A 56,222-nucleotide genomic window follows, 5' to 3' on the forward strand; every position below is an offset into this window, starting at 1 on the left:
GGGCGGTGAGGATATCGGCGAGCAGCCGGTAGTTACGCGGCCCGGCGGGGTCCATCCCGCGATGGGCGCGAAACATTTGCGGAGGCCGGCCCGGGCCGGTGCGCGGACTGTCGACCCGCTCGGCCTGCCCGGCCTCGACCAGCGCCTCGAGGTGAAAACGCACCGTGTTCGGATGCAACTGCAGGTGCGCGGCGATATCGAGGATGCTCAACGCATCACGCGAGTCGCGCAATACCGCGAGCACCTCCCCACGACGGCCACCACCGGCCCCGGTCGGCGTCGCACGCGAACTGGACGGCGTGGCAGCGGACGCCGTTTCGCGTGTCATGGCTGGGCACTCCGTTTCGGCAGCGCGGCGACCAGCGGCGTATCCACCCCGACGGGGCCGAGTTTGGTTGCGCCACCGGGAAATCCGAGAGGTTCGCCGCGACCGGGCAAGGTCTCGCTGAAAAAGGCGGCGTTGTCGTCGAGGTAAGGCTCGAGCTCGGCCGGCAGGTCGTCCTGGTAATAGATCGCCTCCACCGGGCAGACCGGCACACACGCCCCACAGTCCACACACTCGTCGGGGTGGATATACAACGAACGAGCACCCTCGTAGATGCAGTCGACCGGACACTCCTCCACACACGCCCGGTCCATCACGTCCACGCACGGCTCGCCGATCACATACGCCATACCTCTATTTATACATCCAAAGCTTGTATAAACTAAGACCGGTGACACACCCCACCGAATCTCCCGGCGCACGCCGTCGGCAGCGGATCCGGTTCACATCACCCCGGCGTCTCGCTCAGCGCCCACAACGATGCACCGACAGGTCCGATCGTTCAACGGCCGGGGTACGCACCACCACGCCCGCCGGATGTCGAACCGAGAGGGCCGTCGGCACCTCGCTCTCGGCGATATCGACCCGTCGCCGACGCTCTACGACACGCTCGGCGAGTCGGTGCCGATCCTGTTGCCGCGCTGCGATATCGGTGCCAGCGAGGGCGGCGATGTCCTCGCCCGCGAGTTCCGGTGACTCGTATCGGCGGCCGGCGGTGACGACCGTGTTCGATCTGCCGATGGCGCACTGTACGGCGTCGGTAGCCCTCCCGACTCCGATGCCGGTGCGGTCGAAGCGGCGCCTGCGGGAGCCACCGCCACGATAAATCGAGGTGCCGCTGGGGTTAGTCGTCGTGTTGCCGGTCTTCGTGCGCGGAAAGGAATTTCGGTCGCAGGTCGGTGTCGATTGCACTGGCGGGAGTGCTGTCCGGTGCGGTGTATTCGTGGCTGAACAGCTGAGGTCCGGCGGATGCTCTGTCGCTCATGGTGAGTTCTCTCTGTCGTTATCGGATAGGTAGCTGATGTGCGCTGCCGGATGTGTCGACCCGGCGGATGGTTCCGCTGCTGCGCCACTGTCGTAGGGCTGCGGCTCTGCCGGTGCGTCCGGGAAGCTGGGCCAGCAGTTGGTCGATCGTGGATTCGTCGTCGACGCGGCAGGCCATCGCCATCACGGCGGCGGCCCTGTGGGGATCGGTGTGTGGCGGGATGATCAGAAGGATCTGCCGCCGGTCGCGGGCGCCGAGGATTTCGATCGTATGCGCGGTGCCGTGCCGGTTCCCGTCGAGGCGGACACTGCGTCCGGCGTGGGCAAGTTGTTGTGGGGTGGGAGTCCATTCGCCGGGCTGGTAAACCACGCGGTGAATCGAGTCGAGCCGTCCCGCGATCGCGGTGATCAGGTGGGGCAGTTCGGCGGCGAGATCGGTGCTGTGCGGCCACCAAGCGCCGTCGACATACCCCGTTTTCGTCTCGGCTGTCTTGAGTTGCACGCGTGCGCCATGCTCGCGGTCCAGGTGTGCGGTGTTGGGGATGGGGCGGGTCGGGCAGTTCATGCCGACGCTCCTGACTCGGCCGCGGATCGGCCGCATTGAGGGAAGCCGGCGACGTGACGATCGTGAGATCGGTCGGGATGTCGCCGAGCCGAACGGTTCGCTCCGCTCCGGCGTCGCCGGCGCTGGGCCCGTTCGCGGCCCGTGGCGGTCCTGTGGTGAGCGATGGAGAACACACACCCCGAGCAAGCGAATCATGCAGGCGCTGGTTGCGAAGAGTGATCCAGCGGCGTTCGACCGCTCGTGGTTTGCCGATCCGATAGTCGATCGTCAGGACCGTGATCCCGTCTCCGGATCAGAAGCGCCGAGCGGACCCTGTAGTCCACCGTCCGCTGCTACGAGACCGGGTTTCTACCTCGACGCTACGGGAATCTGCCGTCCGTGTCCACGTGGGCCCACGCCATCCGCATACCGCCCATGCCCGGCCGGATGCCGGCGAACGCTCTGCCGCCCGGGCCGGCAACCCTCCGAAAAGCACGAAACCCGCGCCACAGGCGCGGGTTTCGTGGAGACTCGGTCCCTAGATGGCGCGAACGCTCTGGGCCTGCGGGCCCTTCTGGCCCTGGCCGATCTCGAATTCGACGCGCTGTCCCTCATCCAGGGACTTGAAGCCGGAGCCGGAAATCTCGGAGTAGTGGACGAAAACGTCGGGGCCTCCCCCGTCCTGAGCGATGAAGCCGAAGCCCTTTTCGCCGTTGAACCACTTCACACTGCCCTGCGACATACTGATGTACAACTTCCTGTTGCGAGCCGAGCGATCATGTCAACAACCCGTGCTCGTCAACCAGCATGTCACATGAACGCTGACCGGCCCGCGCCCGCCCCGGCCGAACTAACCGCGCCGATGTCTCTGCGGGCAGGGCACTGGGTGAATATGCCGATGAGAAGTCGGCACAACGCGACGCCGCTGAACCCTACCTCTGGGATTGGTCAGTGGTTGTGTCACTCCTGCTGCGGGAGACTACCGGTGGTGTAGGACACCGGCCAGCGGGTGACCCCCGGCGAGTGTGACCGGCCGGTGCCGTATTCGATGGTGGCGGCCGATTCGCCGGTGCGAGCCAGGGCCGAGGCGACGTGGAGACGGATCACCGCGTCGAGGACGGCGACGGCGAGCGCCTGGGGAAGGAAGACATCCATCCGGCCGGTGCGGGTGTCGGGCACGTTGCACGTTCACGTCGTCTCTGTGGGGTTGCTGTGCTGGTCGAGGGTGTGCCGCAGTTCGGTGTTGAGGCGTCGGGCCTCGGCGAGCTGGTCTTCGAGGATGACGATGCGGCACGCGGCGTCGAGGGCGTTGCCGGCGTCGACGAGTTCACGCACGCGTGCGGCGATACGCAGCTGGTAGCGCGAGTAGCGGCGGTGCCCGCCGCCCGATCGTTGCGGGGTCAGCAGTTGCGCGGCGTCGAGGCTGCGCAGAAACGCTTGGGTGACACCGAGGATTTCCGCGGCGCGTCCCATCGAGTAGGCGGGGTAATCGTCGTCGTCGAGTTTGTCGGCGGCACTGGGACCGTCGGCGGAGTGGGGGTTGGGTAGTTGCACAGGGCCTCTCGGGGTCAACGCCGACAGGCCCCGGCGCGGTTGCGCCGGGGCCTGGAATCTACGGAAGGGGGAATGATGTCATTACTGTTCACCAGCCCGTGAGGGCCGCTTCCACACACCGCATCCGCTGCTTTCCCGGATGCGGAACTGATGATCGTCTATTCAGTGACCACCTCCTGGATCGCCGATATTGCTGCGGTGCTCGGACATTCGATTGTTCGGTGATGCTTCGTCCCCTTCCGGCGGGTCCGGCCGACTGCTCCGGGTCTATCTGTCATCCGCCGGAAGGGGACGGTGGAACCTACTTCTTCCGGGCAGTTCACCTGCCCGGCCACTCGGACTCATTAATTCGAACAACAGCGACTCTACAACGGCATCGAGCGAATGTCTACACCCGACACGACAGATTTTCGGCTGCCAGAGGAAGTGCTTATGTCACATGTGTGGGCTGGGTTTCGCGGGCGTGGGGACCGGGTAGATCCGAAGTGCCCGAGCGGACGGAGGGGGCGAGGCTCATGGGTACGACTTCACCCGGGCGCGCGTTCCAGGTCGTGGATCGGCGAAACGCAGCACGGCTATCGGGAGCCGACATGGGCAATGACCAGGTACTCGAAATCGCCACCGAGGCGATCCGGCGCTCATCAGCGCGGTTGATCGCCGCCGACGCCAGACTCGCCGCAGCTCAGGCCCGACTCACTCGGGCACAACAGCAGCTCGACACCGCGCGCCGCACCGCGGCCCACACCGGAAGACCCCTGTTTCATCCGTTCAGGTCCGCGAGCGGTCCCGCCAGCCTTCGCGGTTGAGCGTCGGCGAGTGCGCACAGCAGTCAGCAAGGAACACACTCGAAGTGGTAGCGTGGCCTGCGATTTCCCGGCTGGACACGGTGCCGGCGTGAGATGACCAGTGGCAGGGCTCCCTCGCCGGCACCGGGCCTTCCGGTCCCTCGATTCCCCGGCTCAATGAGGAAGTCGAGGGCACAACAAGCCGGCTTGGGCAAACCGGCCCGCGGAAACCCGTGGCACACACCAAAACATCGGCGAAAGCGCCGCCCCGACAGCGTGTGATGTTGTGGCGCTTCACAACCTAGCGCATCCCCCCGAACGAGCAAACCCGCATCCGGCAACTTCGCAGACATGAAATCGACAGCTCCGCTGCCTGTTTCGCTCGCGCGACCGCTCACCGTCTTCTACGGTGAGGTCGAGGACCCCGGCGGACCGAGCCGCCGGGGCCCTCCTCGCGCTCGGGCGTGAAGGCGCCGGCGGTGACTTCGAGCGCAGACAACGGCCGGACCGGTTCGGACACAAGCGGTTACATTCCGATCCCGGATTCGTACAATTCAGCGACGCGAAAACCGCGTAATTCGACCATAAGTGGCACACCGGGCAGCGGCGAATTTCTTCAGGCCACGAAATCGGCACGTCGTCGCGTCACGACCGGGTCGATCCACCACAATGCTGCACATGACGGACACGGCCGTAAGCGGGTTGGCAAATCGGCAGGCAGACCGGGTTCACCAGGCATCGCAACCCCGGGAGGGATTTCGGCCCGATATCGAGGGGTTGCGAGCAGTCGCGGTCGTGGCGGTTGTGTTGTTCCATGCCGGAATTCCGGGGATCAGCGGTGGATTTGTCGGTGTGGACGTCTTTTTCGTGATCTCCGGATTTCTGATCACCGGAATACTTTGCCGGGAGGTGAGGGCCGGCGGCACCGTCGCGCTGGCCCGTTTCTACGGCGCACGTGCTCGCCGGCTGCTGCCCGCGGCGGGCATCGTGGTGGTCGCCACCGCGATCGGCGCGGTGGTGCTGCTGCCGCCGCTGCAGGCGCGTCAGGTCCTCGGCGACGGGATCGCCAGTGCGTTGTATGTCGGGAACAATCGGCTCGCCCTGCGCGGCACCGACTACCTCGCGGCGAGCGAGCCCCCTTCGCCGTTCGAGCACTTCTGGTCACTCGGCGTGGAGGAACAGTTCTATCTGGTGTGGCCGCTGCTCATCGTCGCGGCGGCGTGGCTCGTGCGGCGCCGCCGCACCGGATCGGCCACCGCACTCCCCTACCTGATCATTCTGGCGGTGGTCGCCGCGCTCTCGTTCGCGATCTCACTGATCTGGACCGGCACGCTGCCGCCCTGGGCGTTCTTTTCGCTGCCCGCCAGGGCGTGGGAATTGGCCGCCGGCGGCCTGATCGCGCTCTCGGTTGCCGTGTGGTCCCGGTTGCCGCACTCGGTGGCCGCACCGGCCGGATGGATCGGCCTGGTTCTGGTCGTGGTGGCCTGCACCCAGTTGAACGGCAGGACACCGTATCCCGGCAGCGCGGCCCTGCTGCCCGTCGCGGGCACCACTCTGATGATCGTATCCGGCTGTGCCGGAGCATGTTTCGGGGTCGGCTCACTGCTGACCCGCGGTCCGGTACGGGCGATCGGCGGCTTGTCCTACGCCTGGTACCTGTGGCATTGGCCGGTGTTGCTGCTGGCGCCGCATATGCTGGGCCACCCGCTCGGGCGAGTCGGCGCACTCGGTGCGCTCGTGATGGCCGGCGGGCTTGCCATGCTCACCCAGTGGACGATCGAGAATCCGGTTCGCTTCGCGGCGCCGTTGCGGAACTCGGCCGTGCGCAGTCTCGCCTGCGGGGGCGCCTGCACCGCGCTCGCCGCGAGTGTGGCATTCGCGCTGCTCGTGCTCGTCCCCGCCCCGGTCGGTCACGGTGTGGCGGCACCGTCCCTCGTACTCACCACGCCCCGGGACTCGGCCGCGCCCGCCGCCGACCCCCGCGACGAGGCGGTCCGGCAGCTGATGGCACAGGCGCAAACCGCGGTCGCCGCCTCGGCCGAAATCCGTGCTGTCCCATCGAATCTCACCCCCTCGCTGGACAGCGCGCCCGGCGACAAGGCCGATGTGTTCACCAATGGCTGTGTCCGGTCGTGGCGCGAGGTCGGCCAGGCCGAGTGCGCCTCGGGTGATCCGGACTCGCCCACCACGGTGGCTTTGGTGGGCGATTCCCATGCGGCGATGTGGAATCCGGCGCTGGAGCCGATCGCCGAGGCGCGGCACTGGCGGCTGGAAACGATGGCCAAGGTCACCTGCCCGCTGCTGGACCTGCCCATCACCAGCCCGTACCTGGACCGGGAGTACACCGAATGCGAGCAATGGCGCGGCCAGGTGCTGAATCGGCTGCGAAACGAACACCCGCGGTTGATCGTCCTGGACATGTCCCGGCGCTACGGGGGCGATTTCGGTTTCGTCTCCTACGATCGAGCCTGGGTCGAGAGCCTGGGCCGCCTGGTTGCCCAACTCCGCGCGATCGGTTCGGCCGTTCTCGTTCTCGGGCCGATCCCCGATCCCCACACCACGGTGCCGACGTGCCTGTCCGAACACCTCGACGATGCCACCGCCTGCGCACCCGCACGCCCGGCCGGGGTGAACGACGCCGGCGTCGCGGCCGAGCAGGCAGCAACGACGGCAGGCGGCGGCCAGTACGCCGATCTCACCCCGTTGTTCTGCACCGCCACCCGCTGTCCCGTCATCGTCGGCAATACCTTGGTGTTCCGCGACGACAACCACCTGACGGTCAGCTACGCCGAGACCCTCGAACCCGCGATCGGCGCCCTCACCGACCGCGCCTTCGCCCATGAATGACGCGCATCGGACGCCGGGAACGACGCACTGCCCGCTCGGCTCCTACGGGAGGGTCGTGGCGGACATGAAGTTCCACAGTCGATCTCGCAGGTCCTCGCCGGCCGCGCCGGACGGCCACTGATGCAATTGCCCGTTTTCCACCCGGTACTGCACGGAGGTCCCGCTCCGGCACGGTCCGTAGCCTGCCGTCGTGCCGAATGCGTCGCTGGACTTGGCCGGCGGGACGGGGCAGCCATCGCGATCTACCCATGCGTCGACGTTGGCCACACCGGCCAGCGGATCGGAGATCGGATCGATCTGCCCCTGGGCGATGCCGACGGAGATCGGCCGAGCGGGTTTGCAGGGCGATCCGGGACTGGGAATCAGCAGGGTTGGGTTCGGGAGGGTGGGATCGCCGCCCTCCCAGGAGGTTACGTCCGCGAAGACGTCGGGGGCGTCGCACGCCATCCGCTGCGACATGATGCCGCCGTCGGACCACCCGCTGCTGTAGACGCGTGCGGTGTCGACGCACCACGTCGCCTCGATGTCGGCGACGACCGAGCGCAGGAACTGGACATCGATCGAGCCCTGCTGAAACTCCCAATCGTTGCCCACCAGACCGTTACCGGGATCCAGCGGCAGATTGTTCGCGTTGCCCTGCGGGTAGGCGACGATGAAGTGGTGCGCGGCCGCATAAGGAGTCCAGCCCGAGACCTGCTCGAAATCTGCCGCATTGCTGGCATTTCCATGCTCGGCGAGCAGCAGCGGCACCGAGTGCCCCGTCAGGCCGGCAGGAACGTCGAGCCGATAGATCCTGGTACCGATAGTCCGCACGACCGTGCCGGCTGTCGGTGCCAGGCTGCACTGCGCCGCGGCGAGGCGGATTCCGCTCCGATCACTGTGTGCCACAGGCGCAACCTGGAACGACGTGACGACTGCTGCGATGGCGGCCACGGCCGCGGCGAGTCGAATTGCGATAGCGCGCATACTTTCCCATCGTCGAGCCGGCGACCGACAGCAGCCTACTGCGGCTGCGATTCTCACCAGTGGTAAACGGCCGAATCGGTACCGATGCGCGGTCGTGCCGGCAACGTGCGGCTGCGAGTAGCGGCGGCTATGCGGTCGGCGGTCGCAGCCGGCCGCTGAGGACGGGGCGTTGGATGAGGTCTTCCTGAGGGATGCCCACGCCGAGGTTCTCGGCCAGTTTGTAGAACAGGCCGCGGAATCCCAGGAGGCCGTATTCGCACTCGTCGCCGTCGAGCCGGGCGCCTAGTGCGTGCATCTGGTCGTCGAAGCGGTGCGGGTCGCTGCCGGCCCTGTCTTGTGGAGCGAGGTTCATACTCAGCAGCGTGTTGAGGCCGGTGACGAGCTCGCCGTTCTCGGCGTACAGGAACTCCACCATGGGGTTCTCGTTGTAAAGCAGTACGAGAGCAGCGGTTCCGGCGGACGCCCGACGGACGAGGTCGCGATCCTCGGCACACTTCCAGCTGCCGTGTTCCCAGGCCCATGCCCACCGGCCGTACTGTCCTGCGCTCACCACATACGCGCCGTTCACGTAGAGGAGGTCACCGAACTCCGCGAAGAAATCGTCCTGCGCACGCACCGCCACCGTGTCCTGATCGACATCCATCCGCTCCAACAACTGCCGGGCCGTCATGTCGCGTGCGAAGGTGAGGCCGAGCAGAGGCAGATCGCGCCCGTACATCCACCCCAACCCACCGGTCTGGGCACTCATGATGCCCTGAGCTTCCCGAGAAACCCTGCTGGTGCGGCATTCTCGGCCACCGCGAGACAGGTACGCCTCGCGAAATCATCGGACACCGTGGCCGGAATGCCAGGCGCCGTAGCAGCTGAAGCAGTCATAGCGGCAGATAGTGTCATGAAGCACCGACATTTCGGCGACGACCTCGCTCGCGAACCGCACCCTCCGGCCTGATTCGACCTGTTCTTCGTGCGTCCGAGGAGACGCCGAACCGCTCAGCTCCGGCGTTCGAAATGTGCTGTCACACCGCCGGTTTCGCCGAGTGCGTCACGGACGATCCGGTCGAGGACCTCGGCGGTATCGGTCGGATCGGCGCCGGGATTGCGTGCGCCGCGGCGGGGCCGTGGGAGGCCGCCAGGTCGGCAGCGGCGTCCAGCAGCGAGTCCAGGGTGTGCGTCGGTTTCGACTCACTTGGCCTCTCGTGTGGCGCCCGCTGCACGATGCACTGATGGAGGACTCGATCGACCTCGCCGAGACCACACTGGTTCCCGGATCGGCGCCCCGGAACCACCACAATCGAGCCGCTCGCTTCCCGCGTGGACGGATCCACCGTGATCAGGTCCGCAAGAGCAGGATCCGACTGTAAACGTGCCCGGATCGTCTGCGTCGCACTCGGAGCCGCACCCACGACGCCGGCATCGTCACCCTCGACCGAGTCTTCGCCACCCCCCTCGACCGAGGTAGCCTGCCATTGCCTGAGGGTGACGCGGAGGGAAACGCCGATTGAATACTTCGCTCAGCAGGTACTTTTCGCTCGATACTCGAGCGCTGAAGGTTTGCTAGCGATCGCGGAATGGGTAACAGAACAGTAAGGCCGGCGTCCTGCCCGGCGTCGGCCTGCGCGTGAGCCGGCAGGCATGACGGGTCACGCGAAGTCGTTGCGGTGCCGCCGGGCCGATCGCCACCCCGGCGGCATCGCTACGTTCGGTGAGACGGCAATGTTCGCCGACAACAGGCTGGGTCACCGAGAGTCGGCCGTGGTCAGGGCGTCGGCGGCAGCATCGGGGACGGGGGCTCGTGAACCGTGACGAGAACGACGACGTCGCCGTAGCGGGCGCTGCCGCGTGCCAGCCGGTGGCCGAACTTCGCCAGGGGGATCTGCCACCGGTACTTGGCCTCGATCTCGGCTTGAACGAACGACACCAGCGTGCCTGCGGTCACCACCTGCGCGTGTCCCTGGCGCTGGTGGGACCCCAGCGCCGGATGTCCGCGCCAATCGCCGGCCTGGACGAGCACACGGCCGTCGCGCAGCAGATCGTCGGCTTCCGGAGCTCGGGAGGAGACGCGAAATGCCAGCTGGCCGAGTCCGATAGGGACAACCAGCCGTGGCACGGTCACCAACTGCTTCGGCCCGGCGACCCGGGTGACGAGCACCGTCTTGGCTTGCTGCCACTCCCGCGCGACCCCGGTCGCCGGAACCCGGTTTCGCGGCGTCGCCCGCGCCACCGGGACCGGGCGTGCGAGCCGAAGGGGTGCGGTGGGAAAATCGGTCAGGGTGTCTGTCATCTCATTCGCTCCTCTCCGCGACGAATTCCGTTGCTGCTATCGCCGCCAAGGCGTACCGGAGACCGGCCTGGACCACCGGCCGCGCCGTGCCGGGGCCGGCACACGCCGTTCACGAAGGAGAGAGTGCCCAGTCCTCGAGGGATTTCACGGATTTGGCAGCTCGGGCTCGATCGGCCCCGCACGAGCATCCTTGATCGGCCGACTTCGATAGTGCACGCACGTCGGCGCCGCGGCAACGATCCTGATCACAGCGGGCACGCGGCGGCGTGCAAGTGGGGCTCATCGACGCGCACTCGATCGCCGACGATTCCGAGTTGCGGCTGTCATGCCGACGCGGGCACTACGCCGCCGCGGACCTACTCGACCGAGTTTTACCCGTTAGCTGCGCCTTTGGCGTGCGGACCGGGGTGAGCACCTGGACCGCGCCTACAACCAGTCCGCCCAGCACCGCCGCAGGGGTGCGCACATCGGGATTCGTGCCCAGTAGGCGCACACGCGACGCGAATGACGTTGTCACGCATCGGATTCGGCGGGCGACGGATCGCCCTCGGATACCTGATCGTCCGCCGCGGCATGGCGCCGCAGTCGCAGAGCCAGCTCCACATGACCGTTGTCGAGCAAGAATCCCAGAAACAGCGCGCGAAACGCCGCATGCACCGAATCCGGCGGCAGCGTGCCCGGCACCGCTAGTTCGTGCAGTGCCAACCCGTGCGCCAGGGCCGTGAACGCCGGTGCGGCCGCATCGGGTTCCGGGGCTCCGGCCGCGCGCACACCAGCGGCGGCCGCCCGGCGTGCGGCATCGAGCGCCCGCGCGGCGGCATCGCGGAACTCCGGGTGCCGCGCGGCGTGCAGATAGGCCTCGAACAACGCCGGCGTCTCCGGTGAGCGCGGGGTCGCGGCCGACGACAGCGCGGCGGCGATCTCATCGGGTGTGCTGTGCGCCTCGGCCAACGCCTCGGCGAGCGCGACCTGGGTATCGGCGTCGGCGTCGGTATAGACCCGCAGCGCTTCCTCGGTCAGCGCGTCGATCGAGTCGAAGAAGTAGCCGACCGTGGTCAGCGGCAGTCCGGCTCTTTCGGTGACCGCGCGATGAGTCACCCCGGCCACGCCCACGGTCGCGGCTACGTCGACAGCGGCCGCGAGCAGGGCTTCGCGTCGGGCCAGGGCACTGGGACGGTGGCGGCGCGCGGTCACGATGCAACCCTAGGCCATCTCTGTAACTTCTTACAGTTTTCCTCTGGGCAGAGTCTGTACATTCTTCTAGACTCAGCCGCCATGACGTCCCTTCACGCATTTCGCGACGATGCGCTCGCCGAGCACGACGCGGTCGCCCTCGCCGAACTGGTCCGCAACGGTTCGGTGAGCCCGCAGGAACTCGCCGCCGCCGCCATCGAGCGAGCACGTGCGGTCGACCCGCAACTGGACGCCGTCGCCTGCGCGATCTACGACGCCCCGCGCTACCACTCGAAGTCCGATTCCGCCCTCTACGGCGTGCCGACGTTCGTCAAGGACAACACCGACCTGGCGGGACTGCCGACCAACCACGGCAGCGAGGCGTTCCGGGCGCGGCCGGCCGCGAAGAACGGCGCCTACGCCGAGCAGTTCCTCGGCACCGGGCTCACGGTGCTCGGCAAATCGCGACTGCCGGAGTTCGGCTTCAATGCCACCACCGAATTCATGACCGAACCTCCGACCCGCAACCCGTGGGATCTGGATCGCTCGATCGGCGCCTCGTCGGGCGGTTCGGCCGCACTCGTCGCCGCGGGCGTGGTCCCGATCGCCCACGCCAACGACGGCGGCGGATCCATCCGCATCCCGGCCGCATGCGGCGGGCTCGTCGGGCTCAAGCCGAGCCGAGGCCGCCACATCGACGGCGAACAGGCGCGGCATGTGCCGATCCACATGATCTCCGAGGGCGTGCTCACCCGCACCGTGCGCGACACCGCGGCCTTCGTCGCCGCTGCCGAAAACGTCTGGCGCAACCCGAAACTCGCCCCCATCGGCGAGGTCCGCGGCCCGGCACAACGACGGCTGCGCGTCGGGCTGCTCATGCACAGCGTCACCGGAGCCGAGGTCGACGCGCCCACCCGCGCCGCGGTCGAGCACACGGCCACACTGCTGGAGAAGGCCGGGCACGTCGTCGAACCGATCGCCCTCCCGGTGACCGAGCAGTTCGCGGTGGATTTCGTCCAATACTGGGCGCTACTGGCCGATCTCGCGGTGAGCACGGGCAAGCTCATCCTGGACCGGTCGTTCGACGCGGCCGCCACCGACGGACTCACCCGCGGACTGCGCGCCCATCACCGCCGCAATCTGCACCGCACGCCGGCGGCGCTGCGCCGGCTGCGGCGCATCCCGGCGGCATATGCGCGAATGTTCGCCCGGCTGGAAGTCGTTGTGTCGCCGGTACTCTCACACACCACACCGCCGCTGGGCCACATCGCCCCGACCGTCGCCTTCCCGGAACTGATCGACCGGCTCACCCGCTACGTCAGCTACACACCACTGAACAACATCGCCGGCACCCCGGCGATCTCCCTGCCGATGGGCCGCACCACCGAAGGCCTGCCGGTCGGCGTGCAACTATCGGCGGCCCACGGCGACGAACGCACCCTGATCGAACTGGCCTACCTCCTCGAAGCCGAACAACCCTTCCCCCGCATCCAGGAGCACCCGAACCCCTGACACCACGGTGCGGCGACAGGGTGTGGCTCCGTGCGTGCTGTATGGATGGATTGCGACAGCGGGTCGACGATGCGCTCGCATTGATGGTGCTCGCGCGCGCACCTCACATCGAGCGCACAAGGCGACGAAGTCGTGACCCGCATCATGGCCGCGATATGCGCACACCTCAGCTGAGTCGGCACCCCCGCGAGCCGGACGCATTCGAAGACGAATTCAGCAGCAGGACTGCATCATTCGTCACTTATCAGGGCTCGCTCGCTCTCCTCGGTGATAGAAGGGACCGGGGCGACGCTCACCGGTCGACAGCGGAAGGTTCGCGGTCGTTGCGGTAGCGGCCGGGGGATGTGCCGAATTGCTTCTTGAACGCGTGGGAGAAGGCGTAGGGGTTGGCGTATCCGACCTGTTCGGCGATGGTGGGCAAGGGGTCGGTGGTGTCGCGCAGCAGTGCGGCGGCTCGCGTCAGGCGCCACCAGGTCAGATATCCCATCGGCGGCCGGCCGACGAGGCCGGCGAATCGGCGGGTCAGAGTGGCGCGCGAGACTCCGGTTTCCGCGGCGAGGCTGTCGGTGGTCCAGGGCGCGGCCGGTGCGGAGTGCAGTGCCCGCAGGGCGGTGGCGGTGACCGGGTCGGTGAGCGCGGCCGACCAGAGACCGGCATCGTTGTCTCTCATCCACGCGCGGATCATGTAGACCAGCAGCAGATCGAGCAGGCTCGGAACGGCGATGCAGGAACCGGGGCTGCGCTTGTCGGCTTCCAATGCGAGCAGGTCGATGACGGCGCGCAGTTCGCGATGATCGCCGATGCGATCCGGAAGGTGGATGACGGTCGGCAACTCCGCGACGAGGGGATGCTGCCCTCGGCGGTCGAGCCGATATGTGCCGCACAACACCTCGAAACCGCCTGCGCCCGAGTCTGTTTCATTCGGCTGCGCGGCCCGCCATTGCTCGAACGGGATCGCCCGTGTCGTAGCCGGGGTGTCGGTGGCCCGGTCGGCGAGCAGATGCCCGGTCCCGTGGGGCAGCAGAACCGCGTCGCCGGTGCCGAGGGTCACCGGATCGCCCTGGTCGGGAAGCAATCGGCAGCTCCCCCGCAACACGATGTGGAAGCCGGCGCCGGAGTAGGGCGCGAGCCGGGTGCACCAGTCGCGCTCGCGGGTGAACAGCCGGCTCGACGACGGCTGCCCCAGTCGCACGGCCGCGATCGCATCGCTCAGCACATCCACAGAGCAATCCTACGGAGAGCCGCTCACGGTTGATCCGTTTGCGTATTCAAGTGAGCATCCTGGGCATTGATCGGCTCGGTTGCGGTCCATACCGTCGCGAGTATGGAAAGTTCGCAGAGCATCGTGCTGGGTGATGTCGAAATCTTCCGCGTGATCGAATGGCACGGCACCCTGATGCCAGGCCCCGACCTGTTGCCGGACACGACCGATCGGACCTGGCGCGACAACGAGGACTGGCTCGCACCCGATCATTGGGATCCCGCTACCGAGTTGGCGGTCGCGGCAATCCAAACCTGGGTAGTGCGCAGCGCCGGGCGCACGATCCTGATCGACACCGGCGTCGGCAACGGGCGCGAACGGCCCGCCCGCGCGTTGTTCCACCACCGTCACGGTGATTTCCTCGACCGTCTGGCTCGTGCTGGGGTGCACCCGGACGATGTGGATCTCGTGATCAACACTCATCTGCACGGCGATCACGTCGGCTGGAACACTCATGACGTCGACGGGCAATGGGTGCCGACATTTCCCAACGCGCGATACCTGATTCCGGCCGCCGACGACGCCTACTTCGGGCCCGACGGCGGCTACGCAGGCGGGCGCCGCCCCGACGACCGGCTGCTCTACGACGACAGCGTCGCACCGATCCACCGTGCCGGTCAGGCAGTCCTCTGGGACGACAGCTACCGGATCGACGAGAACCTGATCCTGGAATCCGCACCCGGCCACACCCCGGGTTCCGCGGTATTGCAGGTGAACTCCGGCACCGACCGCGCCGTCTTCGTCGGCGATATGGTCCACAGCCCACTGCAACTGCTCGAACCCTCGCACAGCAGCTGCCTGTGCCTCGACCCACACCGGGCCGCCACCACCCGGCGCCGAATTCTCGAACGCGCCGCCGACCGACGGCAATTGGTGATCCCCGCCCACCTCGCCGGGCCAGGAGCAGTCGAAATACGCCGCAGGGGAACACATTTCACACTCGGCGAATGGGCCGTGGCCGCAGCGGCACCACGCTGACATCGGCAACCCCGACCCCCGCATCGCCGACCCGGCCCGTTGGACGCCGCGGGCCACGCAGGGCCGTACGTGCAGTAGGCAGCACGATGACCAGCGCCGTCACCGGCCCGGCGCGGTGCCCATCGTTTCGAGACACGACTCGGGTCAAGATGCGCGAAGCGGCCCGGAACGGACCGCGTGGACCACAATAGGGACCGTATCGGGCTTGTCGGCAACAGTGAGGAGTACAGCGATGGCGGTGCATGTCAATGTCGACAATTTCGTGCGGGCCGAGACGGATCGGATGTTCGCCGATCTGCAGCGCGACGCCGGCGGGATCAACACCTTTCTGCACAATCGGGAACCGGCCTCGATCGATCGTCAGACCGTGATCCGCCTCAACCGCGACACCCTCTACAGCTTCGCCGTCGTCGACCTCGCCGCGGGCGCGACCGTGACGCTGCCCGAACACGGCGACCGATACCTGTCGGCCATGGTGGTCAGCGAGGACCACTACGTCGAAAAGGTCTTTCACGATGCCGGGTCCTATGAACTGCGGTCCGACGACTGCGGCACCGACTATGCCCTGGTGGCGGTACGGATCCTCGCCGACCCGAATTCCGCCGAGGACCTCGCGGCGGTTGCGGCCCTGCAAGACGGACTCTCGCTCACCGCCGGCTCGGCGCGCGAGTTCGTCCCACCCCACTACGACACCGCCGGGCTGGACGCCACCCGCACGGCGCTGCTGACCCTGGCCGCGGGCATGAACGGTTTCGACGCGACGTTCGGCCGCCGCGATCAGGTCGACCCGGTGCGTCATCTGATCGGTACGGCGGCCGGCTGGGGCGGGCTGCCCAGCGAGGAAGCCTCCTACGTCGGCGTGGCTCCCGACCTGCCGCCCGGCAACTACGAGTTCACCCTGCGCGAGGTGCCCGTCGACGGGTTCTGGTCGGTCTCGGTCTACAACGCGGCCGGCTATTTCGAGAAGAATCCGCGAAACAGCTACAGCGTCAACAACATCACCGGAGTGCCGAACGCGGACGGATCGGTCACGGTCCGGTTCGGCGACTTCCCCGACAGCGTTCCCAACGCGATCCCCACCCCCGAGGGCTGGAACGTCGTGGTCCGGTTGTACCGGCCCCGCCCCGAGATCCTCACCGGCGCATGGGCGCTGCCGGAGCTGGTGCCGGCGCGCGAGTGACCGCTCCACGACCGGCGGTTCGTGCCGGTTTCCGAAATGCGTTCGCTTCGCATACCCACTCCCCACAGCTGCCCCGGTGAAATACTGGTACCCGGTATCACCAACTGCCGGCGACAGTTTCGAGCCGGCGGATGCCGCTCACGGATTGGGAGACGTTTGTGCAGTACATGCCCCAGATCGCATCGGATATCGCCGCAATGCACGCCCAGTACCAGGAACTTCTCCATGAGGATCGATGGTCACTGCGCGCTCTGTTCAGTACAGACGACTGCGATATCGCGCAATATTGCAGCAGTTTCAGACCCAACCGGTTCGGCGCCCGAGCCTGCGCGGAGGTCGAGGCCTTCTGCCGCAGGCACCGGATCTGGCTGGAAAGGGGTGGTGCCGCCTACAACTCGATGACGCCCTACCTGCATCCACGCACGATCAGCCTCGCGCGGATGACGACGATCGGTATCTACAACGCAATCCTGTTCGCGCTCAACGACACCGTGGGCCGCGAGAAGTTCAGCCACCTGTCCGAGGCCGAGCGAGCGCAGGCACAACTCGAGGTCGACCGGCTGTGTCGATTATTCGAGTCCGGCCGGATCCGGCCGGACAACTCCACGCCCATTGTCGAGGCGACCGTCGAATTCTTGACGACCCTCACCGATCAAGCCGAGCCGGTGTGGCTGGAGCGATTCCGCGCATCGACGATCGACCATTTGCGCTCGGCGATCCGCGATCAGAATGTCGGCGCACGCGGTGACCTGCTCAGCGTCGACGACTACATCGCCCTGCGTAACGAGGTCTCGGGGATGTACCCCGCGATCCAGCTGTGCGAGTTCGCGCGCGACACCACCCTGCCCTGGGACCGGCTCGCGGCCGCGGGCCTCGCCGAGGATCTGCGCACGCTGGAACGTCTCACCGCCGAAGTCGGAGCGCTGATGAACGATGTCTTCTCCTTCGAGAAGGAGGTCATCGTGGACCGCTCGGATTTCAACCTCATCTCGATTCTGCTGCTCAATACGCCCGGCGCGACGCTGGCCGACGCCGTGCTCGGCGCCGCGCAGATCGTGCGCGAGCGATTCACCGACTTCCGCGGGCTACGGCAGGATCTGCTCGACCGCTGCCCCGCACTCAGCCCACCACTGGCCGCCGCCGTCACCGCCTACGCCGACGACCTCGATCAATGCGTCCAGGCGAGCTGGGTGTGGCAATGCGCCACCTCCCGCTACAAGGGCCGGTCGATATTCGCCGAGGCTCACCACCGGTGAGCAGTCCACCGATGACGTGACGAATCGGGCATGCAGTACCTTTGTCTGCAGCGTCACGATCAGCAGTACCAGCCGGGGGAAGTTTCGCCGGGCACCGAAGTAGCAGCAGAAGCGCATCGGACATGGGGAGTTGGAGTGGACGATCTGAGCACGGCACTCGCCCAGCAATGGGAGCGCGCGCTGGCGACGATTACCGCTCACCCTTCCTACGCCACCGTAGAAATTTCGTTTCTGCGCGATCTTCTGGAAGAACTCCACGCCAGTCTCACCGCGGAGACCTTCGACGCGGCCGCCGGCTCCCGAGCGGGAGCGGCGCTGGCGGGTGCCCGGCTCACCGATCCCGCCGTGCCGGTCGTATCCGCGCCGGTATTGCACCGACTCACCGAATTCAGCGATCACCCCGAGACCGGCCCGCGTGTGGCCGCCCTGCTCGTCGCGTTCGGCCACGGCCACCACTTCCTCGCCGAAGCGATCCGGGCCGACGATGTCGAGGAAGGCCAGCGCCGGTTCCGGCTCGTGTTCGACCACGCGTCCATCGCCATCGCGATCGGCGACACGAATGGTGTTCTGCTGGAAGCCAATCCCCATCTGGCCGACATGATCGGGGTACCGGTCGAGTCGCTGCGCGGCATCAGCGTCTACGACTTCGCCCACCCCGACGATCAGGCCGCGATCCGCGCGATGGTCTACGACGACCTCGTGCCGGCCAGGGCGGGCACGGCGAAGATCGAACGGCGCCTGCAGCGCGCGGACGGCAGCACCGGATGGGCCACATTCGCGATCACCTATGTCCGGAGCGCCTTCGGGCCTGACTATCTGCTCGCCATCGGCGAAGACGTCACCGAACGCCACCAACTGCAGGAGCAGCTCCACTATCAGGCGCGCCACGACGCGCTCACCGAGCTGCCCAACCGCCGCCATCTCCTCGACACCCTCAAATCGGTGATCTCCGCGGCCGGCGAGGACGATCTGATGGGACTGTGCTTCACCGACCTGGACCACTTCAAAGAGGTCAACGACCGATACGGTCACGGCGTCGGCGACCAGGTGCTGGCCACCGTCGCCCGGCGCCTGCACGACAGCCTGCAAGACGACGGATGCCTGGTCGCGCGAATCGGCGGCGACGAATTCGTCACCCTCATCCCGCCCCCGGCCGACACCCGCAGAGTCGCGGCGGTCGCGGACCGCCTGCGCGGCGCCCTCTCGCATCCTCTCATCGTCGGCGGCCACCGGCTCCACATCTCCGCCAGCATCGGAGCCGTCGTCACACCGGTCGCCGGCAAGGACCCGGAATGGCTGCTCGACGCGGCCGATACCTCGCTGTACGACGCCAAATCCGGCGCCCGCGGCAACTGGATCCTGCACACCGTCCATGCGGCCGAGGGTGCCGACGACAGCTCCGCCCGATGCGGAAACGCTTGAGGCGCACCGGGTTCGACGGCCGCTATGCGCGGGTAGGCAACACTCGATAGACGATCTCCACACCGCCACCGTCCAACGGCCGCGAACTCTCGAATGCCAGATCGGTCTGCGGATTCAGCGAATCGGTCAGGCGCATGCCGCTGCCCACGAAGAACGGCAGGATAACGAGTTCGAGTTTGTCGAGAACGCCGAGAGCGCGATAGGTCTCGATCGTGCCGGGCCCACCGATGAGATGGACATCACCGCCGCGATTGGCCGCACGCACCTTCTCCAGCAACCGGACCGGATCGTCGTCGACGATCACATCGTCGGGCGTGCCCTCGGGCCGATGCGAACCCAGGACGAAGACCTCCAGATCCGGCCACGGCCAGCGATCGGCGGTCAGCGCCGGTTCGAAGGTGGTACGGCCCATCAGGGCGGCCTCGCAGGTACGCAGGAATTCGGCGATGCCGTGGCTGCCCGGACCGTGCACCGGATCGACGACCTGAGGCGGCCAACCGTCCGGAGTCGTCACATAGCCGTCGGCGCTCATACACAGGCGAGCCAGGATCTGCATCGATTCATCCATTCTGTCGAGTACGCAGAAGAGACGATGCCCGCGGCCGAAAATCATCGACGGTTCGCGGTGGTGGAGACGGTCCTCACTCGCCCCGGTAGCGCACCTGGAATTCCTTGATCCCGTTCAACCAGCCCGACCGCAATCGGCGTGGGTCCCCCAGTTTGCGAATGTCGGGAAGGTGGTCGGCGACGGCGTTGAAGATCAGGTCGATCTCCAGTCGGGCCAGGTTGGCGCCGATGCAGAAGTGCGCGCCCGTACCGCCGAATGCCAAGTGCGGGTTGGGATCACGAGTGATGTCGAAGGTGAACGGAGCGTCGAAAACCTCTTCGTCGAAATTCGCGGATCGGTAGACGATCAGGACCCGCTGACCCTTCCGGATCGGTACGCCACCGAGTTCGGTGTCCTCCAGCGCGGTGCGCTGGAACGTACTCACCGGCGTCGCCCAGCGGACGATCTCGTCGACGGTGGTCTTGGGCCGCTGCGACTTGAAAAGCTCCCATTGATCCGGGTTTTCGAGAAACGCGATCATGCCGTGCGTGATCGCGTTACGGGTGGTCTCGTTGCCCGCGACGGCCAGGAGGATGACGAAGAAGCCGAACTCCTCGGAGGTCAGCGCTTCCCCGTCGACGTCGGCGTGGACCAGTTCGGTCACGATGTCGTCGGCCGGCTGCGACTTTCGCGCCTCGGCCATCTGCCAGGCGTAGGCCAGGAGTTCGGCGGAGGCGGCCAGCGGGTCGACGCCGGCGTACTCGGGGTCGTCGTAGCCGATCATCTCGTTGGACCACCGGAAGATCTTCATCCGGTCCTCCTGCGGCACGCCGATCAATTCCGCGATCGCCTGCAACGGCAATTCGCACGCCACCTGCGTGACGAAGTCACCCGCGCCCGCCTCGGCGGCCGCGGTGACGATGGCCTCGGCGCGGGCGGACAACTCCGCGCGCAGCCCGTTGACCGCCCGCGGCGTGAACCCTTTCGAGATCAGCTTGCGCATCCTGGTGTGTTGCGGCGCATCCTGATTGAGCAGAACCAGCCGCTGCATCTCCATCCGCTCGGGGGTGAGTTCGACGCCGTATCGCGGCAGCGCGGTGTTCTCGGCATTGGAGAACACGTCGCTGCGCCGCGACACCTCCTTGACGTCGGCGTGCTTGGTCACGACCCAGAATCCGTCGTCCGGAAAACCGTCGGAACCGGGCGACTTGGCATTCCACCAGATCGGAGCCGCACGGCGCAGTTCCGCCAGCTCTTCGACCGGCACCCGCCGGGCCCACATATCCGGATCCGTGACATCGAAATCTCGCGGAATATCGGGACGCGTCGCACGCATATCAACCACCGGGCCGTCATCGCTGACTGAAACAGGTTCTAGAGGTATTCAAGCACAATCAGCGGCCGCTCATACCCGTCTCCAGCGACCTCGATGGTCGTGGCAACCGGCCGCGACGGTGGAATCCGGGGCATCCGGCGGCCGAAAGTCCTCCCGGCCGTAGACCAGTGGCCCGACCATGCCGGACATTGCACCCTTCCACCCGAACAGCGCTCTCGACGAGTCTGGATCCGACGCGGCTTCTTTTTCGTCCGAGGGCTTGCCGCATCCCGCGACGATGGGTGACCGGGTTGCGCAGCACCGACGGCGAGGCCGCCGAGACGACGTCAGGAGTTCCGATGCCCCACTGGCGAGGCCCGCTGCGACCCGACCGTTCGACCGAGGATGCTCTCACCCCGGCGGTTGCCGATGCGACTCTCGATCGAATCGCCGACGCCCCCGCCGCATCGGCGCCGCCGACCGGGTCAGAGCCACGACAACATCACCGCTCTGCGCGGCTGCGATCACGATCGGTTGTCGTCGAGGGCCGTATCGCCCGCTATTCGGCCGGCGGACACGGTCCCCGCGTACTCTTCCTGCACGGCTGGGGATTGGGGAGATACGCCTATACCCGCCCGCTCGAGGAACTCGTTCGAATGGGAGTGCATGTCTTCGCCCCCGCGCTTCCCGGCTTCGGGGGCACGGCCGGGTTGCCGATCGAGGATCGGTCTCTCGCCGGCTACGCCCGGTGGGTCGGAGATTTCATCGAGGCGATCGACCTGCCGCTGCCGGTCACCGTGGTCGGGCACTCCTTCGGGGGCGGCGTGGCGATCCAGGCCGCGCACGATCTACCGGAGCTCGCCGAGCGGCTCGTGCTCGTGAACTCCATCGGCGGCTCGGCATGGACCGACGGTCGCGGGGTGGCACGCGCACTCCGTGAACGTCCGCTGTGGGACTGGGGCCTGCACTTGCCGGCAGACCTGCTGCCCGGTCGCCAACTGACCCGGGTCCTGCCGGTGATCATGCGTGACGCGGTGCCCAACGTCCTGCGGAACCCGACAGCGGTGTGGGAAGTCGCGCACCTGGCCCGGACCGCCAACCTCACCTCCGAGCTCAACGAACTCGCCGAGCGCCGACTGCCCGTCTTCGTGGTGTGGAGCAAGCGAGACACGATCATCCCGGAATCCACGTCGATGTCGCTGCGGACCGCCCTGGGCGACCCCCGCACGATCACCGTGCCCGGCGGGCACGGCTGGCTCCTCGACGACCCGCACGCCTTCGGGGAAATCATCACCAACGTCGTCCGGGAACCGGATTCCGGCTTCGAGCCCGACACCCGGCCGACGGCACAGTAGCGATCGACACCGGCGAAGGGCACGCCGCCCTAGAGCTTCGGGCAGCACCGGTCTGATGTTTTCCTCAGATATGATTTCGGTGACGATTCCGACGCAGGAGGGCCTGATGACCACCGAATCCGTCACGCGCAACCGTGTCGATCGGCGCCGCGAGCGCACCCGCAACGCCCTACTCGGTGCTGCCCGGAAGTTCCTGTCCGAGGGGCGAACCGCGGTGAGCATTCAGGAGATCACCGACGCCGCCGACGTCGGATTCGGCTCCTTCTACAACCATTTCGAGTCGAAGGATCAACTCTTCGACGCGGCGGTGCGCTCGGCGTTGCAGGTCTACAGCGAGATGCGCGACGCCATCGTCGCGCTCTACGACGACCCGGCAGAAGTGTTCGCGGTGAGTTTCCGCATGACCGGACGTTTGCAGCGGCAGGTGCCCGAGATGGTCCGGGTGATCCTGAACTCCGGGATGGCGGTATTGCTGCGCGAAGAAGGTCTGGCCCCACGCGCCCGTCACGACATCATCGCCGCGCAGGAGGCGGGCCGCTTCGACCCGATGGACCCGGATATGGCGGTGATGGCCGCGGGTGGGGCCCTACTGGGTCTCCTGCAACTGCTCGACGCGCAACCCGGCGCCGACGTCGAGACGCGGACCGACGACATGGCGTTCCACGTCTTGCGCATGTTCGGCATGAACAAGCGATCGGCGCACAAGCTCGCCACCAGCCCACTGCCACCACAGCCCCAGCTCTGAACACCGCCGGCCGACGCCGGCGCATCACCGCCGAACGCTCGGCGCGAAGTCCGGAAGCGAGGCACACAGCGCGGACAAGCTGCCGCGACCGTCCTGCACGGTGCCGTCGGGCCGCACGACAAGCGTCGACGCGTGACCGCGGCGCATCCACCGAGACAGCTCCGAGTTCGGTGCCGGGCACACGATGACACCGCCGCGTCGGCGGACCACAGCGCGGTCCCATGCCGTCGGATCTTCCAGGGTGATGACGGCGTATCGGCCGCCGATGACGTCGTCGACGCACTGCCCGTCCGGCATTCGATCGTTCGGAATCAAACGACCGGCGAGAAGACCGTGTATCCACCTCGCCGTCACCGGTGAGGAGTCGCGCAGTGGTGGGGATTCACCGCTGGTGACCATCCGGGCGAATCCCGGGATGTGCTGCAGGTACGGCGCGATCAGGCCACGCAACCGGTTGCCCAGTTCGCCGCCTTCGGTCATGGTCAGCCCGGTGAGCTTCGCCAGCCGAATCATCTTGCGCGCGTGGGGTTTCCTTTCCCTTTCGTAGGTGTCGAGCACAGCGGCGGGCAACTCGGCGCGCAGCACTCCGGCCAGCTTCCAACCGAGGTTCGCGGCATCGCGGATACCCGCGCCCATCCCCTGCCCGATGAACGGCGGGGTCAAATGGGCCGCATCCCCGAGCAGGAACACGCGCCCCTGTCGCCACCGATCCGCGAGTTGCGCGCGGAAGGTGTATTCGGCGACGCGCACCACTTCCATCCGCTCGTACTCGGTCTCGCCGAGCCACGGGCCCAGGAGCGGACGGAGGGCAGCCGAATCCCGGTAATCGTCGGCGTTTTCACCCGGATGCAGCCGAAATTCCCATCGGTACCGCGTCTTCCCGATGCGCATATAGGTAGCCGCGCGATCGGGATCGCAGACTTGGTGGACACCTTCCCAGTGCTGCAGCTCGGTCGTGGCGGCGATATCGACCACAAGCCATCGCTGCTGGAATCGCAGGTCTCGCATATGTCCGCCGATTCGATTGCGCACCAGGCTGTTCGCCCCGTCGCAGCCCAAGACATATTCCGCTCGTACGGCCTCGGTCCGCCCGCCCGATCGATCGGTGAATTCCACGCGCACGCAGTCGTTCTCCCGGACTACGGAGGTGACGTCCGCATTGCCGCGCATTGTCACCTGCGGGTACCGAGCCAGGTTGCGACGAAGAATCGCTTCCAACTCCGGTTGGTCGAACAGGTTCGCCTCCGGATGTCCGTTGCGACCGCCCGTCGTATCCCGATCGAACTGTGCCAGCACGCGGTGATCCGGATCCGCCAATCGCAAACCCAGCGCCGGACGGGAGACGGCGTCGAATTCCGCACCGACACCCAGTCGTTCGAGGATCCGGCGGATTTCGCCGTCGAGGTGGACAGCGCGCGGCTGCGGGTAGACACCCTCCCACCGCTCGAGTACCAGCGATTCGATCCCGTACTGGGCGAGCAGCGTGGCCGCCGTCAACCCGGTCGGGCCCGCGCCGACGATCACGACCTGTACCACCGGCGAGGTCACGACAACACACCCCGCACCGTGGCGACAGTCGCGATGGCAGCGGGACCGCGGCCGAACGCGGTGGGTCCGATCGTCATCGACGCCTCTCCACTCTCCAGGTGACGGCGTAGCGGGCCAGAACAGCTTCGATCGCGGCGCGGTCGGCGGTGGAGTCGAGCACCACCGTCGCGACGACGGCGCCGTCCTCGACCGCCGCGACGATGTCGGCAACACCGGCCGCATTCGCCAGCGCGTCGACCAGTTCGCGCCGTGTCGCATCGGCGCGCAGGCCCAACTTGTACGGTTTGCCGACGTCGGTGACCGGCAGCGCGTCGAGGATGGTCACGGTCTTCGGTACGGCCGCGCGTTCGTGCATACGCTCGGCGGCCCAGCGCACCAGCTCGTCCTCGGTGACGTTCGCGTCCCCGGTAAGCGCGACGTAGGCGACCGGCACCTCACCGGAGTGCACGTCCGGGCGGCCGACGGCTCCCGCCGCGCCGACCCGGGGGTGGGACAGCAGGACGTCCTCGATGGTCGCGGGATCGATATTGTGACCGCCGCGAATGATGAGATCCTTTGCGCGACCGTGCAAATGGATGAAGCCCTCGGCGTCGATATGCGCCAGGTCGCCGGTGTTCAGCCAGCCGTCGATCACCGTGCCGAGTCCGTCGAGGCGGTGGCCGGCGTCGGTACGGCCGGTGACATAGCCCGCGAAGACAGTGGGTCCATCGACGACCAGCACGCCGATTTCCCCGGCAGGCAGGTCTTCCCACGCCCCGTTGTCGGCCGCGCGGACGACCGCGACGCGCTGGTAGGGCATGCGCTGGCCGACCGCGCCGGGTCGGGGAACGTCCGGAAAGCTGCGCGCGGTAGCGCACGTGGCCTCGGTGAGGCCGTAACCTTCGACGAGGGTCACGCCGGTATGTTTCTGAAAATCCTCGCGCACTGCCGCCGGCAGCGGCGAGGCTCCGACCATCGCGTAACGCAAGCTGGAGATATCCGCCTGGACCGGGCACCGGGCCAGCACCGCGTAGACGGTCGGCACGGCGCTCATCGCCGCAATCCGGTAGTGCGCCACGATGTTCCAGAACTCCGCGTACAGGGCGAGATCGCGGTATCCCAGCGGACCCGCCCACACGACCGACTGGCCGCGGAACAGCGGCGCGAGCAAGGTGACGACGAGCGCGTTGACGTGAAACAACGGCAGTGCCGCGAACCCCACCGCTTCGTCGTCGAGCAGCGAGTTGGCGGCGATCATCCACGCGTTGGCGACCTCACCGGAATGACGATGAGCGGCCAGCTTCGGCACACCGGTCGTTCCGCCGGTATGGAACAGCGCCGCCAGATCCGATCCCGTAGGCGGCTGCCCGGCGAATTCGGTCGAAACCTGTTCTGCGGCAAGCAGCTCGAGGTAGCCGACCACGACGCCGTCGATGACCGGCAGTGCCGGCCGAGGCTGCCCGGTAGCCGTCGGACGCATGACGAGCAGCGCGTCCAGCAGACCTCGCTCGGCCAGCTCACGCGCGGTGTCCCAGGTATCGGGCGCCAGCTCCGGACCCGCGGCGATCAGTGTCCTGGCGCCGGAACGGCGCAACAGTTCCGCGATGTGATCGCCGGACAGCCCTCCGTTGATGGGAGCGGCGATGCCCGCCAGCTGTGCGGCCAACGTCGCCGGAATCAGCTCGGCACAGTTCGGGGCGATGAGCGCGACCGCATCGGAGCGGCCCACACCCAGCTCGTGCAGCAGATTCGCGTAGCGATGGACGTCGGCGAGCAGCTCGGAGTAACTGCGCTGCAAAGGTTCTCGCCAGCGAGACGCATCGGGCAGCACAGTGAGTGCCCGTCGCTGCGGCCATCGCGTCGCGGCGCGGACGAGCAGCGCGTACGTCGATTCCGGCAAGCCACGCGCCTCGAGTGGAATCGACTCGATCGTCTCGAGGTCTGCCGGGCTCTCGTAGCGCGGCCACAACAGTTCCTCGGACGCGCCGACCAGGGACGCGGTGTCGGTCATCGGGCGTACCTCACGACCGTGCGCTGGCGGCCGAGGTCGAGCACGCCGTCGTCGGTGCCGATCGCGGCCTCCACCACGTCGCCGTCCCGCAGATACTTCGGATTCCGGGCCTGGCGGGAGAAGAACAGCTTCCACTTCACCTTCGGCGGCAGCAGGGAGCCGATGATCTCCACCGGCCTGGGCGGGGCACTGATCGCGGTGCCGACCGGCGTTCCGGTCAGCAGCAGGTCACCGGGGTCCATCCGCTGGAAGCGGGTCAGTTCCCGCAGCGCGTCGACCGGCCGGTAGATCATGTCGGCAACCGTCATGTCCTGCCGTAGTCCGCCGTTGACCCACAGCCGCAGCCGGAGGTCGGTGAACCGCTTCAGCTCGTCGGCGTCCAGCAGCACCAGCGCCGGCCCGACCGGGGTGAAGGTCGGGTACGACTTCGCCTCGTAGAACTGCGTTTTCGGCAACTGGACGTCGCGAGCGGAGACGTCATTGGTGACGACCAGCCCCGCGACGTAGTCGGCGAGATTCTCGGCGGTGACCTCCGAGCCGACCGGCATCTCCCGGCCGAAGACGAGCCCGATCTCCACCTCGTAATCCAGCAGGGACACATGGGCGGGCCGGATCACATCGTCGTACGGGCCACTGATCGAACCCGATGCCTTGCGGAAGAACGTCAGCGGCACGGTCTCGGGGTCACCGCCGGAATCCTTCACGTGGGAGGCGAAGTTCGTCATCTGCGCGACCACGCGGCACGGCGCGGTCACCGGAGATATCAGCGAAAGGGTCTCCACCGCAACGGTATCGGAGCTTCCGGATGCCGCGAGGACGGCGCCTCGATCCGCCAGCAGCTCCCGGGTGGTGGTCGCGGCGGTGTCGATCCGGGCGACGCCCGCTGGTGTGCGCACCCACCAGCCGTCGACGGTGCGCAGTACGGAGATTGTCATGAGTTGGCTACTTTCAACAGGCCGCGCAGGCGGCGGAAATCGAATTCGTTGTCCTCGCGCAGCGCGGCGACGATCGCGCGTGCCTCACGCAACGACTCGGCTCCCGGCTTGATGCCGAGGAAGTCCTTCGTCGCGGGCGGCCCCCACTGGGCCAAACCCGACGCGCTCATCGGAGCCCAGCCCGGCTCGACGGTGGCATCGAACATGTCTCCGTCGCTGAAGTGTTCGACCATGAACCCGTCGGGGTCACGCCAATAGTCGAAGATCTGACTGCCCTGGATATGCCGGCCGATGCCCCAGGATCGGCGATAACCCTGCTCGCGCAGATACTCGCCACCCGCGGCGAGAGCGTCGAGGTCCGCCACCTGATACGCCGAATGCACGTACCGGTTCGACGGGCCCAGGGTCAGCGCGAGCGTGTGATGGTCGGCCGGAGTGCCCGCTCGATCGCAACGGATGAAACTCATGACCGGCCCGCGCTCCCGCTGGCCGGGGTAGTAGAGGAAGTCGCTGACGATCAGTCCGAGATTGTCCAGGTACCAGTCGAGGGTCTCCCGGTATCTCGTGGTTTGCACGACGACGTGTCCCAGCCGCTGCACCCGCGCCGGCACTCTGGCCGGTCGCTGGGTGGCGTTGACCCGCACGATGTCGTGCCCCGTGTTCAGCAGGTGCGGTTGCTGCGGGGCGAGAGCATCGAGTTCATGCGCGCCGGCGACGACCCGCACCCGGAGCCCGCCCGGATCGGCAAGATCGACGGCCGCTCCCCCGAGTGACTCCGCCAGCGGCACGATCCGAGCGCCGCGCGCCTCGGACAGGCGCAGCAGGTCTGCGGAATCGGCGGCACGGAAGGCCGGGCCGACGAATCGGGATCGGGCGCCGCGCCGGATCAGGACACACGGTGCGCCCGGGTCCGTGCCCCGCAGGTGCAGCTGATCGGGCGTCCGCATCGCGGTCGTGAAGCCGAAAGCGTGAGCGAAGGTCTCCGCCTTGTCGAGATCGGGCTTGTCGAACTCGAGCCACGCGAGGTCGAGCACCTTGACGACCGGGTTGCGCGAACGCCCGGGGTGTTCACCCGGCAACGCGCCGTGCTCGCTGTGCAGGCCGCTGTGCACATCGTGATGGCCGCTCATCGGCCGCTCCTTCCCGTAACTGACGATATCGTCACTCACGAAGATATCCACAGTCAAGAGTTGATGAGAATTTCGTCAGTATTGACAAGAGCGGCTACTATGACGGGCACGGAGGCGAGAAGAGGTGATGCAGCGATGACCGCACAGACCGGAGCCCGGCCGAACCGGCTCGAGCGCCGCAAGGCACGCACCCGCGCCGCGCTCGTGACGGCCGCGCAATCGCTGCTGGCGGACGGAAAAATGAACGTCCCGATCGTCGAGATCACCCAAGCCGCCGACGTCGGCATGGGCTCGTTCTACAACCATTTCCAGAGCCGGGAGGAACTGTTCCGGGCAGCGGTCGAGGAGGCGCTCGACCGGCACGGCGCACTGCTCGACCTGCTCTGCGAAGACCTCGACGACCCGGCGCAGGTGTTCGCTCAGAGCTTTCGGCTGACGGGCCGTATGCACCGGCGCAATCCGACCCTGAGCAAGGTTCTGATCAACAACGGGCTCGAGCTGGCCGGCTCGACGAAGGGGCTGGCTCCCCGCGCTCGCCGCGATATCGAATCCGCGGTCGAGGCAGGCCGATTCGACGTGCGGGATCCGGAACTGGCCATGACGATCGTCGCGGGCGCCACGATCTGCCTCGGGCGACTGCTGCACGACCAACCCGACCGCGACGACGGCGAGGCCACCGATTCGGTGACCGAAGATCTGCTGCACATGTTGGGCCTCTCGCGCGAGGACGCCCGCGAGATAGTCCAGCGTCCGCTGCCGTCGCTCGATACGTCCCCGCGCGATACGTCAGCGGCCGGCCTCGCCTAGCCTGCCGCTCGCAGCAGACGTCGAATGGGCAAGGGAGACAGCGGAAACAGGTGATCGCCTGACGTCGACGTCGAGCTGCCCGGTGAGTTCGGCGACCAATTCGCCTCCGTGCCCGGCCGGCGCGGTGCCGAAGACGAAGCGGTCCGGACGGAGCAGCACTATCCCGGCGGAACCGACGCCGGCCCTGGCGAACCATCGGATCAACGCGCCGGTGTGGTCTTCGACATCGGCATGGTCGTCACCCGTCGTGCGCCCGTCGCCAGGGGCACCCTGGGGCCGCCCGCCGAAGGGATAGACGGTGACGAATCGTGTTCCCAGCGCTTGCAACGCGGCCACATCGTCCGCATCGAGCACGGCACGGGGGTCGACGCCGTAACCGAGCACCGAGAAACCCAGGCCGAGTACATCGTCGAGACGCTGGTGACGGCCGTCGTAGGTGCGGACCTCCGGTTGCGGGGACAACGCCCCTTCCACGCCGCGCCACCCGAATCGCCGGCGGGGCAGTCCGAGGTATGCGTCGCGGCGGAACCGCGGACGCGGCTTCATCTTGGCGGCGCGGATCCAGCCACCGAGGCCGGGAGTGCGCAACGAGGCCTTCATCGCGATGTCGCGGGCCGCCGCGATCAGTGGGTTGTCGACCGACACCAGCGATTTGTTGAAGACCGAGAAGTCGATCATCGCCTCGGCGTGCGGACGGCGTTCGGTTTCGTAGCTGTTCAGAATGTCCTGGCCGGCACCGTGTTTCAGGATCGCGGTGAGCTTCCAGGACAGATTGTCCGCATCGCGCACGCCCGAGCCCATACCCTGCCCGACGAACTGCGGTGTCATATGCGCGGCGTCGCCGGCGAGCAGGATGCGCCCGACGCGCCAGCGATCGGCGACCACGGCGTTGAACGTGTAGACGAGCTTGCGCAGCACCTCGACCTCGTCCGGGTGCACGAAACGGGCGATATGCCGGCGGACTGTTTCCGGGTCCTCCATCTCCTGTTTCGTCTGCGATTCGGTGAGCATGAACTCGAATCGGTGATGTCCGTCCGGTTGGGGACACGACACGATCGGCAGATCGGGGTCACACACGAAATCGAAGTACGGCAGGTGCCGGAAGGCGTCCACTCTGTCTTTCGCCTTCAGGTCCACCACCAGCCACCGTTCCGGAAAACTGGTGCCGGTCATGTCGATTCCGAGCTTCGTGCGCACGACACTGCGCCCGCCGTCGCAGCCGATCAGGAACTCGGCCCGCACTCGCTCGGTAGTGCTCGGATCGGTTTCCGATTCGCGCTGACCGTAGCCGGTGCCACCGCATCCGACGTGCTCGACGACGACACCGTCGGGGCCCTGGTCGACATCGACAACCTCACGGCCCCGGCGCACCGTCACATGCGGGTATCTGCCGAGGGCGCGTTCGAGACCGTTCTCCAGATAGGGCTGGTACAGGAAGTTGACCACCGGCCAGCCCAGCGGGCGCTGGACCTGTTTGAACTGCACCAGCACACGTCCGTCGCGGCGCACCCATTGGACGGCGGAGTCGGTGTTCATATCCGCGGCGAGTTCGTCTGCGGTACCGGCGGTTTGGAAGATCCGCATACATTCGTCGTCGGTGTAGACCGCTCGGGCCAAGCCGTAGAATTCCGGTTCGCGTTCGAGCACCAGCACGCTGATCCCGCGACGGCCGAGCAGATTGGCCAGGGTCAGGCCGGTCGGGCCCAGGCCGACGACCACGACGTCGTAGTCGGTGGTACTCATCGTGACAATCCTTCTGCGAGCTCGGGAACGGTGATCTCCGGAGTTCCGATCGTCTGCAGCGCCTGCCGGAACTGGGCGAATTTGCCCAGGACGGTCTCTCCCACCGGGGTGTGGCCCCAGATGCTGATGCCCTGATAGGTCCTCGGCTCCCAGGTGGATTCGAGTTCCGGGCCGACCACGATCGGGTTCCAGCCGACCTCCAGCTCGAAACCGGAGGGGGTCACGCAGTAGAACGACAACTCCCTGTCGTTGGTGTGCTGACCGACCGACCATTGCATCCGGAACCCGAGCGCGGTGACCCGCCCGAAAGCGGCGAGCATATCGTCCAGCGTCGCGGATTGAATGTTGATGTGCTGCACCGAGGTTCGAATCGGATCGAGCTTCACACCGCGCACGTCGGCGATGGCGATCGAGTGGTGTCGCTCGTTGACCCGCAGGAATCGGATCTTCATCTTCAGCCCGGACACGGTCTCGTCGATGTAGTCCGACAACCGGGAATCGAAGACGGTCTGGTAGTAGCCGCGCATCGCCTCCGGTTCGCGCGAGATCATCGCCACGTGCCCGAGTCCGGCCTCACCCGTCACCCAGCCGGAGCTGATCATTCGCAGCGGCTCCGGGGTGGTGACCGGTGTCGTGAAGATTTCCTGGGCGATGCCTTTCGGGCCGGCGAAGCGCCACAACCGCTCTACCCCTCGCAGTACCGCGTCCTCGGGTGTCGCCTCGATGACCGGGATCCCGCGCTCGGTGACCCGCGCGACGATGCGGTCGAAGGTTTCATGATCGTCGACCTGCCAGCCCAACGCGATGACGTCCTCGGCCGAGCCCCGGCGGATCAGGAACCGGCAGGAGCGATCGTCGAGGCGAAACCGCACGGTATCGCTGTCGAGATCGTCGACGTGCAACCCGATCGCATCGACCCCGAAGCGCCGCCAGTCGGTCAGCCGATTCGATTGCACGACAACGTATCCCAGGTGCACCGCACCGAACACCGAAGCATCGGTGCGCGGGCGGAGGAACTCGCTCATCGGTCCGCCTCGAGAAAGGCGGTGGCCAGGGTGTTGAACAGGTCCGCACGTTCCCACTGCACCCAGTGGCCGGCATTCGCCGCCAGGTACAGATCACAGTCGGGCATGGCGTCGGCCAGCATGCGCCCACCGGCGGGCCGATTGACCTTGTCGTCGGCCCCCCACACGACCAGCGTCGGATGAGCGACCTTGCGCAGGCGCGAGTCACGCGTGAAGTCCATTCTCCACAGCGTGCGCAACGCCAGCGGTCCCGAGGGCCGGCGCAGCGGCGGGTCCGCTATCACTTCCGGGTCGAGGCTGGCCCGGTAGCGGGCCTCGATGAGCTCGTCCGGCACCGCACTGCCGTCGTAGACCAGATACTCGCGAATGAACGTCGAGAGCTTCTCCCGGCTGGGTCCGGAGCCGGTGTAATAGCTCAACAATTCCCGCAGCCCCGCCGTGGGCAGGGCCCGCGTGGTGCCCACGCCACCGGGCCCCATCAGGATCAGCCTGTCGACCTTCTCGGGCCGATCCATCGCCAGCCGCAAGGCTGCCGCGCCACCGTAGGAATTGCCGACCAGGTGCGCGGACGCGATGCTCAGTTCGTCCAGCAGCCGGCCGATCGCCCCGGCGAGGTCACCGAACGGATCGGACTGGTTCACCCGCTTGGACGACCGGCCGTAGCCCGGCATGTCCGGCACGATCACACGAAACTTTCGCGCCAGCGCGTCGATGTTGCGGGAGTAATTCGACAACCCGGTCGCGCCGGCGCCACCACCGTGCAACAGAACCACAGCCGGGCCGGATCCGACCTCACTGAAGAAGATCTCCCGATCGCCGACCCGCACGGTCCGCCCGGTTCCGACGCCCTCGTCGATGCTAGTCACGACACCTCCACACCTCTTTGTTGATGAAATCATCAACTGTGGAGCACGGCCGCGTCAAGCTTTTCTGATGAAAATGTCAGAATTAGCCGACCGCTGAACGGGAAATATCGCCGGTGCCGCGCCTCGGCGATGGCAGGCTCGGCATATGAGTACCTCCGTCGACGCCCACGCCGTCCCCGAACTGCTGGAATTGCCCACCGAACACGGCGTCCTGCGCTACCGCGACACCGGCGAGGGCCCGCCGCTGCTGATGCTGCACGGATCCGGACCCGGTGTCACCGGCTGGCGCAACTTCAGCGGTAACGTGCCGACGTTCGCACAGCAGTACCGCACGCTCGTTCTCGAGTTCCCCGGATTCGGGGTCAGCGACGACTTCGGCGCGGCACATCCGATGATGTCGGCGCAGCAGGCGGTCACCGCGTTCCTCGACGGGCTCGGACTCGAGACCGTCCGGATCATCGGGAACTCGATGGGCGGTTTCGTGGCAACGGAATTCGCTCTCGCCGCGCCGCAGCGAGTCGAGCGCCTGGTGACCATCGGCGGCATCGGCACCACGATCTTCGGTCCGCAGCCCGGCGAGGGAATCATCCGGCTCAGTGAGTTCGTCGAGAATCCGACCCGCGACAGCTTGGTCGCCTGGCTGCGCTCGATGGTCTACGACCAGAACATGCTCACCGAGGAGCTGATCGAACAGCGCTGGCAGCAGGCCACCGAACCCGGCGTCCTGGAGAATTCGCGGCGGATGTACGGACGTGCGGCGCTGGCACGGATGGCGGAGGCGGCGCGTGCCGCCGATGTCACACCGGGCTGGGCGAACTTGCGCCGGATCTCCGTTCCGACGCTGATCACGTGGGGGCGTGACGACCGGGTGAGCCCGGTCGACATGTCGTTGATCGCGATGCGGACCCTGCCGCACGGCGAGGTGCACATCTTCCCGAACTGCGGGCACTGGGTGATGATCGAGCAGAAGCAGGCGTGGGAGGCGACCGTCTCGGCGTTCCTCGCCCGCTAGCCACAGTGCCGGCGCCGGTTCCGCCGCACCTGTTGTGCGGCTACGGGACCGGCGCCGAGGGCTGCCCCATCACCGCTCGCAGACCGACGAGCAGCATCTTCATGCCGCGCAGCTGCAAAGCCTCCACCTCGGAGAAATCGCCGCCGACCTCCTGGTCGACCCACTGGATGTAGGCCTGACGGCTGGTGTGCACGATCAGCTCCGCCGGAAGTCGGCGCAGAAACGGATCGTCGCCGAGTTCGACTCTCGCCGAAAGGAATTCCGTGATCGGCTCGCAGAGCTGCTCGCCCCATTCGAGCCAGCGCAAACGGTACTGCGGCGTATGGATCATCAACGTCATGAATGTGCGGTCGGACTCGGGCGTCCGGCGCTTGTAGACCTCGGTGGTGAACGCGCGCGCCAGCGTTTCGGCGACGTCGGCGTCGGCCGGCGCATTCTTCAGGAAGTCGATGATGATCGCCTGGCTGCGCCGGAACAACGGCCCCATGACGTCTTCCTTCACCGGGAAGTGGCGATGGAAAGTCCTCGGCGCGATGCCGACCGTCTCGCAGATGCGCTCCACGGTCGCGGAGGTGTCACCGTCGGCGACGAACATATCGCGCGCGGTGTTCGCGATGGCCAGACGCAGTTCCTCCGCGCGGCGTTCGGTCAGCGTCGGCCTGGACGACTTGCTCACGACCTCTGTCCTCCTTGATCGCAGTCCACGGTAACGCTTACACTCAAGCCTGTCAGAATCTGACATATAGTCACATTCTGCCGTTGTGTGGCGGTTGGAGGCAACAGATGGCAACGGTGCAGCTCGAACAAACCCCCAACGCGATGATCGATCGCGTGGCGTCGCTGCTGGAAGCATTCGTCGGACAGCGGCCCATGACGCTGGCCGACATCACACGGCGGTCCCAACTGCCTCGCTCGTCCGCGCATCGAATCCTGCAGCGGCTCGTGGAACTCGGCTGGGTGGAACGCCACGGCTTCGAATATGTGCTGGGCATAAGGATGTTCGAGTTCGGGTCGCAGGTGGTGCGCCAGCGCAGCCTCAACGACGTGGCGACGGCCGTCATGACCGGATTGCACCGGCGCACGGGTCTGACCGCACATCTGAGCCTGCTGTCGGGCGCGGAAATCCTGCATCTCCATCGAGTCGGAGCCTGGCCGATGCCGGGGCGGCAGTGGGCGGTCGGCGCACGCCAGCCCGTCGAACTCACCGCGGCCGGTCATGCGCTGCTCGCGGCGATGGATCCGGAGCAGTGGCCCGAGTTGCCGTTCGCCGTCGCCCCCACCCGCTACAGCGTGCGGACTCGCCGGCAACTGGAACGCGAGTTGGAGAAGGTCCGCGATCGCAGCGGGGTCGCCGTGGACTCGCAGGGCTGCGCACTGGGAGTCACCGTGGTAGCGGCCGCGCTCGACATCGACGTGGACCGCGGTCGCATGGCGGTGTCCCTGTGCGGTCCGACGCGCTCGATCAAAACCACGGCGGTCGTATCGGAAGTGCGCCTGGCGGCGAACGAGATCCGGCGCGCGGCCTCGGCCTCGCGCCGGATCGAGCCGCGGGCGGTGCGCGTCTGACGGTCGCTGCGCCGATGCAGCGATGCGTCCTCCCGCGGGATGGCAGAGCATCGCACCTTCGGGCACGCGCAGCAGAAAGGGCCCCTGCCGTCGGATGACGGCAGGGGCCCGTTGCCTCCGCGCTCAGCTCACCGCGCTGTCGAGTACGCGCAGTTCCCCGGATTCCGCGGCAGCCCGGATGGATTCGCGAAGTTGCGAGCACTGCCGGCACTCGACCGGCGCCATCGGCACCTCCCGAACGCGTTCGTCGATCGGCGTCACGAAGTCGCCTCCGCCGCTTTGCGGGCGATGTTCTCGCGGACCTGCTCCTCCCAGCCCGCCAGCGGTCGCGTGGTGTCGAGTTCGAATTCGAACCTGTCGACCATTTCGGGAGCGACATCGCCGACATCGACGTAGAACTGCTGATACCAGCGGCGCAGCTGATATACCGGGCCGTCTTCCTCGCAGAGCAGCGGATTGTCGATGCGCGCCTTGCTCTTCCAGATCGCGACGTCCTGCTCGAAGCCGAGCTTGACCCAGTCGCCGAGCGCGACGGCAGTGGCCATCGCCTGATCCTCGGGCAGCGTGTCGGACTTTTCCACGATGATGCCGTACTGCAGGACGAACGAATTCTCGTCGATCGGATAGTGGCAGTTGAGCAACACGGTTTTGTAGTCGCCGTGTTCGTAGTGATAGACGAGGTCGTCGATCATGAACGACGGCCCATAGTAGGAGGCCACCGACGAGGTGCCGAGCAGTTGCGGCTGGCCCACCGGTCCGGGTAGGTCGGCGCGAGCGCCGCTTTCGAAGTACTGGGTCGCCACCGGTCCCTCGAAGACATTCTTGAAGAAGGTCGGCAGGGAGCCGTGGATGTAGAAGAAATGCGCCATATCCACGACGTTGTCGATGATTTCGCGGCAATTCGTGTCGACCACCGTGGTGTACCAGTGCCAATCGGTCCAGTTGTCGGCGCCCGCACCCGCGATCCGCGGGATGGTGACGTCCTCCGGCGGCGGATTGCCCTCCGGATCGTTCCAGACGAACAACATGCCGTCCTGCTCGAGCGTCGTCCAGGCCCTGGTGCGCGCCAGTGGCGGCACCCGGCGGGCGTACGGGATCTGCTTGCAGCGCCCGTTGCCGCCCCAGCGCCAGTCGTGGAAGGGGCAGGCGATCTCGTTGCCCTTGACCTCGCCGTCGGACAGGTCGCCGCCCATATGCCGGCAGAACGCGTCGAGCACGTTGACCCGGCCGTCCTCACCGCGGAACACCACCAGCTTGGTACCGAAGGCCCGGATCGAATGCGGCCGTCCGTCGGCGAAGTCTCTGATCAGCCCGAGACAATGCCAGCCGCGGGCGAATCGCGTGGGCACTGCCCCTGCCTCGATCCGGCGTACCTCGTCATGCGTCGTTGTCATGTCCACCGTCCTTTCACGCCTGTTTCATCTGCTTGGCCCACAGCCATTCATGTCCCCAATAGCTGTCGGCGGTGATCTCCTCGGCGGTGTAATAGGACTCGTCGACCAATTCGCCCGCGGTGCCGTATTCGATATCCCAGCCGCCGGGCACCCCGACGTAGAAGGACACCATTTTGTCGTTGGTGTGGCGGCCGAGTGTCGACGACACCGGGAAATCCCGTGCCATCACCTGGTCGAGGGCCTGCCCGACGGCATCGAGCGAATCGACCTCGACCATCACGTGAATCAACCCGGGATCACGGCCTTCCAGCGCGGGCATGATCGCCAGGCTGTGATGGCGCTGATTCACTCCCAGGAACCTGATCCGCAGCGGTCCGGCACCGGGAGGTGAGGGCATCCGGAACGCCCCGCGCGACAGAAAGCCCAGCGTCTCGGTGTAGAAGGTGTAGGACTCCTCGAAGTTGGCGGTCGGCATCACCACGTGCCCGAGTCCCTGTGCGCCGGTGACGAATCGCTGCGCGTATTTGGTGACCACCGGACTGTGCTCGAGTGCCGGACCGTGGAAGAACTCCAGCGGCGTGCCACCGGGGTCGGTCATGCAGATACCGGCTTCGACCTTGCGGCGGTCGGCCAATTCCTGTGACATGGCGGTGTATTCGTATCCGGCGTCCCGCAATGTCGCTTCCAGCCGGCGCAACGCCGGCCCGTCCCGCAATTCCCAGCCGACCGCGCTCACCCGGTCGACATCGGAACGTTCGACGGTGATCCGCGACGGGCGCTCGTCCATCCGGAAATGCAGCGCGTCCTTTTCGTCCCCGAATCCCGGTGCGAAGCCGAGCACATCGAAGCCCAGCTCCCGCCAGCGATCCACATCCGTGGCGAGCACCCGGATGTAGCCGAGCCCCTTGATTTCACTCATGGACAACTGCTTTCACTCATGAAGACAACTCGCATTCGGTTCGCTCGGTCAGATCATCACGCGCAGGGGACCCTGCGGTACTTCCACACCCAGCGAGGCCATGGCCGACGCGTGATAGGTCGTGCTGGTGACGTGGATGGCGTGGTGCAACCCCGCGTGAGCGTCGCGCCAGAACCGTTGCAGCGCATTGTCCATGCGCAGCGCGTTGCCTCCGGCGCGGTCGAAGATGTCGTCGGCGGCCCGGACCGCCCGCCATGCCGACCGGATCTGATCCCGGCGCACTGCGGCGCGCATCGCGAAATCGATCTCCTTGCCCGCGTCGACCAGGTCCCAGATGCGGTCGACGTTGGCGAGCAGCTGCTGACGGGCGGCATCGATCTCCGATGCGGATTCGCCGAGCGCGTGCAGAACGTAGGGATCGTCCTTGACCAGAGTTCCGGTGGCCCCCACCCGATTTCGCTGATAGTCGATGCCGGCGGCCAGCACGCCCTCACAGATGCCGATCGTCGCCGAGGTGATGCCCAGCGGGAACATGGTCGACCACGGCATCTTGTACAGGGTCTCGGTGACGCCGTATTCCACGGCGGCACTGCCGTCGATGACCTTGCCCTGGTCCATCACCCGGTAATCGGGGATGAACGCGTCTCGCACCACGATGTCCTTGCTGCCGGTGCCCCGCAGCCCCACCACATCCCAGGAGTCCGCCACGATCTCGTAGTCCGAGCGGGGCAGGATCACATGCAGGGGCTGCGGCGGCATGATCGGTTTGCCGTCCGCGTCGCCGACCAAAGCGCCGAGGAAGATCCAGTCACAGTGATCGGTGCCGGAGGAGAACTGCCAGCGCCCGCTCATGACGTATCCGCCGTCGGCAGGAACCGCGACACCACCGGGCATATACGGTGATGCCATCCAGGTGTCGGTGTCCGCGCCGAGAACTTCCTCCTGCACCTTGGGATCGGCGAAGGCGAGCTGCCACGGGTGCACGCCGACGATGCCGGCCACCCAGCCCGCCGAACCGTAGAGGCTCGCGGTCTTCATCACCGTCTCGGCGAACTCGCGCGGATGCGCCTCGTAGCCGTTGTACTTCTTGCGCTGCAGCATCCGGATGACGCCCGCGTCCTTCAGCCCTTTGGCCATGTCGTCGGGCAGCCGGCCGAGCGAGTCACCCTCGTCGGCCCCGTTGCGGATCTCCTCGGCGATTCTGTCGATATTGCCGATCACTGTGTTGGACATACAGCTCAGCTTGGCCGCTGAACCCGCATTTGTGACGTGAGTCTCCTACTCATCGGAACACCGGATCACCGCCCGAGCTGATCGCGGACCCAACCGGATTCGCGTAGCGGCGCCGGGCGGATGTGCGCGCCGGCGTCCGCGCCTTACCCACCGCAGACTGTTGACACTCGGCAAGACACGTGTCTATTTTCGGTGAGTCCGCAAGCCACATCCCCTCTCGGGTGCCGCAGTTCCGACGCGTCGTGGCGAACAGGCCCTGTGATCGGAGAGCCGGTGACCGAAGCCGAACGCGAACTCGGCGGGACACCACACCCGATCGAGGAGGCGATCACGGACGCCGCGAGGTTCTTCACCCGCAGGAGATCGACCATCCGCGCAGTGGTCCGCAACGAGAAAGGACTCGCAGATGACCGACCCCTCCGACGGCAGCGGCCGACCAGAGCGGCTCGACGCCGATTCGTCTGTGCCCGAACAACTTTCGGAACTCGGCTACTATCTTCTCGCGGGAGCGGCGGGTGAGGGGCCCGCGGCGCTGGTCCAGGAGGCCCGCCGAGGCGAGGAGCTCGGCCTGGGCACCGCGTTCATCTCGGAACGATGGAATATCAAGGAAGCATCCTCACTGACCGGTGCGGCATGCGCCGTCACCACACGCATGCGGATCGCCACCGCGGCCACCAACCACAACACACGCCACCCGCTCATCACCGGCTCGTGGGCGACCACCATGCATCGCCTGTCGGGAGGCCGCTTCACCCTCGGCATCGGCCGCGGCATCGGCGCGCTCTATGCCGGCTTCGGCATTCCCGCGGTGACGACCGCGCAACTGGAGGATTTCGCCGGCGTGATGAGACGGCTGTGGCGCGGTGAAGCCGTGATCGGCCACGACGGGCCGATCGGGAAATACCCGGTTCTGTTCCTGGACAGCGATTTTCGCGAACACATCCCGCTCGGACTGGTCGCCTTCGGACCGCGCACACTCGAACTCGGCGGCCGCGTCTTCGACGACGTCATCCTGCACACCTACTTCACGCCACAGACCCTGCAGCGCTGCGTCACCACGGTAAAAACGGCTGCCGAACGAGCCGGACGGGACCCCGCCACGGTGCGAGTGTGGTCCTGCCTGGCCACCGTCGGCGACCACCTGCCCGAGGAACTGCGCCTGAAGAAGACAGTGGCACGCCTCGCGACCTATCTCCAGGGCTACGGCGACCTCCTGGTTCGCACAAATGACTGGGATCCCGCTGTGCTGCAACGCTTCCGTGCCGACCCGATCGTGCAATCGGTCGCCGGCGGAATCGACAGCAAGGCCGGCGTCACCCAGATCGAACACATCGCCGGCCTGATTCCGGACGAGTGGCTCGCAGCCGCCGCCACCGGAAGCCCAGAACAGTGCGCCCGCCGCATCCGCGACGAATTCGGTTACGGCGCAGACCGAGTCATCCTGCACGGCGCCACCCCGGACGAACTGGCACCGATCCTCGACGCCTACCGCACCGGCCGGACGTGAGGGCAGTCCGGTCGCCGCACCGACCCTAGGTCCGGCCTTCGCCTTGCAGCACCCGCTCGGTGTGTGCGGTCGACGACGGCATCGGGAAGGTCGAGACCGTGGATGTCGCCGTGGACGAGTTCGATCGGTTCCCCCGCCCGGACCGGTCGCCGCGGCGAAGCCACGCAGGTCCGCCCCAGGCCCGCCATTAACGATGTCGAAGGTACCGATGCCCTGCGCAAACCGGCAGGCGCGTCCGGTCAGTGCGAGCGCAGCCAGTCGCGGTAGTGGGTGCTGGCCAGGTGGGCGTCCGGGGGCGCTGTCAGCTCATCGCCTTCGACCGCGGCGAACAGGCCCGCGGTGTTGTCGGTGACGACGTGGCGGTGGTCGCCGGTGGCTTCCAGTGTGATGCGGCCGAGTTCGTCGAGAGCGAAGACATCCGGACCCGCGATATTGCGAATGCCCCGCAGTGGTGCGCCGGCGGCCACCTCCGCGACCTCGGCGGCGACCTCCGCGGAGCTGATCGGCTGGATCGGGGTGGCGGGCAGGCGCACGGCGTCGCCGTCGGTGGTCGCGTCCATCGTCGGTGCGACGAACTCCATGAACTGGGTGGCGCGCACGATCGAGTACGGAATCGGCCCCGCCTCGACCAGATTCTCCTGCAGGGTTTTCGCCCGGTAGTAGGCCAGGGCCGGCACACGGTCGACACCGACGATGGACAACGTCACGAGATGCCCGACACCGGCCGCCTCCGCGGCGGCCAGCAGATTGGTCACCGTGGTGCGGAAGAAGTCGATGGACGCATCGTCGAAGGTCGGTGAATTGGTCACGTTCACGACGACCTCGGCGCCGCTGAGCGCGTCGTCGAGGCCCTGCCCGGTGAGCAGGTCGAGGCCGGTCGAGCGGGCGTGCCCGGATGCCTCGTGTCCTGCGGCCGTGAGGCGCTGGATCACCTGGGAGCCGATCAGTCCGGTGCCGATGACGGAGACTTTCATGCTGCTCCTACGGTTGGGTTCGAACTCGGAGGCCCCGGATTGCCTGGGGCGACAGGTTTTTCCGCGTGCTGCCGGCATCGGTGGACGGGGCGCGATCACCGTGGCGGCGTCGTAGTCGAGCGCGGCAATACTATCGACGCGCGGTCGCCTGCCGGGGGCCTCCGAGGGGAGGGTTTCGACGCCGCCGCCGAGTTGCGGCCATCTCGTGATCCGACGCGGACGCGGCCGCCACGGCTCATCGTTTTCCGGGCGGCGTGATTCCGGCGAGGAGGACATCGGCGACATGGTCGGCATAGGTCAGGGGGTCGACATCCGGATTGGTGTCCAGATAGTCGAGCATGCTGTCGACCATCCCCTGATACGTCACCGCCAACAGCTGCGGATCGAGGTCCGCGCGCAGCTGTCCATGGTCCTGACCGCGCCGTAGTAGTGCGGCTTGCCGGGCATACAAGGCGCTGCACTCCCGGTCGCGCAGGGCGGCACCGCCGCCGAATGCGCCCAGATTCAGCACGATCTGGCGGATCGTGCGCAGCTCGGCACCGTGGGTGGCGGGCAGCTGCGCCGCGCGCCGGATCGCCGCGCGCAGCAGATCATCGACATCGGCGTCGAGGTCGTGTCCCGCTACTCGTCGGCGACCCGGATGATCGTCCGGCCCGGTGTGCGGTGGCGGCGAGCGAATGCGGACGCCGTGTCGGCGAGCGGTCGCACGGAGCCGACGATGGGCTCGAGCCGCCCCGACCGCACCCGCTGGGCGAGATCGGCCAGCCGCGCGCGGTCGGGTTCGACGACGAAGAAGACGGCGCGCCCGTCCCTGGGCTGCGTGGTCGGCGGCATGGCGATGGTGACGAGAGTGCCACCGGGACGGACCAGTTCGGTCGAGCGCTCGAGGATCGCGCCGCCGATCACGTCGAAGACGACATCCACCGCACCGGCGTCCCGGAGGTCGTCGCTGTCCAGATCGAGAAAGGCCTGTGCGCCGAGTCCGAGGACGAGGTCACGGTCGCCGACTCGGCCGGTGCCGATCACGTGCGCGCCCACCTCGCGCGCGAGTTGCACCGCGATCGAGCCCACACCGCCTGCGGCGCCGTGAATCAGGACCGTCCGGCCGGTTGTCAGGTGGGCGTGGTCGAACAACCCCTGCCATGCGGTCAGGCCGGAAATGGGCAGCGCGGCGGCCACGATGTAGTCGATATCGACCGCGAGCGGGGCGAGGTTGCGGGCCTCCACCGCGGTGTATTCGGCCAGCGATCCGTTGCGCGCCCAGTCGGTCGGCCCGAATACCCGCTGGCCGACGGTGAGACCGGTGGTTCCGTAGCCGAGTTCGACGACGACACCGGCCAGCTCGTGTCCGGGGATGGTGGGTGTCCGGTCGCGGCCGGCACGATCGGACCACGTTGTCGGCCAGTCGAGTTCGCCGGGCGTGAAGCCGGCGGCGTGCACCCGCACGACGACGTCGTTCTCCGCGGCGTGCGGGTAGGGCATATCGGTCGAGGTGAGCCCGGCGATACCGGAATCACGGTCGCGCACGGTCATCGCTCGCATGCTGGAGTCCTTCCCGGGACATCCCCGTCGGCAGCGGCAGATAGTCGGGCCGGCTCGGCCGGGGCGAGCCGAGAACGCTCTCGACCGCCGTCGGACGCCGGAAGCCGGGGGCGAAATGCGCGAGCACATCGGAATTCACTGTGCCGTCGATACTTTCGGGCCGGTTCCGGAGTCCGTCGATGACCTCCGGCATGACGTGCGGCCTTCCGGCTGACGACATCCCCATTCCCTCGCAGTCGCGAAGACCGCGAGGGGGTAGGGACGTCGCGGTGACCGTGCGCTATGCCGCCGCGGGGGTGGATGCATCGGCGGGGATAGGCGCATCGGTGGGAGTGGATTTCGGCGGGAGCGGCGCGGTGATCCCGACGATCGCGCCGACCGCCGCACCGAGTGCCCCACCGAGCGCGGCAGCGGGTGCGGCGACGACCGCGGCGCCGACGGCCGCGCCGATCAGGGGGCCGGCCACCAGACCGGTCGGCAGGAACGGGATACCGACGACGAATCCGGCCGCCGCACCGAGCGCCGCGGCGGGGATCGCGAGGGGCGCGGACACCGCCGCGCCGATGCCTGCACCGATGGCCGCACCGACCCCGGCATCGACCACCGTGGCGGCACAGCGATCGGGATCGGCGGGAACCTGTTCACAGAACGTCTCGATCGGATGCTGGTCCTCGACGGGCAGCGCATCCGCGATCGGGGCCGGCGACGCGGCCGTCGTGTCGACGGGCGCCGGGGCCGTGACGGCAGCAGCCGCGGTGGCGACGGACGGCACGTCTGCTGTCGCCGCCTGGGCCGATCCGTCGTCGCCGGGTGCGTTCTGCGGGGCGACGGCCGAATTGCCCTGGACGACAGGAGCGTCGGCGGGCGGCAGGGGCAGCGGCACCGGGACGGGAATCAACCCCTGCACATCGTGCGCCAGTGTTTGCCAGTCCACTGCCAGCGGCGGCACAGCGGGTGCCTGCGCGGCGTCGGCCGGGGTGATAACGAGATCGCCGGGAGACGCCGTGGCCACTCCCGTGCCTAGAAAGACCGCAAGCGGCAACATGCTCGCAATCAACAATGGACGTGACATGCGCCGATGACCAGTCTCCGGCATTTCACACCTCCCGGGTGTTTATCTTCGAGTTTTTCCCGACCCTCTCGAATGGTTGTGCACGTTGCGGCTGAGGTAGTTTAAGCTCCAACCCGGACCGGGCAGTGGAGAAACGGCGAATCCACGTGCGTCGATCGAATGACGATTTCGCCGCCCGAAACCGTGAATCCCAGCGTGCGGCGCGGTCGACTACGAATTATCGGCAAATTTGTGGCAGAGTCCGATCGGAACGCGATCCGCAACGCTTCCGCGCTCTCCGGGACCGGTTTCGCCACGCAGGCTTCCGATTAGCTGTCAAGCTGCCGTCGATCGCGAGCGGGTTCACCGCGACGGGCTACGCTCAGGACCCGAGCACGGGACCGGCGGCCGAGTAGACGGGTCGGATCGTGGGCCGCCTTGCTCGAAATCCTCTTCCACGGCGGCTACTCGGCGTAGAAAAGAGGTCATGGGAAGACAGGCGACGGTTGTTGTCTACGTGCTCGCACTGGTGGCCGTCGTGGTCGGCGTGGACGTGCTGTTCTTCAGACACCATTTCTGGGCGCGGCTGCTGGTGAATATCGGGATCGTGCTGGTGTTCGCCGCGTTCTACCTCAGGTTCGTGCAGCGTTCGTGACGCGCCGGAAACGAGACGGTCGACGGTTCGGGCGCACACCGCCGATATCGCAACCGCCGAGCCGATGAATTCGCCTCCGCCCCTTCGTCTGTAGTGGGAACGCTCGTCCGCCCTGCGGGGACACCGTTGATCAGCGGCGCGGGCACCCGGACTGGAGGTCGTGGATGTCGAACAGGATCGCTCGCGCGGATATCTGGGCTATGGTCCGGGCCGAACGGGCAGCGCTGGCCGAAGAGCTCGCCGGCTTGGACGAGCAGCAATGGGACCGGCCGACGTTGTGCGGGGAGTGGACGGTGGAGGAGGTCGTCGCCCACCTCACCGCGACGGCCACCATCGGCCGGTTTCGCTGGCTCCGGAGTGTGCTCGGCGCCAGGTTCGACTTCGACGAGCACAACGATCGGCGACTCGCCGAGCATCGGGGCGCGACCCCCGCCGAAACTCTGGCACGGTTTCGAGCCGTCGCCACCAGCACGGTCGCGCCGTCGGGACATACCGCGGCCTGGCTCGGTGAGGTGGTGGTCCACGCGCAGGACATCCGCCGCCCCCTCGGACTGTCCGGCACGCCCTCCGTGGACGCCGCCACCGTGGTCGCCCGCTTCTACGCCGGACGCAATTTCACCGTGTCCAGCCGCAGCAGGATCGAGGGGTTGCGGCTGGAGGCGACCGACGGCCCCTTCACAGCCGGGACCGGTTCACCGGTCGCCGGCAGCACGATCGCACTGACCATGGCGATGGCCGGCCGAATCACCTACTGCGACGACCTCTCCGGTTCCGGAGCGGCCGTTCTGCGCGATCGGCTGAGCACGGCCACCGATCACACCATCGCATGAGTCCGGACCGGGATGAGGCCCGGAATACGCTGTAGCTCAGTGCATTCCGGGCCTCCTCACGCGCGCGGTGCGGCGATCAGGGTTGAGGTTGCGCGCTGCGCGACATCCCGGTTCCGCGCCGGGTGAAGGGATTGCGCAGCCGCGGCTTCGGCGTGGCCGCCGATTCCGCGGGCGCGGTCTTCGCGACGGCCGGCTGCGCCGGCGGTGTCTTCGCGAGATCCTGACGAGTGGCGGTCATTTCGCGGCGCGACTGCCGCAGTTCGCGGCGTATCTCCGCATGCCGGCGCGCGGAGGAGAACGCCCCGCTCAGGGCGATGCCCAGGCCGAGCATGCCGACGGCACCGACCGCGGCACCGGCGGCGAACAGTTCGTTCTGAGTAGGGGTGAAATGGGCTCCGAACACGGTGAATTCGCTCGCCAGCACGTGCGTGTCGCCGGAATTGGCCAACGCTGCGGCGATTCCGACGACCAGCGCGGCGAACAGAATGATCAACCCGATGAATACGATCATGGCTACTACCGATTCTCAACATCGATGGACTGGTGTAGTTGGGAAATAACCCGCTTCCGGATCGTCAAACAGCAGTCTCGGCAAGCGCTTCGGATGCACGGCGGTGTCCCGGCCTCCGGAACCGATCCCGCCCAACGCCTTCGGACGAGGTCTCCGCCCCTGCGCGCCGTGGGACTCCTGGACGCCGGCGCGACCTCGTCCGGCACTCCATCGCCAACACACAGCCGATCGAATATTCGAGAAAATCATGAGCAATTCATCGGCAAATACGAAATATTGCGAAACTCCTCGGGTATCGACATAAAATCCTACAGTCGATATGTCCAGCAGAGCCGGTCGCGAGTCTTGGAGGCTCGTATGGATCTGAACACCGTCGAGGACGTCATTCGCCGGCCCTCGACCGCACCGGGTCCGGATTGGTGCGCCGGAGACGCGTGGCTGGCCGGAGGAACATGGTTGTTCTCCGAACCACAGCCCGCGGTCCGCCGGTTGATCGACCTCGTGGCGCTCGGCTGGCCGAGCCTGGTTCCTACCGCCCAGGGCCTGGAAATCGGCGCGACGTGCACGATCAGGGAGTTGCACGAGTTCGAGCCGCCGGGCGACTGGCCCGCCGCCGGCCTGCTGCGTTCCGGCTGCGAGGCGTTCCTGGCGTCGTTCAAGATATGGAACGCCGCGACGGTGGGCGGCAACATCTGCATGTCGCTGCCCGCCGGCCCGATGATCACCGTGACGGTGGCTCTCGAGGCCACATATCGATTGTGGGCGGCGGACGGAACGGAAAGAACCGTCGCGGCGAAAGATTTCGTCGTCGGCAATCACCGGAATGTGCTGCGGCCGGGGGAAATTCTGCGAAGTATCCACATTCCGATCGACGCGTTGCGAAAAGCGCACGCGCAGCGCCGATTCACGCTGACCGCACTCGGGCGCTCCACGATATACATGGTCGCCACCCGGACACCGGACGCCGACGATCTGACCCTGGTACTCACCGCGGCAACCTCCTATCCGGTTGTCCTGCACTTCGATACCGCACCCGACGCGCACACCCTGCACGACCACGTCGAGGCGATTCCGGCGCACGTATGGTTCGCCGACCCCAACGGCACTCCGGAGCATCGCGAACATCTCGCGAAGCACTACGCCGAACAACTGCGGACCGAAATCGCGAGCCCGAAATGACCTACAGGGTCAACGGCAAAACGTTCTCGCAGGAACCGAACCCCGGTCAGTGCCTGCGGACGTTTCTACGCCACCTGGGCTGGTTCGGGGTGAAGAAGGGGTGTGACGCCGGGGACTGCGGCGCGTGTACGGTCTGGCTCGACGGCCGGCCGGTGCACAGCTGCATCACCCCGGCATTCCGCGCCGAGGGGCACGCGGTGACGACGATCGAGGGCCTGGGTTCGCCGGAAGCTCCGCACCCGATGCAGCGGCAGTTCCGCGACGCCCCCGGATTCCAGTGCGGCTTCTGCACCCCCGGCATGATCATGACGGCGTCCGCGCTGACCGACGAGCAGAAACAGGACCTTCCGCACGCGTTGAAGGGAAATCTGTGCCGCTGCACCGGCTATCGGGCGATCGAGGATGCGATCGCCGGCGTGGCCGCGGTCGAGACGGCCGCGCCCGGCCGGGCCGTCGGCACGAGTGTCGGCGCGCCCGCGGGGACCGACGTGGTCACCGGACGCGCCGAATACACGATGGACACCGCCTCGGAAGGAATGCTGCATCTGAAGGTGCTGCATTCGCCCCACGCGCATGCGCGCATCGTCTCCGTCGACAAATCCGCGGCGCTGGCAATGCCGGGGGTGCATCGCGTCTACACCTGGAAGGATGCGCCACGCAAACTGTTCACCACCGCGATCCACACCGACCATCTCGTCGACCCCGACGACACCTACATCCTCGACAATGTGGTGCGCTTCGCCGGGCAGCGGGTGGCGGCGGTGCTGGCCGATTCGGTCGCCGCCGCGGAAGAGGGCTGTCGCCGGATCGTCGTCGAGTACGAGGTGCTGCCCGCGGTCTTCGATCCCGAGCAGGCGATGCAGTTCGGCGCGCCGCAGCTGCACGGTTCCGACGACCCGTTCGTACAGGATCCCTCGCACAACGTCCTGATCGAACTGCACGGCGAGATCGGCGATGTGGCACAGGGTTTCGCCGCCGCCGACGTCATTCACGAGGGCACCTACCTCACACCGCGCGTGCAGCACGCGCACCTGGAGACGCACGGGTCGATCGCCTGGATGGAACAGGACCGGCTGCATGTGCGCACCAGCTCGCAGTCGCCGTGGATCGCGAAGGGCAAGCTGGCCCACCTGTTCGATCTGCGGCCCGACCAGATCCGGGTGTTCTGCAAGCGGGTCGGCGGCGGCTTCGGCGGTAAGCAGGAAGTGATCAGCGAAGACCTCGTGGCGCTGGCGACGCTGGATACGGGCCGCCCTACCTGCCTCGAATACACCCGGGAAGAGGAATTCACCACCGCCTCCCCCAGGCATCCGATGAAGATCACGGTCAAACTCGGCGCCCGCTCCGACGGCACCCTGACGGCGCTGCAGTTCCGCAACGTCTCCAACACCGGCGCCTACGGCAACCACGGCGGCGAAACCCTGTTCGCCGGCGGCTCCGCCGTCGCGATGTACCGCTGCCCCAACAAGAAATTCGACGGCTACTCGGTGTACACCAACACCGTGCCCAGCGGCGCGCTGCGCGGCTACGGCATGACGCAACCGGTCTTCGCGATGGAGTCGGCGATGCACGAACTGGCCGTCGCGCTCGGCATGGATCCGCTGGAATTGCGGCGCCGCAACATCGTTCGCCCCGGTGACGCGCTGCTGGCGATACACGACGAGGCCGACGACGTGGCCTTCACCGAGGACACGCTGTCCGCGTGTATCGACCGGGTCGACGCCGCGCTGCGCGCCCATCCCGACGGGCAGGCCCTCGACGAGAACTGGCTGATCGGCACCGGAGCAGCCGGTTCGATACACGAGACGGCCCCGCCGACCGAACACATATCCGTCGGGCTGGCCACCCTCGGCGACGACGGGATCTACGACATCGGTATCGGCACTGTGGAATTCGGCGAGGGCACCTCGACGGCGCACGTTCAGATCGCCGCGTCCGAACTGGGCACCACCCCGGCCCGCATCCGGCTCGTGCAATCCGATACCGACCGCACCGGTTTCGACACCGGAGCCTTCGCCAGCGCCGGACTGTTCGTCGCGGGCAACGCCGTTCAGCGCACGGCGGCCGCGCTGCGCGAACGCATCCTGCGCTTCGCGGCCGCGGATTCCGGCGTCGGCCTGACCTCGTGCACACTCGACGACGACGCCGTACGCTGCGGCGAGCACCGCATCCCGCTGACCGAATTGGCGGCCACCGCGCGGGCTCGCGGGGTGCGGCTGACCGAATCACGCAAGGCCTACGGCTCACCCCGCAGCCTGTCCTGCAACGCGCACGGCTTTCGGGTGGCCGTGCACCGCGTCACCGGCGAGATCCGCATTCTCTACAGCGTGCAGGCCGCCGACGCCGGTGTCGTCATCAATCCCGCGCAGGTGCGCGGACAGATCGAAGGCGGCGTGGTCCAAGGCATCGGCTTCGTCCTCACCGAACGCCATCTCGTCGACGAGAACGGCGTCATGACCAATCCGACGCTGCGCAACTACCGCATCCCCACCTGTGCCGATGCTCCGCGCACCGAGGTACTCCTGGTGGAGTCGGCCGATTCGGCGGGTCCGGTGCGCTCCAAGGGCATCGCCGAATCCTGTATCAATCCGGTCGCACCGGCACTGGCCAACGCCGTGTACGACGCGACGGGTGTGCGCTATCGCGAACTGCCGCTGACGCCCGACCGGATCTTCCGGGCCCTGCGACCGACCCGGCTGACCCCGACCGGCTGAGCCGGGAGACCACCCATGCCCCGCGAAACGCCGGCCGGTCACGCCGCCACCGTCATCATCGGTGAGAAGGTTCGTCCCGGCTGCGAGGAGGCGTTCCTGGCGTGGCAGCACGGGCTCAACAGCATGGCCTCGCAGTATCCGGGATTCATTGCCGCGGAGATCGATCCGCCCGCGTATCCGCGGGCGCACTGGTCGCTGATCTACCGATTCGACTCGATTCCGAATCTGCGCGCGTGGATCAACAGCGCCACCCGCCAGGACAGCCTCGCCGAGGGCCGGCGCTATCTCGACGGCCCGCCCACGCAGCAGATCGTCACCGGCGCGGCGGCCCCGCCCGACACCCTCGTCACCGCGGTGGTCACCCATCGGGTCCTTCCCGACCAGATCGACGAGTTCCTGGCCTGGCAGGAACGACTTCGCTGCGCGGAGAACAGGTTTCCCGGATTCCGCGGCTCGGAGATCTTCCGGCCGATCGAGGGCGTGCAGGACGAGTGGACGATGCTCTACCGCTACGACAGCGCCGCCGACCTGGACCGCTGGCTGACCTCCACCGAGCGGCAGCGACTACTCGACGAGGGAAAACGCTTCAGCGACTTCCACTTACGCACGATCGACAACTCGTTCGGCAGCTGGTTCGCCTTCGAGGACGGCGACCCCGCACACCCACCCTCGCAGACGAAGACGTCGATCGCGGTGTGGGTCGGGTTGTATCCGACGGTCGTGCTGCTCTCGCTGGCCATGGCGCCGGCGGGGCTGCCGCTGTGGCTGGGCATGCTGATCGGAAATCTGTTGTCCAGCTTCGTCATGACGTTCGTGATGATGCCGCGCTATGTGAATCCGTTGCTCGAACGCTGGCTGCAGCCGCCCCCGGGTTCGGCGCGGAAGGCGATCGAGATTCGCGGGACCGTGCTCATCGCCGCGGTGATGACGTTCTGGACGGTGCTGTTCTGGCTGGTGACCACCGTGTTCTGGCATCTGCCGTGAGACCGGCCCACATTCGAGAAGGAGAAGTGACGACAATGACCGAAACCGACGGCAGCGCGATCCCGGCCTTCATGCGCCCGGTGATCGCCGACGAACCGCCCGCGAGCGCCCGCACCGTCGCCGAACAGGCGGTCCTGGCGCTGAACGCGTCCATGATGCAGCTGTACGAAACCTCGCTGGAGAAATTCAAACAGAACATGCTCGACCAGGTGCCGATCATCCTGGCGCTGTTCACCGGCGCGGGCGGGCAGATGATCCTGTACCGCCCCGGCCGGGAACCGGAAGTGGCGCCGCCGGTGCCGATCGTCTACCAGTTGGCGAAGTCGGTGGGCCACAGCACCATGGCGATCTACGAGATCCTCGCCCCGTACCTCTCCGACGCGTATGCCAATCAGCTGTGGCGTCCCCCGTTGGAGATGTACCGGGCTCAGCACCGCACGGCGTTCGACAGCCTCGACGCGCTGGACATCTCCGACGAGGACCGCGCGATACTGCACGCGATCCTGCAGCGCAATCTGACCTTCATGGACGAATGCCTGGCCCGGGGCGGTTACCGCTACGACGACGTCGAGACGTACATCCGCGACACCGAGCCCTACTCGGCCCGGTCCATCGGCATCGGCTCGGGAGCTCAGGTCGGCCACTGGATGTCGGTCCTCGACGACTGGAAGGCGAGCCTCGGCGAGGATTGGGAGCGCACCTACGCGGTGAGCAACTCGCTGTACGTCGCGCGGCAGAACAACATCCTCTACAGCGTTCTCGTCCAGTTCATGGGCACCGAGACCATGGGCGACCGGTTGCTGCTGGTCGAGACGACGGAATTCGAGACCACACCCGAGAAGTTGCTCGACGTACTCGGCCGTATCGTCGCCGACCGCTCGCTGGGCATGGTGTTCTTCCGCGACTACTACCTCATGGACGCCGAACTGCTCGGTGGCGGCGGGCGCGCGGCCATCGCACGCGAAATGGCCGCGCGGGGACGGGAAGCGGTGCTGCCGTCCCTGGCGCCGTTCCGTTCCGACGACTGGCCGTGGAAGACCGATCCCGCCAAGGGAACCGGCCCGGCACGGCTGGAGGACGTCGGATGCCCGGTCCGGCCGGAGCCGGTCGGCTGATGCCGGAGGCGACGAGTCCCGCGGATTTCGCACAGCGTGCCGTCGACATCGCTCGCGCCAGTGTCGCCGCGGGCGGACTGCCGTTCGGGACCGTCGTGGTCAAGGACGGCGCGATCCTCGCCGAGGGCAGCAATTGTGTTCGCACCACTCATGATCCGACCGACCATGCCGAGATCCGCGCCATCCGCGCGGCGTGCCGGACGTTGGGCACCGAATATCTGACCGGCTGCACGGTCTACGCCATCGCCCACCCGTGCCCGATGTGCCTGGCGGCGCTGTACCACTGTGCGCCCGATGAGGTCGTCTTCCTGGCCACGCGCGAGGATTGCGCGCCGTACCTGGCGGGCGGGAACGAGACGTATTTCGAGCCCGGCACCTTCTACGCCGAGTTCGCCAAACCCTGGGATGAGCGGCGGCTGCCGATGCGCTACCTGCCGCGAGCCGATGGAGTCGCCGGACTGCATTTCGCTCATTTCGCTCTTGAAGATGCGCAACGAGCGGCCGAGACCGCGGGCGGCGTCGGGCAGGCGTTTGGCGCCGAACAACACCACGATCACCAGTGCGATGATCAGCCAGTGGGTCGGACTCAACGAACCCATCGAAACCTCCGTTCGTGCGCCGCAGTCGCTCCGACGGCGACCACCGGCTCGGCGGATTCCGCCGACGAGATCGTTCGCTCCGGCGGCATCATTGAACGAGTCCATGATAACTTGCTGAGCCGATACGCACAGCGAATTGCTCTCTTACCTGCTTCGATCAGTCTCACCAAAAAGGCCATAGAACGTGAATATGAAGTAACATACGTGCGTTGCCGACATGGTTGCCACCAGGCCGGCAGGTAGAGAGTCGAAGAACCGGCCGCGGTTGACGTGCGCCGGACCGCAGCTGGAGGTTGCCATGGGTGTCGAGATCGCCGCGGCCCCGTCGTCCGTCGAGCAGCTGCCCGTCCAGTGGGCCGAACACGATGGGGAACGAACCGCCCGGGCACCGAGCCCACACCTGCCGCACGCCACACCGGCCGACGAGATCACCGGGCTCTGCCACGAGGTGCTGCGCGAATTGTCCTCCGGTGGACGCTGTTCGAGCGCGGCCGCACGACTGGCCGAGGCCGCGGACCGCTGGGCCCGGCGCGGCTCGAGCCTGGAGACCGTTCATCACACGGTGTTCGAAACATTCCGGCTGCACCTGGAGGCGCTGCGGACTTCCGGCGACAACCTCGACACGATCATGACGTCGGTCGGCCGTGTGCTGGACGCCCTCGAAATCGTGACCACCGGTGTCGCGGACGCCTATTCGGCGACGGTCCCCGATGCGCCCGAGGACTACCGGCCGAGCAGCGACGCGGTGACCTCCGCGCTGCTCGGCGGCCGGTCCGCCGCAGCGGCGGCGAGGGAATGCGGAGTGGAACTCGCCGACCACTATCACGTGCTGGCGATCTCGCTGCCGGCCGAATCCGCCGGGCACGCTCCGGCGGCCGATGTGTCCGTTCAGGCGCGACTGGCGATGCGCCGGGCCCGGGCCGTCCTGGAACGAATGGGCAACGGCGCGGTGTTGTTCCAGTTGTCCCCGAGCGGCGGCACCGTCTTGCTGCCCTACCCGTTCGTCGGTTCCGACCGCTGTCTCGATCACGTCGTGCACACGCTGGCCACGGCGACTCGGACACCGATCACCGCCACCGCGGTCCACGCCGCCCGCGCGGCTGTCCCCGCGGCGGCCACCCAAGCCCACGAACTGCTGGACACCGTGCACGCGTTGCGATGCCGGCCCGGGCTCTACCGCATGCGCGACCTGGCCCTCGAATACCAGCTCACGCGGCCCGGACCGGCGCTGGAAATCCTCGGCACCCTCCTCGACCCGCTCGACGACCATCCGGAACTGACCGAAACCCTGGTGCGGCACTGCGGCAACGAACTGAATCGGCAACGCACCGCACACGAGATGCGGGTCCACACCAATACGGTCGACTACCGGCTCAAACGCATCGGCCGGCTGATCGGAGTGGATCCGACCTCCCCGTCCGGGCTGCTCCAGGTCCGCGCCGCGCTCGTCGCCCGCGCCTATCGTGCGCACACACCGGCCCGCTGAGAATCCGACGGGCCGGATGCGGCCGAGGTGGAGCGCGGCGCTGCGGCTCAATGCGCGGCACGGGCCCGCGGCCGGGGGCATCGCACCGTCGCACCGGACGGCATACATACTGGCCACGGAGAGGCCAGACACGACGACCTCGCACAACGCTGTGGCGCGTTCGGGGCGGCGTGGTCGACGACGAAAGTGGGCAGGTGCGTAGCGGATCGACGGATGACATGCCGGAAGACAGTGGCGCCCTGGCCCGTTCGACGGTCCCGGCACCACCCTCGTGGTCCTCGATCCCGCCCGGTGACCAGGATGTGCGACTGGTCGTCTGCGATATGGACGGCACTCTGCTCACGGATTCCGGTGCCGTGCCCGACACGTTCTGGCCGCTGCTCGACGTGATGCGGGCGCGGGGAGTGACCTTCGTGCCGGCCAGCGGGCGGCAATACGCGACACTCGCCGCCCTGTTCGAGCAGGCGCCGGACGAGGTCTCGTACATTGCCGAGAACGGTTGTCTCGTCGTGCATTCCGGCGTCACCGTGTCCGCGACCTGCCTCGATGTCGAGATCGTGCACCAGGTCGTGCGGGCGGTGCGGGAAGCACCCGACGCCGCCGAGCTCGGTCTGGTGGTGTGCGGCTTGGACAGCGCCTATATCGAGCGTACGGATCCGGCATTCGTCGACGAGGCGGCGAAATACTACGCCCGCCTCGAGCGCGTCGACGACCTCACCGCGGTGACCGACAAGGTGCTGAAATTGGCGATCTACGACTTCACCGATGCCGAGCGGACAGCCGAGCGGGTGTTCGGATCGATCGCCGCCCGCGAGCAGGTCGTGGTGTCCGGGCAACACTGGATCGACATCATGAGCCGTGACGCGGACAAGGGTCGCGCGGTGCAGTCGCTGCAGGAGGCGCTCGGGATCCCGCCCGCCCGGACCGCGGTGTTCGGCGACTACCTCAACGACCTCGAGATGCTCGATGCCGCGCGGTGGTCGTTCGCGATGGCCAATGCGCACCCCGAGGTTCGTGCCCGCGCCCGCTACCTCGCACCCGCCAACCACGAGGACGGCGTCGTGACGGTGCTGGCGCGGATGTTCGGTTCCTGAGCACCGTTCGTCACACCGCGCGCTCGGGTGCGCCGGCCATCCGGAGCACCGCGGCGGCCACCTGATCCGGGCACTCGGCCGGCACGATGTGCTCGGAGTCGGCGTCCTCGAATCGGCCGCTCACCTGATCGGCGAATCGGCGTTGGTACTCGCGAATGGTGTCGTGGTGGCGAGCATGCAACCGGTTGGCGCGCCGCGCGGAGATGAGCACGACCTCGCCGCGCGGCGGCTGCGGCGGGTTGTCCCGGAACGGGCCGATGCCGGTGGCGAAGGCATCGAATTCGCTGCGCGTGCAGGCGATGCCGGCGGGGCTGAAATCCTCCCGCAGCATGGTCTCGTAGGTGTCGGCGGGAAACATCCGTCCGTAGGAGGCCGTCAGCACCCGCATCACCGGGCGCACCCGGGCGAGCGACTGTTGCACCGCGAGAACGCGATCCGTCTTCGCCGCGGTCGCCGCCCAGTCCGCGTAGAAGGGAGCCGCTTCCGGAGTCGGATCGACCAACACCATACCGATCGGCTGCGGCACAAGATTTTCCGCGGCGCGGCGCACGATCAGCCCGCCCATGCTGTGCCCGGCCAGGATCAGCCGACGCGGCGCCAGTGCCTCGACCAGCGCGGCCAGCGTGGCCGCCATCTCGTCGATGCTCTGCGGCGGCCGCACCCGGGTGCTGCGGCCGCGGCCGGCACGGTCGTAGGTGACGGTCCGCACGACATCGCCGAGCCGGGACAGCACCGGATCCCACAGGGTGCGCCCGGCGCCGGCGCCGGATTCGAAGAGCACGC

At 67.2% G+C, this 56,222-nt stretch carries 53 protein-coding genes and 2 pseudogenes (1 of these 55 running past the window's edge); 22 read left to right on the forward strand and 33 right to left on the reverse strand.

Annotated elements, in window-relative coordinates:
* Positions 1-328: helix-turn-helix domain-containing protein (locus tag NN2_RS21725; protein ID WP_156511401.1), on the reverse strand; the 328-nt coding region annotated here is incomplete at its 3' end.
* Positions 325-675 (reverse strand): ferredoxin, encoded by a 351-nt coding sequence (gene fdxA / locus NN2_RS21730; protein WP_063015719.1) that lies wholly within the window; start codon positions 673-675, stop codon positions 325-327. The genes NN2_RS21725 and fdxA, both read right to left, overlap by 4 nt.
* A 187-nt stretch (positions 676-862) precedes the next feature.
* Here fdxA and NN2_RS37310 point away from each other — a divergent pair, with 187 nt between their 5' ends.
* Positions 863-1,021, forward strand: a complete 159-nt coding sequence (locus NN2_RS37310) for a hypothetical protein (protein WP_156511402.1) — start codon at positions 863-865, stop codon at positions 1,019-1,021.
* Positions 1,022-1,169: 148 nt separating this feature from the next.
* Here the strand turns inward: NN2_RS37310 and NN2_RS37315 are convergent, their stop codons facing one another.
* From NN2_RS37315 to NN2_RS21750, 5 genes are all read right to left on the reverse strand, one after another.
* A complete protein-coding gene (locus NN2_RS37315; RefSeq protein ID WP_156055821.1) occupies positions 1,170-1,310 on the reverse strand; it encodes a hypothetical protein in 141 nt (46 codons plus the stop codon).
* A gap of 18 nt (positions 1,311-1,328) precedes the next feature.
* The gene (locus NN2_RS21735; RefSeq protein ID WP_063910839.1) at positions 1,329-1,874 is read right to left on the reverse strand and encodes a DUF5994 family protein; all 546 of its coding nucleotides are present in this window, start codon (positions 1,872-1,874) and stop codon (positions 1,329-1,331) included.
* A gap of 517 nt (positions 1,875-2,391) precedes the next feature.
* On the reverse strand, positions 2,392-2,595 hold the full coding sequence (locus tag NN2_RS21740) for a cold-shock protein (protein WP_030517997.1): 204 nt from the start codon (positions 2,593-2,595) through the stop codon (positions 2,392-2,394).
* A gap of 218 nt (positions 2,596-2,813) precedes the next feature.
* On the reverse strand, positions 2,814-3,032 hold the full coding sequence (locus tag NN2_RS21745; RefSeq protein ID WP_063015721.1) for a hypothetical protein: 219 nt from the start codon (positions 3,030-3,032) through the stop codon (positions 2,814-2,816).
* A 9-nt stretch (positions 3,033-3,041) separates the two neighbouring features.
* Positions 3,042-3,326 carry a MerR family transcriptional regulator gene (locus NN2_RS21750; protein WP_082857175.1) on the reverse strand — a complete coding sequence of 95 codons (285 nt, stop codon included), beginning with the start codon at positions 3,324-3,326 and terminating at the stop codon, positions 3,042-3,044.
* 1,535 nt (positions 3,327-4,861) lie between these two features.
* On the opposite strand from NN2_RS21750, the gene NN2_RS21760 reads away from it, so the two are divergent.
* Positions 4,862-7,039, forward strand: a complete 2,178-nt coding sequence (locus NN2_RS21760; RefSeq protein WP_082857166.1) for an acyltransferase family protein — start codon at positions 4,862-4,864, stop codon at positions 7,037-7,039.
* Between the two features lie 42 nt (positions 7,040-7,081).
* Here the strand turns inward: NN2_RS21760 and NN2_RS21765 are convergent, their stop codons facing one another.
* The 4 genes from NN2_RS21765 to NN2_RS21785 all read right to left on the reverse strand — a co-directional run bounded on the left by NN2_RS21765 (position 7,082) and on the right by NN2_RS21785 (position 11,480).
* Positions 7,082-8,005 (reverse strand): CE1 family esterase, encoded by a 924-nt coding sequence (locus NN2_RS21765; RefSeq protein ID WP_063015724.1) that lies wholly within the window; start codon positions 8,003-8,005, stop codon positions 7,082-7,084.
* A gap of 127 nt (positions 8,006-8,132) precedes the next feature.
* Positions 8,133-8,753 (reverse strand): DUF6461 domain-containing protein, encoded by a 621-nt coding sequence (locus tag NN2_RS21770; RefSeq protein ID WP_146098807.1) that lies wholly within the window; start codon positions 8,751-8,753, stop codon positions 8,133-8,135.
* A gap of 1,008 nt (positions 8,754-9,761) precedes the next feature.
* Entirely contained in the window at positions 9,762-10,286 is a 525-nt protein-coding gene (locus tag NN2_RS21780; protein WP_063015727.1) for a hypothetical protein, read from the reverse strand.
* 513 nt (positions 10,287-10,799) lie between these two features.
* A complete protein-coding gene (locus tag NN2_RS21785; protein ID WP_063015728.1) occupies positions 10,800-11,480 on the reverse strand; it encodes a TetR/AcrR family transcriptional regulator in 681 nt (226 codons plus the stop codon).
* Between the two features lie 81 nt (positions 11,481-11,561).
* On the opposite strand from NN2_RS21785, the gene NN2_RS21790 reads away from it, so the two are divergent.
* A complete protein-coding gene (locus tag NN2_RS21790; protein ID WP_063015729.1) occupies positions 11,562-12,971 on the forward strand; it encodes an amidase in 1,410 nt (469 codons plus the stop codon).
* 292 nt (positions 12,972-13,263) lie between these two features.
* Here the strand turns inward: NN2_RS21790 and NN2_RS21795 are convergent, their stop codons facing one another.
* Entirely contained in the window at positions 13,264-14,193 is a 930-nt protein-coding gene (locus tag NN2_RS21795; RefSeq protein WP_063015730.1) for an AraC family transcriptional regulator, read from the reverse strand.
* Between the two features lie 102 nt (positions 14,194-14,295).
* Between NN2_RS21795 and NN2_RS21800 the strand changes: the two genes are divergently transcribed.
* The 4 genes from NN2_RS21800 to NN2_RS21815 all read left to right on the forward strand — a co-directional run bounded on the left by NN2_RS21800 (position 14,296) and on the right by NN2_RS21815 (position 19,068).
* Positions 14,296-15,210 (forward strand): MBL fold metallo-hydrolase, encoded by a 915-nt coding sequence (locus NN2_RS21800; protein ID WP_063015731.1) that lies wholly within the window; start codon positions 14,296-14,298, stop codon positions 15,208-15,210.
* A 232-nt stretch (positions 15,211-15,442) separates the two neighbouring features.
* Positions 15,443-16,390 (forward strand): DUF1214 domain-containing protein, encoded by a 948-nt coding sequence (locus NN2_RS21805; protein ID WP_063015732.1) that lies wholly within the window; start codon positions 15,443-15,445, stop codon positions 16,388-16,390.
* 167 nt (positions 16,391-16,557) lie between these two features.
* Positions 16,558-17,646 (forward strand): terpene synthase family protein, encoded by a 1,089-nt coding sequence (locus tag NN2_RS21810; protein ID WP_082857176.1) that lies wholly within the window; start codon positions 16,558-16,560, stop codon positions 17,644-17,646.
* A gap of 135 nt (positions 17,647-17,781) precedes the next feature.
* Positions 17,782-19,068: a sensor domain-containing diguanylate cyclase gene (locus NN2_RS21815; RefSeq protein ID WP_063015733.1), complete on the forward strand. Its 1,287-nt coding sequence runs from the start codon at positions 17,782-17,784 to the stop codon at positions 19,066-19,068.
* Between the two features lie 22 nt (positions 19,069-19,090).
* On the opposite strand, the gene NN2_RS21820 is transcribed toward NN2_RS21815, so the two are convergent.
* Both NN2_RS21820 and NN2_RS21825 read right to left on the reverse strand, forming a co-directional pair.
* Positions 19,091-19,636, reverse strand: a complete 546-nt coding sequence (locus NN2_RS21820) for a dihydrofolate reductase family protein (protein ID WP_197516709.1) — start codon at positions 19,634-19,636, stop codon at positions 19,091-19,093.
* A 73-nt stretch (positions 19,637-19,709) separates the two neighbouring features.
* The gene (locus tag NN2_RS21825) at positions 19,710-20,951 is read right to left on the reverse strand and encodes a cytochrome P450 (protein ID WP_063015734.1); all 1,242 of its coding nucleotides are present in this window, start codon (positions 20,949-20,951) and stop codon (positions 19,710-19,712) included.
* Positions 20,952-21,289: 338 nt separating this feature from the next.
* Between NN2_RS21825 and NN2_RS21830 the strand changes: the two genes are divergently transcribed.
* Together NN2_RS21830 and NN2_RS21835 are read left to right on the forward strand one after the other, a co-directional pair.
* A complete protein-coding gene (locus NN2_RS21830) occupies positions 21,290-22,285 on the forward strand; it encodes an alpha/beta fold hydrolase (protein ID WP_082857177.1) in 996 nt (331 codons plus the stop codon).
* Positions 22,286-22,391: 106 nt separating this feature from the next.
* Positions 22,392-23,030 carry a TetR/AcrR family transcriptional regulator gene (locus NN2_RS21835; RefSeq protein ID WP_063015768.1) on the forward strand — a complete coding sequence of 213 codons (639 nt, stop codon included), beginning with the start codon at positions 22,392-22,394 and terminating at the stop codon, positions 23,028-23,030.
* A gap of 24 nt (positions 23,031-23,054) precedes the next feature.
* Here the strand turns inward: NN2_RS21835 and mhpA (NN2_RS21840) are convergent, their stop codons facing one another.
* The 4 genes from mhpA (NN2_RS21840) to NN2_RS21855 form a co-directional block, all read right to left on the reverse strand.
* Positions 23,055-24,578 (reverse strand): bifunctional 3-(3-hydroxy-phenyl)propionate/3-hydroxycinnamic acid hydroxylase MhpA, encoded by a 1,524-nt coding sequence (mhpA, locus tag NN2_RS21840; RefSeq protein WP_063015735.1) that lies wholly within the window; start codon positions 24,576-24,578, stop codon positions 23,055-23,057.
* A 73-nt stretch (positions 24,579-24,651) separates the two neighbouring features.
* Positions 24,652-26,568 (reverse strand): acyl-CoA synthetase, encoded by a 1,917-nt coding sequence (locus NN2_RS21845; protein WP_063015736.1) that lies wholly within the window; start codon positions 26,566-26,568, stop codon positions 24,652-24,654.
* Positions 26,565-27,503 carry a fumarylacetoacetate hydrolase family protein gene (locus NN2_RS21850; RefSeq protein ID WP_063015737.1) on the reverse strand — a complete coding sequence of 313 codons (939 nt, stop codon included), beginning with the start codon at positions 27,501-27,503 and terminating at the stop codon, positions 26,565-26,567. The genes NN2_RS21845 and NN2_RS21850 overlap by 4 nt, the downstream gene beginning before the upstream one ends.
* A complete protein-coding gene (locus NN2_RS21855; protein ID WP_063015769.1) occupies positions 27,500-28,633 on the reverse strand; it encodes a VOC family protein in 1,134 nt (377 codons plus the stop codon). Before NN2_RS21855 ends, NN2_RS21850 begins: the two co-directional genes overlap by 4 nt.
* Positions 28,634-28,768: 135 nt before the next feature.
* Here NN2_RS21855 and NN2_RS21860 point away from each other — a divergent pair, with 135 nt between their 5' ends.
* Positions 28,769-29,440, forward strand: a complete 672-nt coding sequence (locus tag NN2_RS21860; RefSeq protein ID WP_063015738.1) for a TetR/AcrR family transcriptional regulator — start codon at positions 28,769-28,771, stop codon at positions 29,438-29,440.
* Here the strand turns inward: NN2_RS21860 and mhpA (NN2_RS21865) are convergent.
* Genes mhpA (NN2_RS21865) through NN2_RS21875 form a run of 3 tightly spaced genes read right to left on the reverse strand, consistent with a single transcriptional unit; the run spans position 29,420 to position 33,065 of the window.
* The gene (gene mhpA / locus NN2_RS21865; RefSeq protein ID WP_082857169.1) at positions 29,420-31,183 is read right to left on the reverse strand and encodes a bifunctional 3-(3-hydroxy-phenyl)propionate/3-hydroxycinnamic acid hydroxylase MhpA; all 1,764 of its coding nucleotides are present in this window, start codon (positions 31,181-31,183) and stop codon (positions 29,420-29,422) included. The genes NN2_RS21860 and mhpA (NN2_RS21865) overlap by 21 nt on opposite strands.
* A complete protein-coding gene (locus NN2_RS21870; RefSeq protein WP_063015739.1) occupies positions 31,180-32,208 on the reverse strand; it encodes a VOC family protein in 1,029 nt (342 codons plus the stop codon). Before NN2_RS21870 ends, mhpA (NN2_RS21865) begins: the two co-directional genes overlap by 4 nt.
* Entirely contained in the window at positions 32,205-33,065 is an 861-nt protein-coding gene (locus NN2_RS21875) for an alpha/beta fold hydrolase (RefSeq protein ID WP_063015770.1), read from the reverse strand. Before NN2_RS21875 ends, NN2_RS21870 begins: the two co-directional genes overlap by 4 nt.
* Before the next feature lie 154 nt (positions 33,066-33,219).
* Between NN2_RS21875 and NN2_RS21880 the strand changes: the two genes are divergently transcribed.
* Positions 33,220-34,086, forward strand: a complete 867-nt coding sequence (locus NN2_RS21880) for an alpha/beta fold hydrolase (RefSeq protein ID WP_063015740.1) — start codon at positions 33,220-33,222, stop codon at positions 34,084-34,086.
* Positions 34,087-34,126: 40 nt separating this feature from the next.
* Here NN2_RS21880 and NN2_RS21885 read toward each other — a convergent pair whose 3' ends face one another.
* On the reverse strand, positions 34,127-34,762 hold the full coding sequence (locus tag NN2_RS21885) for a TetR/AcrR family transcriptional regulator (RefSeq protein WP_063910836.1): 636 nt from the start codon (positions 34,760-34,762) through the stop codon (positions 34,127-34,129).
* A 107-nt stretch (positions 34,763-34,869) separates the two neighbouring features.
* On the opposite strand from NN2_RS21885, the gene NN2_RS21890 reads away from it, so the two are divergent.
* Positions 34,870-35,652 carry an IclR family transcriptional regulator gene (locus NN2_RS21890; protein ID WP_063015741.1) on the forward strand — a complete coding sequence of 261 codons (783 nt, stop codon included), beginning with the start codon at positions 34,870-34,872 and terminating at the stop codon, positions 35,650-35,652.
* Positions 35,653-35,775: 123 nt separating this feature from the next.
* Here NN2_RS21890 and NN2_RS37320 read toward each other — a convergent pair whose 3' ends face one another.
* The 4 genes from NN2_RS37320 to NN2_RS21905 are packed head-to-tail and all read right to left on the reverse strand — an operon-like array spanning position 35,776 to position 39,198.
* A complete protein-coding gene (locus NN2_RS37320) occupies positions 35,776-35,913 on the reverse strand; it encodes a hypothetical protein (RefSeq protein ID WP_156511404.1) in 138 nt (45 codons plus the stop codon).
* Positions 35,910-37,046 carry a 3-ketosteroid-9-alpha-monooxygenase, oxygenase component gene (locus NN2_RS21895; RefSeq protein ID WP_063015742.1) on the reverse strand — a complete coding sequence of 379 codons (1,137 nt, stop codon included), beginning with the start codon at positions 37,044-37,046 and terminating at the stop codon, positions 35,910-35,912. The genes NN2_RS37320 and NN2_RS21895 overlap by 4 nt, the downstream gene beginning before the upstream one ends.
* A gap of 13 nt (positions 37,047-37,059) precedes the next feature.
* Positions 37,060-37,965 carry a VOC family protein gene (locus tag NN2_RS21900; RefSeq protein WP_063015743.1) on the reverse strand — a complete coding sequence of 302 codons (906 nt, stop codon included), beginning with the start codon at positions 37,963-37,965 and terminating at the stop codon, positions 37,060-37,062.
* 48 nt (positions 37,966-38,013) lie between these two features.
* Positions 38,014-39,198, reverse strand: a complete 1,185-nt coding sequence (locus NN2_RS21905; protein WP_063015744.1) for an acyl-CoA dehydrogenase family protein — start codon at positions 39,196-39,198, stop codon at positions 38,014-38,016.
* A gap of 406 nt (positions 39,199-39,604) precedes the next feature.
* On the opposite strand from NN2_RS21905, the gene NN2_RS21910 reads away from it, so the two are divergent.
* Complete coding sequence (locus tag NN2_RS21910; protein ID WP_082857171.1) at positions 39,605-40,705, forward strand: TIGR03857 family LLM class F420-dependent oxidoreductase; 1,101 nt, start codon at positions 39,605-39,607, stop codon at positions 40,703-40,705.
* Positions 40,706-40,944: 239 nt separating this feature from the next.
* Here NN2_RS21910 and NN2_RS21915 read toward each other — a convergent pair whose 3' ends face one another.
* The 4 genes from NN2_RS21915 to NN2_RS37325 all read right to left on the reverse strand — a co-directional run bounded on the left by NN2_RS21915 (position 40,945) and on the right by NN2_RS37325 (position 44,233).
* Positions 40,945-41,679, reverse strand: coding sequence for an SDR family oxidoreductase (locus tag NN2_RS21915; protein ID WP_063015745.1), 735 nt, complete (start codon positions 41,677-41,679; stop codon positions 40,945-40,947).
* A gap of 235 nt (positions 41,680-41,914) precedes the next feature.
* A complete protein-coding gene (locus tag NN2_RS21920; RefSeq protein WP_063015746.1) occupies positions 41,915-42,190 on the reverse strand; it encodes a hypothetical protein in 276 nt (91 codons plus the stop codon).
* Positions 42,191-42,300: 110 nt separating this feature from the next.
* Positions 42,301-43,221, reverse strand: a complete 921-nt coding sequence (locus NN2_RS21925; protein ID WP_063015747.1) for an NADP-dependent oxidoreductase — start codon at positions 43,219-43,221, stop codon at positions 42,301-42,303.
* A 280-nt stretch (positions 43,222-43,501) separates the two neighbouring features.
* A complete protein-coding gene (locus NN2_RS37325) occupies positions 43,502-44,233 on the reverse strand; it encodes a hypothetical protein (protein ID WP_063015749.1) in 732 nt (243 codons plus the stop codon).
* A gap of 526 nt (positions 44,234-44,759) precedes the next feature.
* Between NN2_RS37325 and NN2_RS37815 the strand changes: the two genes are divergently transcribed.
* A complete protein-coding gene (locus NN2_RS37815) occupies positions 44,760-44,927 on the forward strand; it encodes a hypothetical protein (RefSeq protein ID WP_167356756.1) in 168 nt (55 codons plus the stop codon).
* Positions 44,928-45,091: 164 nt separating this feature from the next.
* Entirely contained in the window at positions 45,092-45,757 is a 666-nt protein-coding gene (locus tag NN2_RS21940; protein ID WP_063015750.1) for a maleylpyruvate isomerase family mycothiol-dependent enzyme, read from the forward strand.
* A gap of 76 nt (positions 45,758-45,833) precedes the next feature.
* Here NN2_RS21940 and NN2_RS21945 read toward each other — a convergent pair whose 3' ends face one another.
* Positions 45,834-46,268 carry a hypothetical protein gene (locus NN2_RS21945; protein WP_063015751.1) on the reverse strand — a complete coding sequence of 145 codons (435 nt, stop codon included), beginning with the start codon at positions 46,266-46,268 and terminating at the stop codon, positions 45,834-45,836.
* A gap of 357 nt (positions 46,269-46,625) precedes the next feature.
* On the opposite strand from NN2_RS21945, the gene NN2_RS21950 reads away from it, so the two are divergent.
* From NN2_RS21950 to NN2_RS36480, 5 genes and pseudogenes are all read left to right on the forward strand, one after another.
* Positions 46,626-47,447 (forward strand): FAD binding domain-containing protein, encoded by an 822-nt coding sequence (locus tag NN2_RS21950; RefSeq protein WP_063015752.1) that lies wholly within the window; start codon positions 46,626-46,628, stop codon positions 47,445-47,447.
* On the forward strand, positions 47,444-50,161 hold the full coding sequence (locus tag NN2_RS21955; protein ID WP_063015753.1) for a molybdopterin-dependent oxidoreductase: 2,718 nt from the start codon (positions 47,444-47,446) through the stop codon (positions 50,159-50,161). Before NN2_RS21950 ends, NN2_RS21955 begins: the two co-directional genes overlap by 4 nt.
* Before the next feature lie 15 nt (positions 50,162-50,176).
* Entirely contained in the window at positions 50,177-51,145 is a 969-nt protein-coding gene (locus NN2_RS21960) for an antibiotic biosynthesis monooxygenase (RefSeq protein ID WP_063015754.1), read from the forward strand.
* Positions 51,146-51,180: 35 nt separating this feature from the next.
* Positions 51,181-52,260, forward strand: a complete 1,080-nt coding sequence (locus tag NN2_RS21965) for a hypothetical protein (protein WP_063015755.1) — start codon at positions 51,181-51,183, stop codon at positions 52,258-52,260.
* A pseudogene (locus NN2_RS36480) lies at positions 52,260-52,712 on the forward strand (nucleoside deaminase); the annotation flags it as partial. The gene NN2_RS21965 and the pseudogene NN2_RS36480, both read left to right, overlap by 1 nt.
* A 3-nt stretch (positions 52,713-52,715) precedes the next feature.
* Here NN2_RS36480 and tatA read toward each other — a convergent pair.
* Positions 52,716-52,859: pseudogene (tatA, locus tag NN2_RS36485) on the reverse strand (Sec-independent protein translocase subunit TatA); the annotation flags it as partial.
* 298 nt (positions 52,860-53,157) lie between these two features.
* On the opposite strand from tatA, the gene NN2_RS21975 reads away from it, so the two are divergent.
* Both NN2_RS21975 and NN2_RS21980 read left to right on the forward strand, forming a co-directional pair.
* On the forward strand, positions 53,158-54,345 hold the full coding sequence (locus NN2_RS21975; protein ID WP_063015756.1) for a PucR family transcriptional regulator: 1,188 nt from the start codon (positions 53,158-53,160) through the stop codon (positions 54,343-54,345).
* Between the two features lie 218 nt (positions 54,346-54,563).
* Positions 54,564-55,439, forward strand: a complete 876-nt coding sequence (locus NN2_RS21980) for a Cof-type HAD-IIB family hydrolase (RefSeq protein WP_063015757.1) — start codon at positions 54,564-54,566, stop codon at positions 55,437-55,439.
* Positions 55,440-55,449: 10 nt separating this feature from the next.
* Here the strand turns inward: NN2_RS21980 and NN2_RS21985 are convergent, their stop codons facing one another.
* Positions 55,450-56,222, reverse strand: the 3' portion of a protein-coding gene (locus NN2_RS21985) for an alpha/beta fold hydrolase (RefSeq protein WP_082857172.1). Its footprint extends 79 nt past the window's final position; only the last 773 of its 852 coding nucleotides appear in the window; its start codon lies beyond the right edge, outside the window; it ends in the stop codon at positions 55,450-55,452.

Source organism: Nocardia nova NBRC 15556 (genome assembly GCF_001613005.1).
Lineage (GTDB): Bacteria > Actinomycetota > Actinomycetes > Mycobacteriales > Mycobacteriaceae > Nocardia > Nocardia nova.

What these genes read in the sequence shown, in the direction of transcription:
- fdxA (WP_063015719.1), bottom strand. Translation starts at nt 675, where the DNA reads ATGGCGTATGTGATCGGCGAGCCGTGCGTGGACGTGATGGACCGGGCG.
- NN2_RS37310 (WP_156511402.1), top strand. Translation starts at nt 863, where the DNA reads ATGTCGAACCGAGAGGGCCGTCGGCACCTCGCTCTCGGCGATATCGAC.
- NN2_RS37315 (WP_156055821.1), bottom strand. Translation starts at nt 1,310, where the DNA reads ATGAGCGACAGAGCATCCGCCGGACCTCAGCTGTTCAGCCACGAATAC.
- NN2_RS21735 (WP_063910839.1), bottom strand. Translation starts at nt 1,874, where the DNA reads ATGAACTGCCCGACCCGCCCCATCCCCAACACCGCACACCTGGACCGC.
- NN2_RS21740 (WP_030517997.1), bottom strand. Translation starts at nt 2,595, where the DNA reads ATGTCGCAGGGCAGTGTGAAGTGGTTCAACGGCGAAAAGGGCTTCGGC.
- NN2_RS21750 (WP_082857175.1), bottom strand. Translation starts at nt 3,326, where the DNA reads ATGGGACGCGCCGCGGAAATCCTCGGTGTCACCCAAGCGTTTCTGCGC.
- NN2_RS21760 (WP_082857166.1), top strand. Translation starts at nt 4,862, where the DNA reads ATGCTGCACATGACGGACACGGCCGTAAGCGGGTTGGCAAATCGGCAG.
- NN2_RS21765 (WP_063015724.1), bottom strand. Translation starts at nt 8,005, where the DNA reads ATGCGCGCTATCGCAATTCGACTCGCCGCGGCCGTGGCCGCCATCGCA.
- NN2_RS21770 (WP_146098807.1), bottom strand. Translation starts at nt 8,753, where the DNA reads ATGAGTGCCCAGACCGGTGGGTTGGGGTGGATGTACGGGCGCGATCTG.
- NN2_RS21780 (WP_063015727.1), bottom strand. Translation starts at nt 10,286, where the DNA reads ATGACAGACACCCTGACCGATTTTCCCACCGCACCCCTTCGGCTCGCA.
- NN2_RS21790 (WP_063015729.1), top strand. Translation starts at nt 11,562, where the DNA reads ATGACGTCCCTTCACGCATTTCGCGACGATGCGCTCGCCGAGCACGAC.
- NN2_RS21800 (WP_063015731.1), top strand. Translation starts at nt 14,296, where the DNA reads ATGGAAAGTTCGCAGAGCATCGTGCTGGGTGATGTCGAAATCTTCCGC.
- NN2_RS21805 (WP_063015732.1), top strand. Translation starts at nt 15,443, where the DNA reads ATGGCGGTGCATGTCAATGTCGACAATTTCGTGCGGGCCGAGACGGAT.
- NN2_RS21810 (WP_082857176.1), top strand. Translation starts at nt 16,558, where the DNA reads ATGCCCCAGATCGCATCGGATATCGCCGCAATGCACGCCCAGTACCAG.
- NN2_RS21820 (WP_197516709.1), bottom strand. Translation starts at nt 19,636, where the DNA reads ATGGATGAATCGATGCAGATCCTGGCTCGCCTGTGTATGAGCGCCGAC.
- NN2_RS21825 (WP_063015734.1), bottom strand. Translation starts at nt 20,951, where the DNA reads ATGCGTGCGACGCGTCCCGATATTCCGCGAGATTTCGATGTCACGGAT.
- NN2_RS21830 (WP_082857177.1), top strand. Translation starts at nt 21,290, where the DNA reads ATGCCCCACTGGCGAGGCCCGCTGCGACCCGACCGTTCGACCGAGGAT.
- NN2_RS21835 (WP_063015768.1), top strand. Translation starts at nt 22,392, where the DNA reads ATGACCACCGAATCCGTCACGCGCAACCGTGTCGATCGGCGCCGCGAG.
- NN2_RS21845 (WP_063015736.1), bottom strand. Translation starts at nt 26,568, where the DNA reads ATGACCGACACCGCGTCCCTGGTCGGCGCGTCCGAGGAACTGTTGTGG.
- NN2_RS21850 (WP_063015737.1), bottom strand. Translation starts at nt 27,503, where the DNA reads ATGACAATCTCCGTACTGCGCACCGTCGACGGCTGGTGGGTGCGCACA.
- NN2_RS21855 (WP_063015769.1), bottom strand. Translation starts at nt 28,633, where the DNA reads ATGAGCGGCCATCACGATGTGCACAGCGGCCTGCACAGCGAGCACGGC.
- NN2_RS21860 (WP_063015738.1), top strand. Translation starts at nt 28,769, where the DNA reads ATGACCGCACAGACCGGAGCCCGGCCGAACCGGCTCGAGCGCCGCAAG.
- mhpA (WP_082857169.1), bottom strand. Translation starts at nt 31,183, where the DNA reads ATGAGTACCACCGACTACGACGTCGTGGTCGTCGGCCTGGGCCCGACC.
- NN2_RS21870 (WP_063015739.1), bottom strand. Translation starts at nt 32,208, where the DNA reads ATGAGCGAGTTCCTCCGCCCGCGCACCGATGCTTCGGTGTTCGGTGCG.
- NN2_RS21880 (WP_063015740.1), top strand. Translation starts at nt 33,220, where the DNA reads ATGAGTACCTCCGTCGACGCCCACGCCGTCCCCGAACTGCTGGAATTG.
- NN2_RS21890 (WP_063015741.1), top strand. Translation starts at nt 34,870, where the DNA reads ATGGCAACGGTGCAGCTCGAACAAACCCCCAACGCGATGATCGATCGC.
- NN2_RS21895 (WP_063015742.1), bottom strand. Translation starts at nt 37,046, where the DNA reads ATGACAACGACGCATGACGAGGTACGCCGGATCGAGGCAGGGGCAGTG.
- NN2_RS21900 (WP_063015743.1), bottom strand. Translation starts at nt 37,965, where the DNA reads ATGAGTGAAATCAAGGGGCTCGGCTACATCCGGGTGCTCGCCACGGAT.
- NN2_RS21905 (WP_063015744.1), bottom strand. Translation starts at nt 39,198, where the DNA reads ATGTCCAACACAGTGATCGGCAATATCGACAGAATCGCCGAGGAGATC.
- NN2_RS21910 (WP_082857171.1), top strand. Translation starts at nt 39,605, where the DNA reads ATGACCGACCCCTCCGACGGCAGCGGCCGACCAGAGCGGCTCGACGCC.
- NN2_RS21915 (WP_063015745.1), bottom strand. Translation starts at nt 41,679, where the DNA reads ATGAAAGTCTCCGTCATCGGCACCGGACTGATCGGCTCCCAGGTGATC.
- NN2_RS21925 (WP_063015747.1), bottom strand. Translation starts at nt 43,221, where the DNA reads ATGCGAGCGATGACCGTGCGCGACCGTGATTCCGGTATCGCCGGGCTC.
- NN2_RS37815 (WP_167356756.1), top strand. Translation starts at nt 44,760, where the DNA reads ATGGGAAGACAGGCGACGGTTGTTGTCTACGTGCTCGCACTGGTGGCC.
- NN2_RS21940 (WP_063015750.1), top strand. Translation starts at nt 45,092, where the DNA reads ATGTCGAACAGGATCGCTCGCGCGGATATCTGGGCTATGGTCCGGGCC.
- NN2_RS21945 (WP_063015751.1), bottom strand. Translation starts at nt 46,268, where the DNA reads ATGATCGTATTCATCGGGTTGATCATTCTGTTCGCCGCGCTGGTCGTC.
- NN2_RS21950 (WP_063015752.1), top strand. Translation starts at nt 46,626, where the DNA reads ATGGATCTGAACACCGTCGAGGACGTCATTCGCCGGCCCTCGACCGCA.
- NN2_RS21955 (WP_063015753.1), top strand. Translation starts at nt 47,444, where the DNA reads ATGACCTACAGGGTCAACGGCAAAACGTTCTCGCAGGAACCGAACCCC.
- NN2_RS21960 (WP_063015754.1), top strand. Translation starts at nt 50,177, where the DNA reads ATGCCCCGCGAAACGCCGGCCGGTCACGCCGCCACCGTCATCATCGGT.
- NN2_RS21965 (WP_063015755.1), top strand. Translation starts at nt 51,181, where the DNA reads ATGACCGAAACCGACGGCAGCGCGATCCCGGCCTTCATGCGCCCGGTG.
- NN2_RS21975 (WP_063015756.1), top strand. Translation starts at nt 53,158, where the DNA reads ATGGGTGTCGAGATCGCCGCGGCCCCGTCGTCCGTCGAGCAGCTGCCC.
- NN2_RS21980 (WP_063015757.1), top strand. Translation starts at nt 54,564, where the DNA reads ATGCCGGAAGACAGTGGCGCCCTGGCCCGTTCGACGGTCCCGGCACCA.